General features: G+C 65.8%; 54 protein-coding genes, 1 tRNA gene, 1 other RNA gene and 1 pseudogene (2 of these 57 only partly in view). 28 read left to right on the top strand and 29 right to left on the bottom strand.

Translation table 11 applies throughout. The features are described 5' to 3' along the window. A protein-coding gene (locus MYCSM_RS19200; RefSeq protein ID WP_015307822.1) for an FAD-binding oxidoreductase crosses the window boundary here: on the bottom strand, positions 1-603 show its start. 978 nt of this gene lie to the left of the window's left edge; the window shows 603 of its 1581 coding nt (coding positions 1-603); its start codon is at positions 601-603; its stop codon lies off the left edge, out of view. 59 nt (positions 604-662) lie between these two features. Between MYCSM_RS19200 and MYCSM_RS19195 the strand changes: the two genes are divergently transcribed. The 3 genes and pseudogenes from MYCSM_RS19195 to MYCSM_RS19185 all read left to right on the top strand — a co-directional run. Then, positions 663-1244, top strand: a complete 582-nt coding sequence (locus tag MYCSM_RS19195) for a TetR/AcrR family transcriptional regulator (protein ID WP_041312404.1) — start codon at positions 663-665, stop codon at positions 1242-1244. Next, the gene (locus tag MYCSM_RS19190) at positions 1241-2779 is read left to right on the top strand and encodes a glycerol-3-phosphate dehydrogenase/oxidase (protein ID WP_015307820.1); all 1539 of its coding nucleotides are present in this window, start codon (positions 1241-1243) and stop codon (positions 2777-2779) included. The genes MYCSM_RS19195 and MYCSM_RS19190 overlap by 4 nt, the downstream gene beginning before the upstream one ends. A 39-nt stretch (positions 2780-2818) precedes the next feature. Continuing rightward, positions 2819-4161, top strand: a pseudogene (locus tag MYCSM_RS19185) (amino acid permease); the annotation flags it as partial. Positions 4162-4214: 53 nt separating this feature from the next. Here MYCSM_RS19185 and MYCSM_RS19180 read toward each other — a convergent pair. Next, positions 4215-5276: a VIT1/CCC1 transporter family protein gene (locus MYCSM_RS19180; RefSeq protein WP_015307819.1), complete on the bottom strand. Its 1062-nt coding sequence runs from the start codon at positions 5274-5276 to the stop codon at positions 4215-4217. 73 nt (positions 5277-5349) lie between these two features. Here MYCSM_RS19180 and MYCSM_RS19175 point away from each other — a divergent pair, with 73 nt between their 5' ends. Next, entirely contained in the window at positions 5350-6135 is a 786-nt protein-coding gene (locus tag MYCSM_RS19175) for an alpha/beta hydrolase (RefSeq protein ID WP_015307818.1), read from the top strand. 72 nt (positions 6136-6207) lie between these two features. Here the strand turns inward: MYCSM_RS19175 and MYCSM_RS19170 are convergent, their stop codons facing one another. The 7 genes from MYCSM_RS19170 to aceE form a co-directional block, all read right to left on the bottom strand. Beyond that, on the bottom strand, positions 6208-7629 hold the full coding sequence (locus MYCSM_RS19170; RefSeq protein WP_015307817.1) for an acyl-CoA carboxylase subunit beta: 1422 nt from the start codon (positions 7627-7629) through the stop codon (positions 6208-6210). Between the two features lie 57 nt (positions 7630-7686). Continuing rightward, positions 7687-8949: a 3-oxoacyl-ACP synthase KasB gene (kasB, locus tag MYCSM_RS19165; RefSeq protein WP_015307816.1), complete on the bottom strand. Its 1263-nt coding sequence runs from the start codon at positions 8947-8949 to the stop codon at positions 7687-7689. Between the two features lie 24 nt (positions 8950-8973). Continuing rightward, positions 8974-10224, bottom strand: a complete 1251-nt coding sequence (gene kasA / locus MYCSM_RS19160) for a 3-oxoacyl-ACP synthase KasA (protein ID WP_015307815.1) — start codon at positions 10222-10224, stop codon at positions 8974-8976. Next, positions 10221-10520: a meromycolate extension acyl carrier protein AcpM gene (gene acpM / locus MYCSM_RS19155; RefSeq protein ID WP_015307814.1), complete on the bottom strand. Its 300-nt coding sequence runs from the start codon at positions 10518-10520 to the stop codon at positions 10221-10223. The genes kasA and acpM overlap by 4 nt, the downstream gene beginning before the upstream one ends. 67 nt (positions 10521-10587) lie before the next feature. Then, positions 10588-11514 (bottom strand): ACP S-malonyltransferase, encoded by a 927-nt coding sequence (locus tag MYCSM_RS19150; protein WP_015307813.1) that lies wholly within the window; start codon positions 11512-11514, stop codon positions 10588-10590. Between the two features lie 139 nt (positions 11515-11653). After that, on the bottom strand, positions 11654-12940 hold the full coding sequence (locus MYCSM_RS19145) for a PucR family transcriptional regulator (RefSeq protein ID WP_015307812.1): 1287 nt from the start codon (positions 12938-12940) through the stop codon (positions 11654-11656). 39 nt (positions 12941-12979) lie between these two features. Next, the gene (gene aceE, locus MYCSM_RS19140; protein WP_015307811.1) at positions 12980-15778 is read right to left on the bottom strand and encodes a pyruvate dehydrogenase (acetyl-transferring), homodimeric type; all 2799 of its coding nucleotides are present in this window, start codon (positions 15776-15778) and stop codon (positions 12980-12982) included. Between the two features lie 181 nt (positions 15779-15959). On the opposite strand from aceE, the gene MYCSM_RS19135 reads away from it, so the two are divergent. The 4 genes from MYCSM_RS19135 (at position 15960) to MYCSM_RS19120 (ending at position 17659) form a co-directional block, all read left to right on the top strand. Then, a complete protein-coding gene (locus MYCSM_RS19135) occupies positions 15960-16514 on the top strand; it encodes a hypothetical protein (protein ID WP_015307810.1) in 555 nt (184 codons plus the stop codon). Between the two features lie 103 nt (positions 16515-16617). Then, entirely contained in the window at positions 16618-17043 is a 426-nt protein-coding gene (locus MYCSM_RS19130) for a DUF3052 domain-containing protein (protein WP_015307809.1), read from the top strand. A 31-nt stretch (positions 17044-17074) separates the two neighbouring features. After that, on the top strand, positions 17075-17539 hold the full coding sequence (locus MYCSM_RS19125) for a peroxiredoxin (RefSeq protein ID WP_015307808.1): 465 nt from the start codon (positions 17075-17077) through the stop codon (positions 17537-17539). A gap of 45 nt (positions 17540-17584) precedes the next feature. Next, positions 17585-17659: transfer RNA gene (locus MYCSM_RS19120), tRNA-Val, on the top strand. Between the two features lie 99 nt (positions 17660-17758). Here the strand turns inward: MYCSM_RS19120 and MYCSM_RS19115 are convergent. Continuing rightward, positions 17759-18727, bottom strand: a complete 969-nt coding sequence (locus tag MYCSM_RS19115; protein WP_015307807.1) for a zinc-dependent alcohol dehydrogenase family protein — start codon at positions 18725-18727, stop codon at positions 17759-17761. 1 nt (position 18728) lies between these two features. After that, a complete protein-coding gene (locus MYCSM_RS19110; protein ID WP_015307806.1) occupies positions 18729-19199 on the bottom strand; it encodes a hypothetical protein in 471 nt (156 codons plus the stop codon). Between the two features lie 232 nt (positions 19200-19431). Between MYCSM_RS19110 and MYCSM_RS19105 the strand changes: the two genes are divergently transcribed. Further along, complete coding sequence (locus MYCSM_RS19105) at positions 19432-20154, top strand: helix-turn-helix domain-containing protein (protein ID WP_232425623.1); 723 nt, start codon at positions 19432-19434, stop codon at positions 20152-20154. On the opposite strand, the gene MYCSM_RS19100 is transcribed toward MYCSM_RS19105, so the two are convergent. The 3 genes from MYCSM_RS19100 to MYCSM_RS19090 all read right to left on the bottom strand — a co-directional run bounded on the left by MYCSM_RS19100 (position 20151) and on the right by MYCSM_RS19090 (position 23176). Further along, positions 20151-21161, bottom strand: a complete 1011-nt coding sequence (locus MYCSM_RS19100) for a zinc-dependent alcohol dehydrogenase family protein (RefSeq protein ID WP_041314416.1) — start codon at positions 21159-21161, stop codon at positions 20151-20153. The genes MYCSM_RS19105 and MYCSM_RS19100 overlap by 4 nt on opposite strands. Positions 21162-21899: 738 nt before the next feature. Beyond that, positions 21900-22694 (bottom strand): cutinase family protein, encoded by a 795-nt coding sequence (locus tag MYCSM_RS19095; protein ID WP_015307803.1) that lies wholly within the window; start codon positions 22692-22694, stop codon positions 21900-21902. Positions 22695-22780: 86 nt separating this feature from the next. Beyond that, positions 22781-23176, bottom strand: coding sequence for a VOC family protein (locus MYCSM_RS19090; RefSeq protein WP_015307802.1), 396 nt, complete (start codon positions 23174-23176; stop codon positions 22781-22783). Positions 23177-23579: 403 nt separating this feature from the next. Between MYCSM_RS19090 and MYCSM_RS19085 the strand changes: the two genes are divergently transcribed. Beyond that, complete coding sequence (locus tag MYCSM_RS19085) at positions 23580-24545, top strand: cobalamin biosynthesis protein (RefSeq protein WP_015307801.1); 966 nt, start codon at positions 23580-23582, stop codon at positions 24543-24545. Here the strand turns inward: MYCSM_RS19085 and MYCSM_RS19080 are convergent. The 3 genes from MYCSM_RS19080 to MYCSM_RS19070 are packed head-to-tail and all read right to left on the bottom strand — an operon-like array spanning position 24499 to position 26481. Next, a complete protein-coding gene (locus MYCSM_RS19080; protein ID WP_015307800.1) occupies positions 24499-25317 on the bottom strand; it encodes an SURF1 family cytochrome oxidase biogenesis protein in 819 nt (272 codons plus the stop codon). The two genes, MYCSM_RS19085 and MYCSM_RS19080, sit on opposite strands and share 47 nt — an antisense overlap. After that, positions 25317-25811 carry a low molecular weight protein-tyrosine-phosphatase gene (locus MYCSM_RS19075; RefSeq protein WP_015307799.1) on the bottom strand — a complete coding sequence of 165 codons (495 nt, stop codon included), beginning with the start codon at positions 25809-25811 and terminating at the stop codon, positions 25317-25319. The genes MYCSM_RS19080 and MYCSM_RS19075 overlap by 1 nt, the downstream gene beginning before the upstream one ends. Next, complete coding sequence (locus tag MYCSM_RS19070) at positions 25804-26481, bottom strand: HAD-IA family hydrolase (RefSeq protein WP_015307798.1); 678 nt, start codon at positions 26479-26481, stop codon at positions 25804-25806. The genes MYCSM_RS19075 and MYCSM_RS19070 overlap by 8 nt, the downstream gene beginning before the upstream one ends. A 93-nt stretch (positions 26482-26574) precedes the next feature. Here MYCSM_RS19070 and MYCSM_RS19065 point away from each other — a divergent pair, with 93 nt between their 5' ends. Genes MYCSM_RS19065 through MYCSM_RS19050 form a run of 4 tightly spaced genes read left to right on the top strand, consistent with a single transcriptional unit; the run spans position 26575 to position 30000 of the window. Beyond that, positions 26575-27057 (top strand): hypothetical protein, encoded by a 483-nt coding sequence (locus tag MYCSM_RS19065; protein WP_198345101.1) that lies wholly within the window; start codon positions 26575-26577, stop codon positions 27055-27057. Continuing rightward, entirely contained in the window at positions 27054-28181 is a 1128-nt protein-coding gene (locus MYCSM_RS19060; RefSeq protein ID WP_015307797.1) for a Nif3-like dinuclear metal center hexameric protein, read from the top strand. Before MYCSM_RS19065 ends, MYCSM_RS19060 begins: the two co-directional genes overlap by 4 nt. After that, positions 28178-28915: a zinc ribbon domain-containing protein gene (locus MYCSM_RS19055; RefSeq protein ID WP_015307796.1), complete on the top strand. Its 738-nt coding sequence runs from the start codon at positions 28178-28180 to the stop codon at positions 28913-28915. The genes MYCSM_RS19060 and MYCSM_RS19055 overlap by 4 nt, the downstream gene beginning before the upstream one ends. Further along, positions 28912-30000: a bifunctional RNase H/acid phosphatase gene (locus MYCSM_RS19050; protein WP_015307795.1), complete on the top strand. Its 1089-nt coding sequence runs from the start codon at positions 28912-28914 to the stop codon at positions 29998-30000. The genes MYCSM_RS19055 and MYCSM_RS19050 overlap by 4 nt, the downstream gene beginning before the upstream one ends. Here MYCSM_RS19050 and MYCSM_RS19045 read toward each other — a convergent pair whose 3' ends face one another. After that, complete coding sequence (locus MYCSM_RS19045; RefSeq protein ID WP_015307794.1) at positions 30001-30618, bottom strand: TetR/AcrR family transcriptional regulator; 618 nt, start codon at positions 30616-30618, stop codon at positions 30001-30003. A 61-nt stretch (positions 30619-30679) separates the two neighbouring features. Between MYCSM_RS19045 and MYCSM_RS19040 the strand changes: the two genes are divergently transcribed. Together MYCSM_RS19040 and MYCSM_RS19035 are read left to right on the top strand one after the other, a co-directional pair. After that, positions 30680-31792 carry an acyl-CoA dehydrogenase family protein gene (locus MYCSM_RS19040; protein WP_015307793.1) on the top strand — a complete coding sequence of 371 codons (1113 nt, stop codon included), beginning with the start codon at positions 30680-30682 and terminating at the stop codon, positions 31790-31792. Further along, on the top strand, positions 31789-32799 hold the full coding sequence (locus MYCSM_RS19035; protein WP_015307792.1) for an LLM class F420-dependent oxidoreductase: 1011 nt from the start codon (positions 31789-31791) through the stop codon (positions 32797-32799). Before MYCSM_RS19040 ends, MYCSM_RS19035 begins: the two co-directional genes overlap by 4 nt. Before the next feature lie 5 nt (positions 32800-32804). On the opposite strand, the gene MYCSM_RS19030 is transcribed toward MYCSM_RS19035, so the two are convergent. Continuing rightward, positions 32805-33383 carry a helix-turn-helix domain-containing protein gene (locus tag MYCSM_RS19030; RefSeq protein WP_015307791.1) on the bottom strand — a complete coding sequence of 193 codons (579 nt, stop codon included), beginning with the start codon at positions 33381-33383 and terminating at the stop codon, positions 32805-32807. Between the two features lie 47 nt (positions 33384-33430). On the opposite strand from MYCSM_RS19030, the gene MYCSM_RS36735 reads away from it, so the two are divergent. Further along, positions 33431-34390: an NAD(P)/FAD-dependent oxidoreductase gene (locus tag MYCSM_RS36735; RefSeq protein WP_015307790.1), complete on the top strand. Its 960-nt coding sequence runs from the start codon at positions 33431-33433 to the stop codon at positions 34388-34390. Beyond that, complete coding sequence (locus MYCSM_RS36730) at positions 34377-35000, top strand: SAM-dependent methyltransferase (RefSeq protein WP_015307789.1); 624 nt, start codon at positions 34377-34379, stop codon at positions 34998-35000. The genes MYCSM_RS36735 and MYCSM_RS36730 overlap by 14 nt, the downstream gene beginning before the upstream one ends. Positions 35001-35064: 64 nt before the next feature. On the opposite strand, the gene MYCSM_RS19015 is transcribed toward MYCSM_RS36730, so the two are convergent. Together MYCSM_RS19015 and MYCSM_RS19010 are read right to left on the bottom strand one after the other, a co-directional pair. Then, the gene (locus tag MYCSM_RS19015; RefSeq protein WP_015307788.1) at positions 35065-35781 is read right to left on the bottom strand and encodes a 2OG-Fe(II) oxygenase; all 717 of its coding nucleotides are present in this window, start codon (positions 35779-35781) and stop codon (positions 35065-35067) included. Beyond that, the gene (locus MYCSM_RS19010; protein WP_015307787.1) at positions 35781-36293 is read right to left on the bottom strand and encodes a methylated-DNA--[protein]-cysteine S-methyltransferase; all 513 of its coding nucleotides are present in this window, start codon (positions 36291-36293) and stop codon (positions 35781-35783) included. The genes MYCSM_RS19015 and MYCSM_RS19010 overlap by 1 nt, the downstream gene beginning before the upstream one ends. 189 nt (positions 36294-36482) lie before the next feature. Between MYCSM_RS19010 and helR the strand changes: the two genes are divergently transcribed. Then, the gene (helR, locus tag MYCSM_RS19005; RefSeq protein WP_015307786.1) at positions 36483-38681 is read left to right on the top strand and encodes an RNA polymerase recycling motor ATPase HelR; all 2199 of its coding nucleotides are present in this window, start codon (positions 36483-36485) and stop codon (positions 38679-38681) included. 40 nt (positions 38682-38721) lie between these two features. Continuing rightward, a complete protein-coding gene (locus tag MYCSM_RS19000; RefSeq protein WP_015307785.1) occupies positions 38722-40137 on the top strand; it encodes an HNH endonuclease signature motif containing protein in 1416 nt (471 codons plus the stop codon). Here the strand turns inward: MYCSM_RS19000 and MYCSM_RS18995 are convergent. From MYCSM_RS18995 to MYCSM_RS18985, 3 genes are read right to left on the bottom strand one after another with little or no spacing between them, the layout of a single operon-like run. After that, positions 40116-40628: a methyltransferase family protein gene (locus MYCSM_RS18995; protein WP_041312394.1), complete on the bottom strand. Its 513-nt coding sequence runs from the start codon at positions 40626-40628 to the stop codon at positions 40116-40118. The genes MYCSM_RS19000 and MYCSM_RS18995 overlap by 22 nt on opposite strands. Next, positions 40629-41066 carry a VOC family protein gene (locus tag MYCSM_RS18990; RefSeq protein WP_015307783.1) on the bottom strand — a complete coding sequence of 146 codons (438 nt, stop codon included), beginning with the start codon at positions 41064-41066 and terminating at the stop codon, positions 40629-40631. 10 nt (positions 41067-41076) lie between these two features. Then, on the bottom strand, positions 41077-41529 hold the full coding sequence (locus tag MYCSM_RS18985; RefSeq protein ID WP_015307782.1) for a helix-turn-helix domain-containing protein: 453 nt from the start codon (positions 41527-41529) through the stop codon (positions 41077-41079). Between the two features lie 19 nt (positions 41530-41548). Between MYCSM_RS18985 and rnpB the strand changes: the two genes are divergently transcribed. After that, positions 41549-41973, top strand: an RNA gene (gene rnpB, locus MYCSM_RS35450) — RNase P RNA component class A. Positions 41974-41983: 10 nt separating this feature from the next. On the opposite strand, the gene MYCSM_RS18980 is transcribed toward rnpB, so the two are convergent. The 4 genes from MYCSM_RS18980 to MYCSM_RS18965 form a co-directional block, all read right to left on the bottom strand. Then, positions 41984-43480 (bottom strand): CYTH and CHAD domain-containing protein, encoded by a 1497-nt coding sequence (locus MYCSM_RS18980; RefSeq protein ID WP_015307781.1) that lies wholly within the window; start codon positions 43478-43480, stop codon positions 41984-41986. 81 nt (positions 43481-43561) lie between these two features. Next, positions 43562-45556, bottom strand: a complete 1995-nt coding sequence (locus MYCSM_RS18975; RefSeq protein ID WP_015307780.1) for a 5-oxoprolinase/urea amidolyase family protein — start codon at positions 45554-45556, stop codon at positions 43562-43564. Then, positions 45553-46185, bottom strand: coding sequence for an urea amidolyase associated protein UAAP2 (locus tag MYCSM_RS18970; protein ID WP_015307779.1), 633 nt, complete (start codon positions 46183-46185; stop codon positions 45553-45555). Before MYCSM_RS18970 ends, MYCSM_RS18975 begins: the two co-directional genes overlap by 4 nt. After that, a complete protein-coding gene (locus tag MYCSM_RS18965; RefSeq protein ID WP_015307778.1) occupies positions 46182-46934 on the bottom strand; it encodes a DUF1989 domain-containing protein in 753 nt (250 codons plus the stop codon). The genes MYCSM_RS18970 and MYCSM_RS18965 overlap by 4 nt, the downstream gene beginning before the upstream one ends. Positions 46935-47244: 310 nt before the next feature. Here MYCSM_RS18965 and MYCSM_RS18960 point away from each other — a divergent pair, with 310 nt between their 5' ends. After that, positions 47245-47913, top strand: coding sequence for a TetR/AcrR family transcriptional regulator (locus tag MYCSM_RS18960; RefSeq protein WP_015307777.1), 669 nt, complete (start codon positions 47245-47247; stop codon positions 47911-47913). After that, positions 47910-48689, top strand: a complete 780-nt coding sequence (locus tag MYCSM_RS18955; protein WP_015307776.1) for an enoyl-CoA hydratase/isomerase family protein — start codon at positions 47910-47912, stop codon at positions 48687-48689. The genes MYCSM_RS18960 and MYCSM_RS18955 overlap by 4 nt, the downstream gene beginning before the upstream one ends. A gap of 10 nt (positions 48690-48699) precedes the next feature. On the opposite strand, the gene panB is transcribed toward MYCSM_RS18955, so the two are convergent. Further along, positions 48700-49536 (bottom strand): 3-methyl-2-oxobutanoate hydroxymethyltransferase, encoded by an 837-nt coding sequence (gene panB / locus MYCSM_RS18950; protein WP_015307775.1) that lies wholly within the window; start codon positions 49534-49536, stop codon positions 48700-48702. Between the two features lie 159 nt (positions 49537-49695). Here panB and MYCSM_RS18945 point away from each other — a divergent pair, with 159 nt between their 5' ends. The 5 genes in view from MYCSM_RS18945 to glnA are tightly spaced (at most 57 nt apart) and all read left to right on the top strand, a layout consistent with a single transcriptional unit that may run on beyond the window. Beyond that, entirely contained in the window at positions 49696-51087 is a 1392-nt protein-coding gene (locus MYCSM_RS18945; RefSeq protein ID WP_041314404.1) for a WS/DGAT/MGAT family O-acyltransferase, read from the top strand. Positions 51088-51136: 49 nt separating this feature from the next. After that, the gene (locus tag MYCSM_RS18940; protein WP_198344956.1) at positions 51137-52645 is read left to right on the top strand and encodes an alpha/beta hydrolase; all 1509 of its coding nucleotides are present in this window, start codon (positions 51137-51139) and stop codon (positions 52643-52645) included. Continuing rightward, positions 52639-53088, top strand: coding sequence for a GNAT family N-acetyltransferase (locus tag MYCSM_RS18935; protein ID WP_015307772.1), 450 nt, complete (start codon positions 52639-52641; stop codon positions 53086-53088). Before MYCSM_RS18940 ends, MYCSM_RS18935 begins: the two co-directional genes overlap by 7 nt. 56 nt (positions 53089-53144) lie before the next feature. Then, the gene (locus tag MYCSM_RS18930; protein ID WP_015307771.1) at positions 53145-54674 is read left to right on the top strand and encodes an alpha/beta hydrolase; all 1530 of its coding nucleotides are present in this window, start codon (positions 53145-53147) and stop codon (positions 54672-54674) included. Between the two features lie 57 nt (positions 54675-54731). After that, positions 54732-56054 carry the 5' portion of a type I glutamate--ammonia ligase gene (glnA, locus tag MYCSM_RS18925; RefSeq protein WP_015307770.1) on the top strand. The gene runs 18 nt beyond the window's last position, so the window shows 1323 of its 1341 coding nt (coding positions 1-1323); it begins with the start codon at positions 54732-54734; the stop codon falls past the right edge of the window.

The following is a 56054-nucleotide window of genomic DNA, read 5'->3' as shown; positions in this document are numbered from 1 at the left end:
GATGGTCGCGAATTGAAAGCTCTGCGGGAAATGCCCCAGCGAGTAGCCACGCTCGCCCAGTAGTCGCTCGGCGTCCGGGCCGGTGAGCCCGGCACCGAGTTCGGCTTCGCCCGACACCTCGTCGAGCGAATGCAGCTGGTCGAGTCGCCGGAGGTCGAGCGAAATCACCGCCTTGAAGTCGCCGCGGATCGGGTCGAGGCCGCCGACCACGCTGGTGCCCCCGCCAAACGGAACGATCGCGATGCTGCGGTCCGCGCAAAATTGGAGGATCTCGGCCACTTCTCCTTCGCTGCCGGGCAACAGCACGGCATCCGGCGCATCCTGCACCCCAGAATCCTTGCGGCGCAACAGATCCAGCGTCGACTTGCCGCCCGCCCGCAGCAGCCGGGCATGGTCATCGACGCCGCAGTAGTCGGCGCCGACGATCGCGCCGAGCGCGTCGCGATCGGCCTGCGACAGCGCCGACGGGCGCAACCGCACCTGCTCGGCTTCGAGTTCCGCCGTGGTCGCGTCCTCGAGTCCAACCGCCTGCTTGAGCAGCGAGCGGATGCCTTCAGATAGCGGTTTTGCCCCCGCCGGGTCGCCCCATGCGTTCCACTTCATAGGAGGCAGAAGTGCGGCCTGCTGGCCATTCGGACGCGTCATGCGTTACAGTATTACACATGGTGTCAATCAGTAACGACTCCTCGTCAACCACCGGCGACCGCATCCTGAAGGCAGCGGCCTATTGCGTGGTGGCCTACGGTGTCGATCGAGTGACGCTCGCCGAGATCGCCCGCCGGGCGCGCGTGAGCAGGCCGACCGTCTATCGACGTTGGCCTGACATCAAGTCGGTGCTGGCGGCCTTGCTCACCACCCACATCGTCGCCTCGCTGGACTCCGTGCCGAGCCGGGGCGTCGGCCGCAGCGCGGTGGTCCACCGGATCGGCGAAGTGGCCGACCGCCTGCGCAAGGACGAGGTGGTCATGGCCATCATGCGCAACGCCCCCGAATTGACGATGGTCTACCTCACCGAGCGACTGGGCACCAGCCAGCAGATCCTCATTGACACGCTGGCCGCCGATATCAAGCTCGCACAGGAGGGGGGCAGCGTGCGCCCCGGAGAGCCTCGGCAGCTCGCGGCGATGTGCCTGCTGATCGCCAGGTCGACGATTCAGTCCGGCGCTATCGTCGCGCCGATTCTCGACGCCGACGCGCTCGACATCGAGCTAGCACATTGCCTGAACGGATACCTCACGCCGTGACGTCATCGACAGCCCTCAACGAGACCCGGCGCGCCAGTGAGCTGGCGGCCATTGCTGACGGCGAATCCCTCGACGTCATCGTGATCGGTGGCGGCATCACCGGCACCGGCATCGCCCTGGACGCGGCGACCCGCGGGCTGCGCATTGCTCTTGTCGAAAAGCACGACCTCGCATTCGGCACCAGCCGGTGGAGCTCGAAGTTGGTGCACGGAGGGTTGCGTTACCTGGCGACAGGCAATGTCGGGATCGCGCGCCGCAGCGCGGTCGAACGCGGAATCCTGATGACGCGCAACGCTCCTCATCTCGTCAAGGCCATGCCGCAGCTGGTGCCGCTGCTGCCCGAAACGAACACGGCGTCAAGAGCTTTGGTGCGCTTCGGATTCGCGGCCGGCGACGGCCTGCGCAAGCTGGCGGGTACCCCGTCCTCGACGTTGCCGCGCTCTCGGTGTATCAGCGCGGCGCGGGCGATCGAGATGGCGCCCACCGTGCGCCGTGACGGTTTGAGGGGCGGCTTGCTGGCCTATGACGGGCAGCTCATCGACGATGCGCGACTGGTCACCGCGGTGGCGCGCACGGCGGCGCAGCACGGTGCCCGCATCCTGACCCGCGTCGCGGCGTCGAATGCAACAGGCACCTCGGTGACGCTGACCGATACGCGCTCAGGCGAGTCGTTGCAGGTCACCGCACGCGCCGTCATCAATGCCAGCGGCGTGTGGGCGGGGGAGGTGGACAGCTCTATCCGGGTGCGGCCCAGTCGCGGAACTCATTTGGTGTTCGATGCCAAATCGTTCGGCAATCCCGTTGCCGCGCTGACTATTCCGATACCCGGGGAGATCAACCGGTTCGTGTTCGCGATGCCCGAACAGCTGGGCCGGGTGTACCTCGGGCTGACCGACGAGGATGCGCCAGGCCCGATTCCCGATGTCCCCGAGCCGACGTCGGAGGAGGTCAGCTTCCTGCTCGAGACCGTCAACACCGCACTGGATGTCGCGCTCGGTCCGGATGACGTGGTCGGCTCCTATGCAGGGCTACGGCCGCTGATCGACACAGGACAAGGCCGCACGGCCGACGTCTCGCGGGACCACGCGGTGGTCGAGTCGCCCTCCGGCGTGATCAGTGTGATCGGCGGCAAGCTGACCGAGTACCGGTACATGGCCGAGGATGTTCTCGATCGCGCCGTCGCGCTGCGGGGGCTGCCTGCAACCCCGTGCCGCACCCGGAATTTGCCGTTGGTCGGCGCACCGTCGAATCCCGTTGCGACGCTGCGATCTTCAGCAGATCTGCCGGGGTCGCTGGTCGCCCGCTACGGTGCCGAGGCGCCCAACGTGATCGCGTCGGCGGGCTGTGAGAGGCCGACGGAGCCGGTGGCCGAGGGCATCGACGTCACCCGAGCGGAGTTCGAGTACGCGGTCACCCACGAAGGTGCGATGACCGTCGACGACATTCTGGATCGCCGGACCCGCATTGGGCTGGTGGCGTCGGACCGTGCCCGAGCGGCTGCCGCGGCCGAGGAATTGCTGACACAGCACGCTTAACCACGTTGTTGAATGGGCACTCGATTGTCCATGGAACGAATGACGGAAGCCGCAACGGCGGCTGCCCCAACACTGAAGAAAGCCCTCAGTCAGCGCCAACTGAGGATGATCGCCATCGGCGGCGTCATCGGGGCGGGGCTGTTCGTCGGCTCCGGAGTGGTGATGGGCGACACCGGGCCAGGCGCCTTCCTGACCTATGCGCTGTCCGGGGTGCTGATCATCATGGTCATGCGGATGTTGGCCGAGATGGCGGTGGCCCACCCCTCGACCGGATCGTTCGCAGACTATTCGCGTGACGCTATTCGCGTGACGCGCTCGGGCACTGGGCGGGTTTCTCGGTCGGTTGGTTGTACTGGTACTTCTGGGTGATCGTCGTCGGCTTCGAGGCGATAGCCGGTGCGAAGATCGTGCAGTTCTGGATTGACGTCCCGCTGTGGCTGTGTGCGCTGATCTTCATGGTGTTGATGACGGCGACCAATCTGTTCTCGGTGAAGTCCTACGGCGAGTTCGAGTTCTGGTTCGCCGGCATCAAGGTGGCCGCAATCCTGGCTTTCATCGCGATCGGTGCCTGCTTCGTTTTCGGCCTGTGGCCCGACAAGTCGATGGACTTCTCGAACCTGACGAGCCACGGCGGGTTCATGCCGATGGGTGCAGGAGTGATCACGGTCGGCATAGTGACGGTGATCTTGTCGATGGTCGGCCCGGAGATCGCGACGATCGCCGCAGCGGAGTCCTCTGATCCGGAGACGGCCGTGGCGAGGGCGGCCAACTCGGTGATCATGCGAATCCTGGTCTTCTACGTTCTTTCGGTGTTCCTCGTCGTGACGATCGTGCCGTGGAACGACAAAGAGCTGGCCGGTTCGCCGTTCGTCGCGGCGTTCACGAAGATGGGCATCCCGTATGCCGACCACATCATGAACGCTGTGGTGCTGACCGCCGTGCTGAGCTGCCTGAATTCGGGGATGTATACGGCTTCTCGCATGTTGTTCGTGCTCGCGGCCCGCCACGAAGCCCCGCAACGGCTGGTCCGGTTGACCCGGCGGGGCGTGCCGGCGAACGCGATCCTGTTCTCGTCGATCGTCGGATTCCTGTGTGTGATCGCCGCCGCGTTCGCCGAGGACACGATCTTCGCGTTCCTGCTCAACTCCAGCGGCGCGATCATCTTGTTCGTCTACATCCTGATCGCGATCTCGCAGATCGTGCTGCGCTACCGCGACCCCGACGCCGAGTTGCGACTGAAGATGTGGCTGTTCCCGGTGCTGTCGATCCTGACGACTATCGCGATGCTGGCGATCCTGGTGCAGATGTATCTGGACGACAAACTCCGGTCGCAGCTGCTGCTGAGCCTATTGTCGTTGGCGGTGGTCGTGGGCCTGTACCTGGTGACCGGCGGTTCATCGACCGACGCAATGCAGCCGAACCCGGCGACGTTCGGCTACCGCGCGCCGGTCTCGAACAGCAACCCGAGCAGGTAGGTGACAGTGGCGGCGCCGTAGCCGATCATCAGCTGTCGCAGGGCGCGACGCACGGGCGGTCCACCTGAGAGCAGCCCGACGACGATTCCCGTTGCAAGCAAAGCGATTCCGACCAGGGCGGCGGCGACCACGATCGCGACGGTGCCCTGCAACCCGACGAGATAGGGCAGCACAGGAATCAGCGCACCTGAGGCGAAGAAACTGAAGCTCGACACCGCCGCGCGAACACCCGTGCCGACAGTCTCATGCCCGTCGGGTTCAAGCCGGCCGAGTCGGCTTGGGCTGCCGCTTGTCGCAAGGTTGCTCAGCACCTTCGCCGCGTGACCGGTCGCCTCGTCAGCGCTCATGCCGCGGGCTCGGTAGACCAGCGACAGCTCGTTGGCGTTGACGTCCAATTGCGGTAACGCGTCGCCGGCCTCTGGGCTCGGCGTGGATGCCTCCAGTAGTTCGCGCTGTGAATTGACCGACACGTACTCGCCCGCACCCATCGACAGTGCGCCTGCGAGTAGGCCGGCAAGGCCGGTGGCCAGCACCGTGTGGTTGGTGACGCCAGTCGCGCTGATGCCGAGGACGAGCGCAAGGTTGCTGACCAATCCGTCGTTCGCACCGAAAACCGCTGCGCGGAAACTGCCCGACAACTGATTACGGCCACGGGTGGCCAGTGCGCGGACGACCTCCAGGTGGATGCGCTCATCGGCGGCCATCGTGGGCGTGGCGTCGACGTCGGTGTCGTAGGCAGAGCGGGCTTCTGCCCGCTGCGCGAGCGCCAACACGAATACCGACCCGAAGTGTCGTGCGAGGAAGCTGAGCATGCGGGTGCGCATGTCGGCGCGCCGCGGCTTGCCTACCTGGTCGCCGAGCAGGTTCAGCCAATGCTGTTCATGGCGCCGCTCGGCGTCGGCCAGCGTCAGCAAGATGTCGCGTTCCTCGCCGGTCCGGCGCTGCGCCAGATGCCGGTACACGCCCGCTTCGGCGCGTTCATTGGCCAGGTGCTGACGCCAGCGGCGCAGATCGCTATCCATGTCGCGATCATTCCCCGAAATCGAGTATCCAACTACTCGTTCGGTTCCCAGACACGCTTGCGAATCTGATCGCATGCTCGAAGTAATCGATAAGGGCGCGGTCAGCGAGGCGCACCCGGTCCCGCTCTTATTCATCCATGGCGCATGGCACGGCGCGTGGTGTTGGGACGAGTACTTTCTTGGGTTCTTCGCCGACAGGGGGTATCGCGCACTGGCCCTGAGCGTTCGCGGCCATGGAAATAGCCCGGCCGTCAAGCGCATGCAGTTCTGCCGGACGGCGGATTTCGTGACCGATGTCTGCACTGTTGCCGACGATCTTCCCGAACGGCCCGTTGTGATTGGGCACTCCCTGGGTGGCCTTGTGGTTCAGAAGTACCTCGAGTCCCACGATGCACCAGCCGGCGTGCTGCTGGCGTCCGCGCCGCCAAGTGGTGCACGCGGTTTCTTCGCTCGTGAGATGAAACGGCACCCTTGGGTTTCCCTGAGAACCGCTGCTACGACCAGGTCGTTACACGGGTTCAACACGCCCGAGCGTTCGCGCCGATATTTTTTCTCTGCGGAAACGCCTGAGGCCGATGTCGTCTGCTACACCGCTCGGCTCACGGAGGAATTTACGGGCGGAATTACTTTCGACACGTTGCTCAATCTGCCCAAGCCGCAACGGATCACCACCCCGCTACTGGTTTTGGGTGGCGAATGCGACGGTTGCTTCACTCAGGAAGAGGTGCATGCCACGGCACGTGCGTACGGCACCGAAGCCGAAATCTTCCCGGGTATGGGACATGACATGATGCTCGAACCGGACTGGGAAGCGGTGGCGCAACGCATCGACGGCTGGCTGCGCGCCCAGCGTCTCTGATGTGGTGACGAGACGCACAATCGCACGATTCCAACGGAATTCGTGCGATCGTGCGTCTGCTCGCCGTAGCGACTACAGCGGGATGTTCTTGTGCCGGCCGCGGCGCTGCGGGGCCTCGGCCAGTGCCTGGGTCAGCTTGCTGCGGGTGTGGGCCGGGTCGATCTTCTCGTCGACGACACCGATCTCGATCGCGGAATCCACACCACCGGCGATCTTTTCGTGCTCGGCCGCCAGCTGTTCATGCAGAGCCTCGCGCTCGTCGTCCGAGGCGGCGGCGAGCTTCTTCTTGTGCAGGATGCCGACCGCAGCCTTGGCGCCCATCACGGCGACCTCGGCGTCGGGCCACGCGAACACCTTGGTGGCGTTGAGCGACCGTGAGTTCATCGCGATGTAGGCACCGCCGTAGATCTTGCGGGTGACCAGCGTGACCCGCGGTACGGTGCACTCGCCGAACGCGTGCAGCAGCTTCGCGCCGCGGCGCACCACGCCGCCCCACTCCTGGTCCACACCGGGCAGGTAGCCCGGCACGTCGACGATGACGACCAGCGGAATCCCGAACGCGTCGCACAACCGCACGAAACGTGCTGCCTTCTCGGCACTTTCGGAATTCAGGCAGCCGCCGAGCCGCAGCGGGTTGTTGGCGATGACGCCGACGGAGCGACCGGACAGACGACCGAGTCCGACGACGATCGACGGCGCCCACTTGGCCTGAAACTCTTCGAACGGCGCGTCGTCGTCGAGGAGCGCCTCGACCAGCGGGTGCACGTCGTAGGCGCGCCGCGCCGAATCCGGCAGCAGTGCATGCAGGTCGGTGTCGCCCGACTCGGCCTTGCTGCGGTCGAAATGACCTTGCTGGCAGAACAATCCAACCAGACGGCGGCCGCGCTCGTACGCGTCGAGCTCGTTGTCGGCGACGATGTGGCAAACGCCGGACTTCTTGTGGTGGGTGTCGGGTCCGCCGAGCGACGCCATGTCGACGTCCTCGCCGGTGACACTGCGCACGATGTCGGGTCCGGTGACGAACACCCGGCCCTCCGGTGCCATCACCACGACGTCAGTCAGGGCGGGGCCGTAGGCAGCGCCTCCGGCCGCGAAACCGACCACCACCGAGATCTGCGGGACGTAACCGGACGCACGGATCATGGCCTCGAAGACCAAACCGACCGCGTGCAGCGCCTTCACGCCTTCGGCCAGCCGCGCACCACCGGAGTGCCAAATGCCCACGATGGGGCTCTGCTCCTCGATCGCGGTGTCGTAGGCGTTGACGATGTGCGCGCAGCCCTCAACACCCATGGCACCGCCCATGACGGTGCCGTCGGTGCAGAACGCGATGGTGCGCACGCCGTTGACGGTGCCGGCCGCGGCCAGCACGCCCGAGCGGTCACGCTCGTGCAGCAGCTCAACGCTACCGTCGTCGAAGAACGTGCTCAGGCGCAACAGCGGATCGCGTGGATCAAGCGATTCGCCGACAGCCTCGGGGGCCATGATGGTCATTGAAACCTCCTGTAGCGCATCGGATGTCGGCTTGATGCCCTCTAGAAATCTGGTGTGTCAGTACTTTCCGAAGGCGAGCGCGACGTTGTGCCCACCGAATCCAAACGAATTGTTCACTGCGTATTGGTAATTGCCGGGTCGAGGACCGCCATGCACGACGTCCAAGTCGATCTCCGGGTCGAGATTCTTCAGGTTCAGCGTCGGCGGGATGACCCCGTTCTTCAACGCCAAAACGGTCAGGATGGACTCGACAGCGCCGACCGCGCCGACCGAATGGCCGAGCGCCGACTTCGGTGCGTACACGGCAGGCTTGTGGCCGCCCATCGCCCTGTTGATCGCATGTGATTCGGCCACGTCGCCGACCGAGGTTCCGGTCGCGTGTGCGTTGACGTGGTCGATGTCAGTGGGCTTTAGGCCCGCGAGCTGGATGGCGCGCGACATCGCGTGCCCGGCCTGCTCACCATTGGGGTCGGGCGCCACCATGTGGTAGCCGTCCGATGTGACGCTGGCACCCATCAGGCGCGCCAGGATGTTCGCGCCGCGCGCCTTGGCGTGCTCCTCGGTCTCGATGACCAGCAGCGCACCACCCTCGCCGAACACGAACCCGTTGCGGTCCTTGTCGAATGGCCGGCACGCGCCTGCCGGGTCATCGTTTGTGGTGGACAACACGATTCGCATCTGGGCGAAGCCAGCGATCGGCACTGCTTCGATCTTCGATTCCACCCCACCGCAGATCGCGATGTCGGCTTCGCCGAGCACGATCTGCTGCCACGCGTGGGCGATGCCCTCGGAACCAGATGCACAGGCCGAAACCGGCGTGATGACACCGGCTTTGGCTGCCCGCTCGAGACCGACGGCGGCCGCAGGCGAATTCGGCATGTACTTCTGTACTGCCAACGGGGACACGGCCCGCATGCCCTTCGCGCGCATATCGTCATACGCGAAGACCAATTCCTCGGCCGAGCCGAGGCCGGTCCCGATGGAGACCATCAAGCGACGGCTGTCCACCTCGGGAGTGCCCGCGTTCTCCCATGCCCGCCGTCCGAGGACGGTGGACATCTTCTGCAGGTACGACAACCGGCGCAGCTCGACACGGCTGAGCTCGCTGTCGAAGTCCTCGAGAAGGTGGCCACCGATCCGGACCGGAAGGTTGTACTGCTCGACAAACGGATCCTCGAGCTTGCGGATACCGCTTTGCCCGTCGAGTAGCTTCTGCCAAGTGCTTTCGGCATCGGTCGCCAATGCCGTCGTCATGGCCATGCCAGTGACGACGACATTGGGGAAACCGTTCCCCGTCGAAAGCTGAGTTCGTCCTCCCATTACTGTCCCGAACGTTCCTCTCGCCTAGTAACGGCCAAACGCCAGGGCGACATTGTGCCCACCGAAGCCGAACGAGTTGTTGATGGCGTACTGGTATTCGCCATAACGAGGTTCGCCCGCAACGACATCGAGATCGATCTCGGGATCGGGCGTCTCGTAGTTCAGCGTCGGCGGAATGACACCGTCGCGCAGCGCAAGCACCGTCAGCACCGACTCGAGCGCGCCCACCGCACCAATGGAGTGGCCGAGCGCCGACTTCGGCGCGTACACCGCGGCGTGCTCCACACCGGCGACCCGGAGGGCGTTCGCCTCGGCAGTGTCACCGATCGGGGTGGCAGTGGCGTGGGCGTTGACGTGGCTGATGTCCTTCGGATCCAACCCCGCCGTTTCCATCGCACGCTTCATTGCGTGACCTGCCCGCACGCCGTCGGCGGCGGGAGCCACCATGTGGAACGCGTCGGACGTGATGCCCGCACCCAGGAGTCGGGCCAGCGGCTTGGCGCCGCGAGCCTTGGCGTGCTCCTCGGTCTCGATGATCATCATCGCGCCGGCCTCGCCGAACACGAACCCGTCGCGATTCTTGTCGAACGGACGGGAAGCGCCCTCGGGGTCGTCGTTTCGGGTCGACATGGCACGCATCATCGAGAACGTCGCAATCGGCAGCGCCTCGATGCCGCCCTCGACACCACCGACGACGGCGAAGTCCGCGTCACCCATGACGATCTGACGCCACGCGTGGGCGATGGCCTCCGAACCCGACGAGCAGGCCGACACCGGAGTGATGACGCCGGCGCGGGCCCCCAGCTGGAGGCCCACCACCGCTGCCGCCCCGTTGGGCATGATCATCTGAACGGCCAGCGGGGACACCTTGCGGGGCCCGCCTTCGTTCATCGCGTCATAGGTCTCGACGATCTTCTCGCCGCCACCAAGACCCGTGCCGATCACCACCGCGAAGCGGTCGGGGTCGACCTCGGGGGTACCCGCGGTCTCCCACAGCTGGCCGGACAGCAGCTTGGCCATGCGCTGGACATACGACATCCGTCGCATGTCCAGCCGGCCCATGTGGTCGTCGACGGGATCCTTGAGGTGGCCGCCGATGCGGACCGGCAGATCCCACTTGGTGACGAAATCGTCCTCGAGAACGTGGATGCCGCTCTCACCGGCCAGCAAGCCCTTCCACGTGCTCTCGATGTCCCCAGAGATCGAAGTCGTTGCCGCGACGGCGGTCACTACAACACTGGGGAACCCGCCGTTAGCAGTGGAAGGCTTGGTCACTTGGTCTCCGCGATCTGCGCCCGAATGGCCGCGGCGGCCTCGGGGTTCTCTTCCTCGAGCTTCTGGATGTAGGCGACGACGTCACCGACGGTGCGCAGGCCGGCGAGGTCCTCGTCGGGGATCTTCACGCCGTACTTGTCCTCGGTCTGCACGGCGATCTCGACCATCGACAGCGAGTCGATGTCCAGGTCGTCGACGAACGACTTCTCAGGGGTCACCTCGGACGGCTCGATGCCGGTTACCTCTTCGATGATCTCGGCGATGCCGGCGATGATTTCTTCCTGGGTGGTGGCCACAATGGCTCCTTCTAACTAAATGGGTTGATACTGCTTGAAATTGACGATCTTTATTTCGTTGTACTGGTTAGAGCTCAGCTAGCCCGTCCAGATCAGCGGGGGACTTGACGGCGTGCGTCGGCACCCCCCGAAGTTCACGTTTGGCGATGCCTGCCAGGGTGCCCGCTGGCGGGAACTCGACGATCGCCGCCACCCGGCCCTCCGCGCCGCGGCGCAGGTACTCGGTGCACAAGTCCCACCGCACCGGGCGTGTCAGCTGCGCCACCAACTTGGCCATGGCGTCCGCTGCCGAGGCGACGGGCTGACCGTCCGCGTTCGACAGGAGTTTCGCGGTGGGCTCGGAGGTCGTTACACCCGCGGCCGCCCTGGCGTATCCGTCGGTGGCCGAGGCCATGTACTGCGTGTGGAATGCGCCCGCGGTGGCCAGCTGGCGGACCCGGGCCTTGGCAGGCGGATCCTCGGCGAGCTTGTCCAGTGCGGACAGCGCTCCGGCGGCCACGATCTGCCCGGCCGCGTTGCGGTTGGCCGGAACGAGGTCCAGGGCCTCGAGACGGGCCAGCACCTCGGCCTCGTCGCCGCCGAGCACCGCGGACATCCCTGTCGGCTCCAGCGCGCAGGCCTTGGCCATCTCCGAACCGCGGGTGGCGGCCAGCTTGACGGCGTCGTCGGCGGAGATGACGCCGGCGATTGCGTAGGCGGCGATCTCACCGACCGAATGGCCGGCCACCGTGATCTCGCTGGCGTCTTTACCGCTGAGCAGCCCGCGTCGGGTCAGTTCCTCGTGGGCCAGCAGGGTCGCGGCGACCACAAGCGGCTGGGTCACGGCGGTGTCGGTGATCTCCTCGGCCGTGGCGGTGGTGCCCAGGCGAGCCAGGTCCAGGCCGCTGATCTGCGACCACGCGGCGAGACGCTCGGCAGCGCCGGGCAGCTCAAGCCACGCGGCGAGCATGCCGGGAGTCTGGGAGCCCTGTCCGGGCGCAAGCAATGCAAGCACGTCTTTAAGAGAACACTGTGAAGACGACTTTGCGCGGTGTAAGAGATTATGAACCTCGTCTTATGTTTTTGTAGGATCTCCACAAAACGGCATGTGATGCGACTCCATCGATACCGCTCCGCAACATCCCGCAAACCTGTTACCCGGCGCGATGGGTCACCTGCGGCCGCGGAAAGTCGGCCGACACTGCCCTCGACGAGGCATTTGGCGTGACGGGGTGATACGGCTGGCGTCCCAGCCGTCCGACCGTCGAGGCGACGCGCAGCACGTACGCATCGCGCGGAACGGTGGGATCGCGGCCGGTGAAGTCGGCGATACGTTTGAGCCGGTAGCGGACGGTATTTGGATGAACGAACAATTTGCGCGCGCACGCCTCGATCGCGCCGCCCGAGTCCAAGTAAGCGTCCAGTGTTTCGGACAACGCAGGACCGGCATCGGCCAGCGGGCGCATCACTTCGGCTTCCAAGGCGGCGACTGCGGTCGCGTCGCCGAGCAGAGCCCGTTCGGGCAGCAACTCGCGCGCTGACACCGGCCGCGGCGCCCCGCTCCAGCCGGCGACGGCGTTCATTCCGGCGATCGCCTCGGTCGCACTGACGTGTGCCGCTCCCAGCGTCGGTGCCGTGGGCCCGATCACCACCGGTCCCTCCGCGAAGACGTCCAACAGTTCGGCGAGGAAGCGGTCGGTCGGACCGAGCGGGCCCGACACGATGGCCAGCAGCCAGGTGCCGTGCACGTCGGACAGGGCGGCACGCCCGTTGCGGCTGACGACGTCGTGGACGTCATCGCTTGTCAGGTCCACTCGGTCGGGGTGCGGCAGCCCGACGATCACGGTCGCGGGCGCGGTGGCATCCCAGTTCAGCGCCGCGGCCTGTGACTGCAGCTCGGGGCCGGTGTCCCCGCGGACGACGGCGTCGACGATGTTGGCCTCCATCCGGGTGTCCCACGCGCCGCGCGCCTCGGCTTGGTCGGCGTAGGCGGTAGCGGCGGCGAACGCCAAATCCCTGCTGTAGCGCAGGATTCCGGCCGTCAGTGCGGTCAACTGCTCCTCGGAGCGAGCCAGCAGAGGCACCACTTCCTCGCAGTACTCCATCGTGACGCGGACCATCTCGACTGACTGCCGCAGCGCGATTCGTCGCCGAAGGTCTTGTGGCACCACCTCGAACGCCTGCGCCGTGTAGCTGACGTTGCTCTGCGGATTGCGCATCCACTCGACGAAGTTGACCACCGCGGCCTGCACCACCAGTTGCACGCTTGCGCGCTGTGACGCCTCCAAGTCGGCGAAGTACGGCAGCCGTTCCTCCATCGCGCGCACGACTTCGGTCGCCAACCGGCCCGAGTACTGCTTCAGTCGGCGCAGCACGGTGTCGGGCACCGTCTCCAGCACCTCGATCGTGGACTTCGGCGGGATGTACCGATTGTCGGTCATCACCAAAGGCTACGCGACTGTTCTGGAGGAAACCTCCAACTAGGCGCTGCCGGTGTCCTTGTATGAGACGCCGGCGGCCATCACGTCGTCGATCTTGTACTTGCGCGCCGCCTCGACCGCGGCCGAGTCGTCGATGTTGCCGTCGCGGGCGAGACCCTCCAGGACGCCGACGACGACCGATTCGGCGTCGGTGTTGAAGTACCGCCGCGCCGCGGGGCGGGTGTCTGAGAATCCGAAGCCGTCGGCGCCCAACGTGATGTAGGTACCGGGCACCCACGGCCTGATCTGCTCGGGCACCGCACGCATCCAGTCGGACACCGCGACGACCGGCCCGGCCGCGTCGGCCAGTGCCTGAGTGATGAATGGCGTGCCCGGCGGGCGCTCGGGGTGGCGCAGCCGTTCCTTCTCTATCGTCACACCGTCGCGGTTGAGCTCGCCCCAGCTGGTCACCGACCAGACATCGGCGGCGACGTCCCATTCCTCGGCCAGCAGGTCGGCCGCGCGCACCGCCTCAGGCATGGCGACTCCGGAGGCAAGGATCTGCGCAACGTGCGTGCGCTTCTCCGGCGCCTGCCGGTAGCGGTAGATGCCGCGCAGCAGCGCTTCGACGTCGATCCCTTCGGGTTCGGCGGGCTGCACATAGGGCTCGTTGTAGATGGTCATGTAGAAGTAGACGTTCTCCGGGTTTTCGCCGTACATGCGGTGCAGGCCGCTCTCCACGATGTAGGCGATCTCGTAGGCGAACGACGGGTCGTAGGCCACCACCGCCGGGTTGGTCGCGGCCAGCAGCAGCGAGTGCCCGTCCGCGTGCTGCAGGCCTTCGCCGGTCAGCGTGGTGCGGCCCGCGGTAGCGCCGAGGACGAAGCCGCGGGCCATTTGGTCGGCGGCCGCCCAGAAGCCGTCGCCGGTGCGCTGGAACCCGAACATCGAATAGAAGATGTAGACCGGGATCATCGGCTCGTTGTGCGTGGCGTACGACGTGCCGACCGCGGTGAACGATGCTGTCGAGCCGGCCTCGTTGATGCCCTCGTGCAGGATCTGGCCGACTTCACTTTCCTTGTACGCCAACATCAATTCGGCATCGACGCTCGTGTAGAGCTGACCGTTGCGGTTGTAGATCTTCAGGCTCGGGAACCATGAGTCCATGCCAAACGTGCGGGCCTCGTCCGGGATGATCGGCACGATGCGCTTGCCAATCCCGTCTTTTCCGGTGTCCCGCAACAGTTCCTTGAACGTGCGGACGGTCGCCATGGTGGTGGCGACCTCCTGGTTACCCGAACCCTTTTTCAGTGCCTTGTAGGTGTCTCGGCCCGGCAGCGTCAGCGCCTTGGACTTGGTGCGGCGCTCCGGCACGAAACCGCCAAGCGCACGGCGCCGTTCGAGCATGTAGCGGATCTCTGGGGCCTCCGGGCCCGGATGGTAGTAAGGCGGCAGATACGGGTTCTTCTCGATTTCCTCGTCGCTGACAGGGATGCGGATCGCGTCGCGGAAGAACTTAAGATCTTCTATCGCAAGCTTTTTCATCTGATGCGTGGCATTGCGACCTTGGAAGTGGGCGCCCAGCGAGTAACCCTTGATGGTCTTGGCCAGGATCACCGTCGGCTGGCCCTTGTGCTCGGTGGCCGCGCGGTAGGCCGCATACACCTTGCGGTAATCGTGCCCGCCGCGCTTGAGGTTCCAGATCTCGGAATCCGACATCTTCTCGACCAACGCCTTGGTGCGCGGGTCACGTCCGAAGAAGTGGTCGCGGACGTAGGCGCCGTCGTTGGCCTTGTAGGTCTGGTAATCACCATCGGGGGTGGTGTTCATCAGGTTGACCAGTGCGCCGTCGCGGTCGGCGTGCAGCAACGCATCCCACTCGCGACCCCACACCACCTTGATGACGTTCCAGCCCGCGCCCCGGAAGAACGACTCCAGCTCCTGGATGATCTTGCCGTTGCCGCGCACCGGGCCGTCGAGGCGCTGCAGGTTGCAGTTGATCACGAAGGTCAGGTTGTCCAGGCCCTCATTGGCGGCGACCTGAATCAGGCCGCGGCTTTCCGGCTCGTCCATCTCACCGTCGCCGAGGAACGCCCACACGTGTTGGTCGGAGGTGTCCTTGAGGCCGCGGTCGTGCAGGTAGTGGTTGAACCGTGCCTGGTAGATCGCGTTCATCGGGCCAAGGCCCATCGACACCGTTGGGAACTCCCAGAAGTCCGGCATCAGTCGGGGGTGCGGATACGACGGCAACCCGCCGCCGGGGTGGCTGTGCTCCTGGCGGAAGCCGTCGAGCTGGTCAGCGGTTAGCCGGCCCTCGAGAAATGCGCGCGCGTAGACACCCGGCGAGGCGTGGCCCTGGATGTACACCTGATCGCCGCCGCCCGGATGCGCCTTGCCGCGGAAGAAGTGGTTGAAACCGACCTCGTACAGCGCCGCCGACGACGCATACGTCGAAATGTGGCCTCCCACACCAACTCCCGGGCGCTGTGCCCGGTGCACCATGATCGCTGCGTTCCACCGGATCCATGCTCGGTAGCGTCGCTCGACGTCCTCATCGCCGGGAAACCACGGCTCGAGTTCGGTCGGGATGGTGTTCACATAGTCGGTCGATGTCAGCGCGGGAATGGCCACCCGCTGTTCGCCGGAGCGTTCCAGCAACCGCAACATCAAATAGCGCGCTCGCGCCGGGCCCGAGCGCTCCAGGAGCTCGTCGAACGACTCGAGCCATTCGGCCGTCTCTTCCGGATCGATATCGGGCAGATACGACGCGACGCCTTCTCGAATCACCCGAACCCGATCGGGTTCGGCTGCGGTGGTGGAGTTTTGGGCCAGGTCTTGGCGCACGAACTCGGTGGTCAACTTCCGCTCCTTGTTAGGCGGTTCCAGGTGCTACGCGATCGGCGTAACTGCCTCCATCTTTGTCCCATCGTGCCCCACTTGCACTGCCGGGGGTGCCGAGTGGAATGAACCCACTCAAAGGGTCCAATCCGGGCTAAACCGGTAACGTCTGCAGACCGTGCTTATCGCTGGGCTGTCTCGCATGCGGCTGAAGTTCGTCGCCCTGGTGATCGGCGGCCTGGCTGCCGTGGCGATGATCATCGTCGGTTGCACCAGCGTCACGCAGGGCAGCGCGGAGATCGACCGTGCCGACGCTCCCGTCTATCGGGCCTCGGTCTCGGCCTCGAGCCAAGAGTCGGCGGCCAGTTCGAGCTCCCGCGAATCCGAGCGTCAGGCGTCGTTGACGAAGCAGGCCGTCCACACATCGTGTGAAGCGCTGAGCTCATCGAGTGTCGACGCCATCACCGCAGTAAACAACTACGTCGACGCCTTCAATAAGAACGCCGCCGATGCGGCGGCCAAGGGACCCCCGGCGGTCGACGCGCTCAACCACAGCGCGGATCTGGTCGGGCGCAGCGTTTCCGACCCGCTCAGCCCCAACCTGCGCGACGCGCTCACCGCCTGGGTCGACGCAGCAAGGGGGGTCGCCGCGGCGATCGCGGGCAATTTCGGACCCGACGAATTCAACGCGGCGATCACCAAGCTGAACGACACCAAGACGACCGCACTGAACCTGTGCGACGCCGCATATCGATGAACCTGCCGCCAGTGGTCGGTCTTCGGGCCTCGGCGTGCGACGATAGGCCTTGAGACATCACCGGGTGCATCGTGCGCCCGAGCTGGCTGAAGGAGGACCGACCGTGGTCGCGGCGGACGACGCCCCGAACTACGCCCGCAGACTGGGCATCCAACAAGATCAGGTCGTGCAGGAGTTGGGCTGGGACGAGGACGTCGACGACGACATCCGGGCCGACATCGAAGAGGCGTGCGGCGGCGAGTTGCTCGACGAGGACGCCGACGAAGTCATCGATGTGGTCCTGATGTGGTGGCGCGACGGCGACGGCGACCTGGTCGACAACCTGATGGATGCCATCACCCCGTTGGCCGACGACGGCGTGATCTGGGTGGTAACCCCGAAGACGGGTCAGCCGGGCCATGTTCAACCTGCTGAAATCGCCGAATCGGCGCCGACTGCGGGCCTGATGCAGACGTCGTCGGCCAATCTCGGCGACTGGATCGCCAGCAGGCTGGTGCAGCCGAAGTCCAAGGCAGCTGGGCGGCGATGAGCGCTCGCGTGACGAGCAGAGCGCACAGCTAGTGCTGGAAGTCGGTACCGAGGCGCCGGACTTCACGCTCAAGGAGCAGCACGGCCAGTCCGTCACGCTGAGCAGATTTCGAGCCGTCAAGGACGTGCTGCTGGTGTTCTTCCCGCTGGCGTTCACTGGCATCTGCCAGGGCGAGCTGGACGAGATCCGCGACCACCTGGCGGACTACCAGAACGACGACACGGCGACGCTGTCGATCTCGGTGGGTCCGCCGCCAACGCACAAGGTCTGGGCGGCGCAAAGCGGCTTCACCTTTCCGGTGCTGTCTGACTTCTGGCCGCACGGCGCGGTCGCGCAGTCCTATGGCGTGTTCAACGACGAGACCGGCTTCGCCAATCGCGGCACCTTCGTGGTTGATCGCTCAGGCGTGATCCGGTTCGCGGAAATGAAGCAGCCGGGGGAGGCGCGTGATCAGGTCGTGTGGACCGACGCGCTCAGAGCGCTGCAATCGGTCTGACGGATTTCCTCATGCAGGTCATCGACCGGTAGCCTGCCCGGCAAGGGGCGCGTAGCTCAGTGGTAGAGCTCTGGTTTTACACACCAGCGGTCGGCGGTTCGATACCGTCCGCGCCCACCAGTCTTAAGGCACCCGAACTGACCCCGAAACAACCCTACGAGGGCAATAGGCGGGAATCGAAATGAAAGTGGCGAGTCTTCAGCCGCCCGCTGTGCGCGTTCAGCGCGCCGCCACTTTCAGCAGGATCTTGCCGCCGCGAAGGAGATGCTGCACCGCGTCGTGGATGTGCTCGAGGGGGTACACGCCGGCCACGGGGACAACGAGGGTGCCGTCGGCCACCAGCGGTGCCGCCTCACGAATGACAGGCACCACCTTGTGCTGGTAGTCGAAGTCGCCGACAAAGAATCCGCGGACTGCGAGGTGCTTGGCGACCAGTGTCGGCGTGTCGACCCACATCGGTTCGCCCGCGGCCCAGGAATAGCTGACCAACGATCCACCGTCGGACAGCAATTCCAGCAGTCGCGCCACCACTCGACCACCCACGGAGTCCACTGCCAGCGCCACTCGCGCGTCACCGATCGCTGCTCGAACATCGCCGACCGCATCGGGGTCATCGACGTGGACCACGTCGGCCCCGGCCGCTGTGAGCTCGGAGAACGCTGCCTCGTCACGGGCCAGGTTGATCGTCTTTAGTCCTCGACGTTTGGCGAGGGCGATCAATGACCGTCCCACACCGGAGTTCGCGGCGTTCTGAACCACCCAGTCACCGGGCTGCAGCGGGGCACATTCACTGAGCATCAACCCTGCCGTGGGGGGGTTGCTGCCTAGCATCGAGTACTGCTCGATGTCGCCGCCGGCCGGCAGTGCGAACAGGCCGTCGGCGGGCACGACGAGCCGCTCACGCCACGCACCGGCATACAGGGGTAGCACCACGAGATCGCCGACTTGAAGTCCATCGACCTCGGCGCCAGTGGCAAGCACGCGGGCGACCCCCTCCGCGCCTGGTATATGCGGCAGGGGTGGTCGTCCCAGCTCGCCGCCGACAACCAGGAGGTCGTGCTTGTTCAGCGGCGAGAGCTCAACGCTCACCAGCACCTCATGCGGACCCGGTGGCGGCGGCTCCTCGATGTCGACAACGCGTATCACCTGCGTGGGGTCGCCGAACTGGTCAATCTCGATGGCGCGCATATCAATTCCTCTCCAAAGGTGAGGCGGCTGGGGCCGGTTGTGCCTCGATGGCTTTGACGCTGTGTAGGAACGCTTTCTTCAGCACACTCCGGCCGATCGTTCCGAGGACCACCGCCAGGACGCGGCCCTTGAGATTCTTGCCCTCGCGGACAATGACAACGTCCACATCGGTGGTGCCGTCCGGACGCGGGCTGAGGGTGTAAACGTAGCCCGATTCGCCGGTCCACGTGTTCGAGTCGGTGGTCGTGAGCCTGACACGGTTGGGATTCGACCAGTCGTAATGCAGGCGTTCCCAGATGCCACCCGAGCCTTCGGTGACATCGGCGTCATGCACGCCTTTGTGGTGCACCTTCAGTTCGCTGTTGGCGCTGTTCGGGAACAGCTCTGAACGGCCCGGCCCGAAGTCGGTGAGCCCGGCGATGAATTGCTCGGGGCTGGAGGTTGTCGAGCGGTGGAAATGAATCGTGGACATCGTGTCCTCCTTGGCTGGTGGAGTTGATCGTTCGCCACGGGAAGCGCATCGCCGCTGATGGGAATTCCTGTTTGGACCTGGGTCGGAAAGCCCTGTTGATCCTGGTATTGGCGGGGACAGCCTTACGATCGGGCGATGGCGTCGACGGCCAGCGCGCTGGTTGACTACCTGCGCGCGCCGTGAACAAGTCCAACCCGAGGATGTCGGGTTGGCTGCCGGACCTTGCCGGCGCGTGCCGGGATTGCGCCGCGAGGAATTAGCGATGCTCGCCGGCATCAGCGTCGACTACTACCTGCGGCTCGAGCAGGGGCGCGACAAGCATCCGTCGCCACAAGTGCTCGATGCGCTCGCCCGTGCGCTGCGACTCGATATCAAAGCCACGGAGCATCTGCATCGGCTCGCCGGCCTGCACTCGGCACGCAGCCCCGATGCGGGGGCCACGCCGGACGACCTCGATCAATTGATCGATCAGATTCCGTTGCCCGTGATTGTGGCCAACCGATTCCAAGATGTGTTGGCCGCCAATGCGATTGCCTGCGCGTTGTCACCCGGGTTCGCGCCCGGTGAGAACTTCTTACGGTGGCGCCTGCTGGCCTCGGCCGCGCGCGATTTCTTCGCCGACTGGGACGAGGCAGTCGAGGTCGCGGTGAGTGGCTTACGAGAATCGGCGGGCGGCGATCCGGAGGATCCGCGCTTGCGCGCCCTGATCGACGAGTTGTCGGCAGCCAGCGAGCGGTTCCGCGAACTCTGGGCACGCGCAGATGTCGGATACCGCACGGGCCTCCTTCACATGCGACATCCCGCCGTGGGTGATCTCTACCTGCGCCGCACCCGCCTCAACGTGCCCGAATCCGACGTCCAAGTGTTCATCTACCACCCCGAGCCGGCCAGCGATTCGGCAAATGCGCTCAGGACACTTGCCGATTCACAACGCGAAAATCGTTGTGGGAACTAGGGTTCGAACACAAGTAGCGGTTTGCCTCCGTGTTCGGGCGCTTCGGCCAAAAGGACTGCTTCGCTGAACTCTTCGAGGGGTATCGGCTGGCCCTGCGGCACGTCCAACGCGCCGCTGTCGGCGAGCTGAACTGTGCGGTTAATCGCTACGGCCATCTGGTTCTTCGGAGTCTGGGTGAACCAGCGGAATAGCCAGAACCCCCGGATGGTCTTTGTCTCGTAGATCAGCGAGCGCGCGAAGATGGGGATGGTGAGTTTGTCGGGATCGGTCTGGCGGTGCGTGGACAGCGCACCGTAGACGATCAGCTCACCGTGCGGCGCCAGCGCACGCGACACGTCGGCACCCACCTGACCGCTGACACAGTCGATGGCCTTGGATACGCCGTCGTGGCCGGCGATGTCGGCTACTCGTTCGCGCAGATCCTCATCCTCGGTGCAGATCACCGCGGTGCCCCCCAGCGCCAGGATGTCCTCGACAGCGGATCGACGGCGGACCACATTGAGGGTCTTGAACCCGACGTGCGCTCCGAGTTGGATGACCGACCGGCCCACGATCGAACCGGCCGCGGTCTGCAGAAGCCATTCACCCGGTCGAACATCGAGCTCATCACCGGTCAAGATCACCGCGGTCAGCGGATTGGAAAGAATTTGGGCGGCCGTGGAATCGCTCATGCCAGCCGGAACCGCCAACACCCGCCCGGCATTGGCGATGACGTACTCCTGCCACGTGCCGGTCACCGCGATGGTGATGACACGCTGGCCGACAGTCAAACCGTCTGTGCCGCTGCCGAGTTCGTCGATCACGCCCACGGATTCGATTCCGGGCACGGTCGGGAACTGCGGGGTGAATCCGTATCTGCCGCGGATGGTATGCAGATCGCTGGCCTCGACAGGTGCAGCAGTTACCCGGATCCGGACCTGGCCCGGACCGGGCTGCGGAATCGGGCGGGTCTGCAGGTGCAGGACCTCCGACGGTTCGCCAACCCGGTCGGCGACCACGGACCGCATCGTTCGCATCTTCCGTACGCTCCTACGGTCGATCCAGCAGTCTTTCGACAAGGCCCTGCGCGTGGTTGACGTCGCGGTGCAGTACGGCGGCTTCTCGTCGCATCGCCCGGGCGCGGCTGGTCTGTCCGGCCGCACCTTCGCGTCGAGCATGAAGAAGCCTCGGGGCCATCACGCGCTTCCGCTCTCGTAGGAGCAGAGTTGGGTGCCCTTCGCGGTATCCGGGTCATTCACGACGCTCATCGTGACATCAATGCCGGCGCGGTGCTCCCGAACGGCAGGGCTTGACGCCCAGCACCCCCGCACGCGAGGCGTTCCGTGGCGAACAGGTCAGCGAGCAGACCCTTCCCGCCGAGGTCCCCGGCCGCTGAGCCTGGACTTCCCGAGCCGCGACCCACATCGGTCGTCGTAGTCTTTCGGTGGCTAACCGTTGGCCACGGTGGTTGAAGCAAGCATCGCTCGTCGCTGTAAAGCGATCCTCGGTCGAACACACGGACGAACCGGCCCTGCTAGGCCGAAAATAGGCCTAGACGCGGCGATACCCGCCAATACGAAACGATACGGCTAAGACGAAACCCACTGTGCCGCTTGCAGTTTCGCAGACTAAGGCAAACAGGGGCGATACGCCCTGGCGTTCCGATATGGATTTACACACCAGCGGTCGGCGGTTCGATACCGTTCGCGCCCACCAGCGTTCGCCGTCGCGTCCACGACCCGATATCACTCGGCCGATCGGCCGGGTCAGTGGTAAGTGATGGTGGATTGGTCCGCCGTGGGCGGTGCGAGTGTCACATAAGGCCCGGGCGTGGTGGGAGGTTGGATCCCCACGAGCTGCGCGACGGCGAAGCTTGCGGCCTGGTCGGTGTAGATGGGTACGTAACCCTCGGTGTGCCCGCTCCATTCGTTACCGGGTCCCTCGTGACAGATCGGGTCCATGGGGTTGCACAGATCGAGCGCCCTGGAACCGAGCAGCGCACTTTGAGTCGTTATCGGTTGTTTGGTGCGGTCGGCCACATTGCCGAAGGTGACGACCGCCGCGACGTTGTTCGCGTATTGGGCGGGCAGCGTGGTGCCCCTGAGGAGGCCTCCCACCGAATCTCCGGTGACGATGTCGATCACCGACGCGCCCTGTGAATAGCCGCCTATCACCTGTGGCGTGTTCGGGCATTTGTCGGCCATGGATTTGATGTGCGATACGGCGTCTTTGGAGCCGTCGTCGGTGTGCAGCTGGAGGAGGCTTGCCTTGTAGTTCACCGCATACGCACCGATGTTCATGCCGGTCTGCTGGCGCAGCGAGTCCACGAGGGCCTGGCCGACGCGCCCGAGCCCGGCCGGTTCGTCGGTGCCGCGGGCGAAGGTCACCTCGACGTCCGGGCAGTCGTCGGCGCTGGCCGGCGGCACGGCGGGCGAGTAGGCGCTTGACGCGATCAGCAAAATCCCGGTGCCGAGCACCGCAGCGGCGCCCAGACCGGCGCCTCGCAGACCGCATGACAAGGAATGACGCAACAGCCAACGCGTCAGTTGGTGGTTGCTCATCGGGCGATAGTACCGAGAAACCGCGAGTAAGTTCACATCTGCGGGCCGTCCGCCTCGGTAACTGACCGGACAGTTACGCCCACCAATCACTCCGGCGGAGCGAAGAACTCCAATGCGTTGCCGTCGGGATCGCGGAAGCTGACGCCCGACCCGTAGTGCGCATCGACGATGCCGCCGTGTTCGATGCCAAGGCCATTGAGCTTGTCGACCCAGTCCTGCAGTTCGGCGCGGCTGGCGCAGCCGAACCCGACATGGTCTAGGCCCGCGCGGAACTCGGTGAATTGCCCGCCCTCGATGTCGCGGTCGTGCTGGTGGATACCGAACAGCGTGCCGTTGTCGAATGCCCAGACCAGATGTCGGAAGCCGGCGTCGGTGTGCTCGTCGAGCACGGGATCGGCACCGATCAGCGTTTGGTACCAGGGTCCGCTCACGCCGAGATCGTGCACGGTGAGCGCGACATGGTTGAGCGCCGGGAAGGCCATGCGGGGACTCCTCACTGTTTCCATCACGAAGACATACGTCGCCGGGAGCTGCCCGGTTCACCAGTGATCATCGCCTTCGGGGGCGCAGCGAACGCGGAGATTCTTGATTCCGACACAGATGATTCTTGATTCCGGCAGAACCTTCGACGGGCCCACGAGCGGTACCAGTGGCTCCAGGAGCACCAGCGGGTCAACCGCCACTAAATGATTCGCCTGCCGAGGCGCGCCCTTTCCCGCATGCTGCGCGAGCGCTTCAACGGAAGCTTGTACACGTTGCCGCTCTCGACGGGCTATCCAGCACGCCATACCCGGCGGGGGTTCAGCAAATCGGCGGCCCGGGTAGGGCGGCGGGGCGGACCCAGCCTCATGAAACCGTGTAGACCACTTGTGAGACGCTCCCGGGGTGTTTGCGCCAGCGAGTCGGGGCCGCGTCGCGGCAATCGCGGCCGGCTATCTCGCCGACCTGCTATTTGCCGATCCGCGTCGCGGCCACCCGGTCGCGCTGTTCGGCGGCGGCGCAGCGGCTTTGGAACGGTTGACCTACGCCGACTCCCGTCGCGCAGGAGTGCTGCATGTCGGGACGCTGCTGGGGGCGCTCGCGGTGCTCGGTATCGTCGTCGAGCGGGCCACCCGCGGACCGGGGTCAACCGCCGCGGCCACCGCGGCCGCGACGTTCGTCGCGCTCGGCGGAACATCGTTAAGCCGCACCGGCCACCAGATGGCTGACCTGTTGACGGCCGGTGATACTGCGGGCGCGCGCCGACTGTTGCCGTCACTATGCGGACGCGACCCGGCCGCGCTCGACTCGGCGGGCCTTGCGCGTGCGGCACTCGAATCCATCGCCGAGAACACCTCCGACGCACACGTGGCGCCGGTGTTGTGGGCCGCGGTCGGAGGGACGCCGGCGGTGCTCGTCTATCGCGGCGCCAATACCCTTGACGCGATGATCGGCAACCGGTCACCTCGCTACCTCCGATTCGGTTGGGCGGCAGCGCGATTCGACGATGCCGCCAGTTTCGTCGCGGCCCGCGTCACCGGCGTCCTGGTGGCGGTGTGCGCGCCACTCGTGGGTGGTTCACCTTTCGGAGCGTTACGCGCCTGGCGCCGCGACGCGGCCCGTCACCCCAGCCCCAACGCGGGAGTGGTGGAGGCAGCTTTCGCAGGTGCGCTTGGTGTGCGCCTTGGCGGGCCGACGCAGTATGCGCACGAACTGGAGATCAGGCCGACGCTGGGCGACGGACGAGCCCCCGAGGTTGCGGATCTCGCGCGGGCTGTGCAGTTGTCGCGCATCGTTCAGGCCGCCGCCGTGACCGCCGTCGGCCTCAGTGCCGCCTGCCGTATCGGTCGGCGAGCTTCTGTTCGACGGTAAGCGGCGCGTCGGGCGTCTTCGGCGCAGCGGCCTTCTCGCGTCGGCGCTCCCGGATCTCGGCGTAGATGAAGTAGCCCAACAGGATCGGGGCAATGATGCCGAACGCGATCCACTGGATGCCGTAGGACAGGAACGGGCCGGCATCGAGGCGAGGCAACGCGATGACGCCGAGCCCGCCTGGCTGATCCTCGATGAGTTGGACATATGAGCCGGCCAACGGCGTGCGGGTGAGCGCCGAGATCTGCCCGGTGTTGATCGAATACACCTGCTGCGCCCCGCCCTCGCGGAACGGCTCCTTACCGGCCACCACCGGCTCGGAGTCGCGCAGCCGTGCGGTGATCGTGACCGTCCCGGTCGGTGCACCAGCGATGGCAGGCACCTTCGAGCCCTGCTCGGGTCGCACGTATCCGCGGTCGACCAGGACAACCGGGCCACCGTCGACGGCGAACGGCGTCAGCACCTCGAACGCTGGATCTCCGTCGATGACGCGAAGCCGGGCCAGTACCTGCTGATCGGGCAGATAGCGTCCCGTCGCCGTCACCCGCCGCCACTGAGCGTCGGGCGCCGACGAATCCTGCTGCGGCAGAAAGGTTTTCAGCGGTACCGGGTCGGCGGACAGCGAATTCGAAATCTGGGTGTTCTCACGCGATGTCTTGGCGTTCTTGCCCAGTTGCCACGGCGCCAGCACGGTGAAGCACAGGTAGGCGAATGCGAGCACCACGACAAACAGGGCCAGCCACGCCGGCCGCAACACAAACGCCCACCGTTGCATCAGCTTGCGATTCCCCGACCCGCCAACTTCTCGTCCACCCAGTCGTGCAGCCCGGGCAGCGACGCCTCGATCACGGTGAACACGTCCTCGAAATCGTCGTGCGTGCCGTAGTACGGGTCTTCGACGTCAAGTGCGTGCGCTCCTGACCGTGGGTCGAACGACCGCAGCATCCGAATCCTGTCGGGCGGAACGCCCATTTCCCGCAGCATCCGTTCGTGGTTGCGACCAAGGGCCACAACAAGATCCGCTGCCAAGTGGTCGCTGTCGATCTGCGCGGCGCGATGCGCGGTGGGGTACCCGTGCTCACGCAGTACGTGGGCGGCGCGCCGATCGGCGGGATCGCCCGCATGCCAGCCGCCGGTGCCCGCGCTCGTCACTCGCACCGCGTCGGACAGGCCGCGCTCCTTGATCTGGTGAGCGAACATCTTCTCGGCCATCGGTGACCGGCAGATGTTTCCCGAGCAGATGAACGTGACGTGCAGTGGCTCAGACACCCAGCACCCCGCGCAGATCCTCGACGGTGGAGACGTGCGCGAGAGCCTTGACGGCGTCCGGATCGTCAAAGTCGGCGCGACCGTACCCCCAGCCGACCACAACCGTGTCGATGCCGTGCTCGGCGGCGCCCTCGACGTCATGGGCCCGGTCGCCGACCATCAGCACCCGGTCGGGCAGCGGATGCAGCTGGGCAAGCGCATGGGCGACAACATCGGATTTGGTGGCCCGGGTGCCGTCGACGCTGGCGCCCGCAATCACCTCGAAGTGCCCGTCGAGTCCGAAGTGGGCGAGGATGCGTCGCGCGGTCGGCTCCGCCTTCGACGTCGCTACCGCGAGCCGAACACCGGCCGCCTGCAGATCGCCGAGCAACTCGGCGATGCCGTCGAACAGGCTGTTCATCGCCCAGCCGCGGGTGGTGTAGTCCGCCCGATAGGCGGCGATCGCGGCATCCGTGTGCGCGCCGAGCCCCAGTTCGGTGAGCGTGTGATGCATCGGTGGACCGACGATGCGGCTGGCCAGATCGCCGTCCGGCACGACGGCCCCGACCTCGGCGAGTGCGTGCCGGAAGCTGGACACGATGCCCTGCGCGGAGTCGGTCAGGGTGCCGTCGAGGTCGAAGAGCACCAACTGCGGGCGGGCCGCGACGGTACTGCGCAGGGTTTCTGTCACGACTCCATTGTCGCCGACGTCTAGTGTCGTGCTGTGGCCAGTCAACCCCGTGCCGCCGCGCGCTACCACGGCGACCAGGCCGCAGCGCCCGGCATGCTGGACTTCGCGGTCAACGTGCGCGCCTCCGAGCCGCCGTCGTGGCTGGTTGACCGGCTGGCCGCGCGGCTGGCTGACCTCGGTCGATATCCGAGTGCCGCGGACGAAGACCGCGCGCTGCACGCCGTCGCCGCCAGACACGGCCGAAGCGTCGACAACGTGGCCCGGCTGGCCGGCGCGGACGTGCCAGAGGAGGCCGATCTCGTCGTCGTCGGCAATCCGACCGACCCGACGTCGATGCTGCGCGGCGAGATGGTGGCCGGGTTGACTAGCATCGGCCTGGATGTCATTGACGGCTGCGCACCCTTCGTCCTGTTCACCGTGCCGGACGCCGATTTGTTGCGAAAGCACTTGGACGGCAAGGGCATAGCGGTGCGACGGTGTGACAGGTTCATCGGGCTCGACGGTGAATACCTCCGTGCGGCGGTGCGCATGGAGTGGCCGGTCCTGGTCGACGCGATTGCCGAGTCGCTGCGATGAGCGTGCCGCTGTCGGAGATCATCGGGGTGCTCGACGCGGCCTACCAGCCGCGGTTGGCAGCGGATTGGGATTCGGTCGGCCTGGTGTGCGGCGACCCGGGCGAAGCCGTCGATACCGTGACCGTCGCGGTCGACGCGACGGCTGCCGTCGTCGCCGAGGTGCCCGACCGCGGACTGCTGCTCGCGCACCACCCCCTGCTGCTGCGTGGCGTCGACACCGTCGCCGCCAGCACCGCCAAGGGCGCCCTTTTGCACCAGATGATCCGCACCGGCCGGGCATTGTTTACAGCGCACACGAACGCCGACGCGGCCTCGCCCGGGGTGTCCGACGCGCTGGCCGAAACCCTCGGGCTGACCGTCGAAGAGGTGTTGGAGCCGATCTCCGTAGGTGCCGGCGTGGACAAGTGGGTGGTGTTCGTGCCCGCCGACGCCGCCGACGCCGTGCGTCAGGCGATGTTCGCCGCGGGCGCGGGCCACATCGGTGACTACTCGCACTGCAGCTGGAGCGTGCCGGGCACCGGGCAGTTCCTGCCGACCGAGGGAGCGTCGCCGACAATCGGCACGGTCGGCAGCGTCGAGCGGGTTCCCGAGGATCGGGTCGAGGTCGTCGCGCCGTCGCGGCAGCGGGCGCATGTGCTGGCCGCGTTGCGGACCGCGCATCCCTACGAGGAGCCCGCCTTCGACATCTTCGGCTTGGCCACTGTGCCCGGCGATGTCGGTTTGGGTCGAATCGGCACGTTGCCAAGGCCAGAACCGTTGTCCGCGTTTGTTTCTCGGGTCCACGATGCACTGCCCGGCACATCGTGGGGCGTGCGGGCGGCTGGCGATTCGGAAGCGCCGGTGTCGCGCGTTGCGGTATGCGGGGGAGCGGGCGACTCGCTGCTCAACGCCGTCGCCGACGCCGGCGTGCAGGCCTATGTCACCGCGGATCTACGCCATCATCCGGCCGACGAGCACACGCGCGCATCGAATGTCGCGCTTGTCGACGTCGCGCACTGGGCCAGTGAATTTCCGTGGTGTAGGCAGGCAGCCGATCTGCTGCGCGGCCACTTCGGCGACGCGCTGCCGGTGCGAGTGTCGGCGATACGCACCGATCCCTGGAATGTCGAGAGAAACAGGACATGAAAGCAGAAGTAGTTCAACAACGTTCGCTGCTCGAACTGGCCCAGGTCGACGCCGAGCTCAGCCGCATCGAACACCGCGGCAAGAACCTGCCTGCACAGCAGCGGCTCGAAGAAGCTCAGACGGCGCACCGGGAGGCCAACGACCGGTTGGCCGTCGTGCAGATCGCGCTCGAGGACCTTGACGCACAGGTGGCCAAGTTCGAGTCCGAGATCGACGCCGTCAGGCAGCGCGAGGACCGGGACCGCAGCCTGCTTGCGGCGGGCACCATCGACGCCAAGCAGCTCACCGACCTGCAGCACGAACTCGAGACGCTCGAGAGGCGCCAGTCCAGCCTGGAAGACTCCCTGCTGGATGTGATGGAGCGCCGCGAGGAGCTGCAGGGGCAGCAGGCGGCTGCGCTGACCGAGATCGACGAGCTGCAGACCAAACTGACCGATGCCCAAAGCGCATGCGACGAGCAGCGTGCCGAGATCAACCAGCAGCGCCACCAATTCGTTTCTCGCAGAGACGAACTCGCGGCGGCCCTGGATCCTGAACTGGTAGGGCTCTACGAACGCCAGCGTGCCCACGGCGGGGCCGGTGCGGGACTGCTGCAGGGGCGACGTTGCGGCGCATGCCGGATCGAGATCGACAAGGGCGAGTTGGCCCGCATCTCGGCCGCCGCCGACGACGAGGTGCTGCGCTGCCCGGAGTGCGGGGCGATCCTGCTGCGAGTCAAGGGAACCGGCGCATGAAGGTGATCGTCGAGGCCGACGGCGGGTCACGGGGCAACCCCGGTCCTGCGGGCTACGGGTTGGTGGTGTGGACCGCGGACCGCACGGCCGTCCTGGCCGAGAGCAAGCAGGCCATCGGGTCGGCCACCAACAACGTCGCCGAATATCGCGGGCTGATCGCGGGACTCGAGGAGGCCGCCAAGATCGGCGCCACCGAGGTCGACGTATCAATGGATTCCAAGCTGGTGGTGGAACAGATGTCGGGCCGCTGGAAGGTCAAGCACCCCGATATCGCTGCACTGCATCAGCAGGCCACTGCGCTGTCCGCCCGGTTCGAGCACATCACCTACACCTGGATCCCCCGGGCCAAGAACAGCCATGCCGATCGACTGGCCAATGAGGCGATGGACGCCGCCACCGAAATCGAGGCGCCCGCAGAGGCGCCAAAGGAAGCGCACGCGCCGACGTCACCAGCGGGTTGGATCGGTGCCAGCGGCGCGCCGACTCGATTCCTGTTGCTGCGTCACGGGCAGACCGAGTTGTCCACGCAGCGGCGGTATTCCGGTCGCGGCAACCCTGCGCTGACCGAGATTGGCAGGCGCCAAGCCGAGGCCGCCGCGCAGTTCCTCGCGCAGAAGGGCGGCATCGACGCCGTCATCACGTCACCGCTGCAACGCGCCTATGACACTGCCGCCGCGGCGGCGAAGGCGCTCGGACTTGATGTCACCGTCGACCACGACTTGATCGAAACGGATTTCGGCGGCTGGGAGGGGCTGACGTTTGGCGAGGCCGCCGAGCGTGACCCTGAGCAGCACCGGCGCTGGCTGCGAGACACCAGCGTCGCCCCTCCCGACGGCGAGAGCTTTGACAGCGTCGCCGAACGCATCCGCAGGGCGAAGGCACGAATCATCAAAGAGCACAACGGCGAGAACGTGTTGGTGGTCTCCCATGTGACACCGATCAAGACGCTTTTGCGGATGGCGTTGGACGCGGGCCCCGGCATTCTCTACCGGTTGCATCTCGACCTTGCGTCACTGTCCATCGCGGAGTTCTATCCTGACGGCGTGGCCTCAGTGCGGCTGGTGAACCAGACGGCGTACTTGTAATCAGCTACGCGCGATCGCCGCGAATAGCGCATCGAGCGAACGCAGCAGCCGCTCGTGCGTGAAGTCCCGCGGCGACACCAACAGCAGGCGACCGGATTCCCACAGCACGGCCAGCAGATGGTCGGCGAGCAATTCGTGATCAGCGTGTGGTCCGCCGATCGACGAGTCACGCAGTGTGGCTTCGAGTTCGTCTGCGATTCGGGTGCGGATACGGGCGACGCGTTTGTGCAGTGTGGGGGTGAAGCTGTCCGCGATCAAGAACATTGAGCGCCACCGTTGCGGCGCCTCGGTAACCGCGCCCAGGTAGGTGTCGAACAAATGGTGAAACGCGCGGCCGGGGTCGTTGCCGGGGCAGGGCATGGCGCCGACGAGCTGAGCAAGCGCTCGCTGTTCCTCGCGATTGAGTGAAGCGCGCAGCATGTCGTTCGAGTCGGTGAAGTGGTTATAGACCACGGGACGCGTGACACCGGCGCGGCGCGCGACCGCGTCCATGCTGACCGCGGCGACACCGTCGTGGTCGATGATGTCGAGCACCACGTCCAGCAGCTGTTCGCGCCGTTGCTCCGGCGTGAGCCGCGGGGCGTAGGGGCGATTGCGCCGCACTGCGGTTTCGGCCATTGACATAAGCTACACCACTGTAGCTACAGTGGTGTAGCTTTCGGTGATATGGAGGACGGTGATGACGGACATCCAGGAGCGCGCCCGCGAGATTGCGCAGACGGCACGCGGCATGGCGGCACAGATCGACGCCGAGCGCAGACTCCCCGGCGAACTCGTCGACGCACTGACCGCCTCCGGGCTGCTGCGCGGCGGCGCCCCCGTGGAGGTCGGGGGCCCCGAGCTGGATCCGGCCACGGCGCTGCGGTGTGCCGAAGAGGTCGCGCGAGGCGACACGTCGGCCGGGTGGTGTGTTTCGATCGCGATCACCAGCAGCCTGCTCATCGCTTATCTGCCCGCCTTGAGCCGCGATGATTTGTTCGGTGACGGACGCGGTGTGGCCGCCGGTGTGTGGGCACCCCATGGCAAGGCCATCCGTGCGCCCGGCGGTGTAGTGGTGTCGGGGCGGTGGGCGTTTTGCAGCGGCATCACCCATGCCGATGTGCTGTTCGCCGGTTGCGTGCTCGACGGAGCGCCTGCCGTGGTCGCCGTGCCCACCGTCCAACTCGAGATCCTCGACACGTGGCACACCCTCGGTCTGCGCGGCACCGGCAGCCATGACACGGTGGCGCACGAGGTATTCGTCCCTGATACGCGGGTGTTTTCGATATTCGACGGACCCGTGATCGACCGGCCCCTGTACCGATTTCCGCCGTTCGGGTTCTTCGCCGCGTGTATCACCGCCGCCGCAATGGGCAACGCGCGCGCCGCGATTGACGACTTCATCGAGCTGGCAGGGACCAAAAAGGGTGTTTCGTCCAGTCGCACGTTGGGCGAGCGGCCCGTCGTCCAGGCGGCTGTCGCGAAAGCAGAGTCCGATCTGGAGTCTGCGCGAGCGCTGTATTACCAGGCGATCGAAACAACTTGGCAGGCAAGCCAAGACAGCTCGCCGGTGCCGGTTGAGCCGCGTACCCGATTGCGGCTGGCGGCGACCCACGGGGTGCGGGTTTCCGCTGATGTGGTGCGCACGATGTACGACCTTGCCGGCGGCAGCGCCATCTACGACGGGGCGCCGCTGCAGCGCCGGTTCCGCGACGCCTTCACGGCTACCGCGCATTTCCAAGTCAACGAGGCCTCCCGCGAGTTGCCGGGTCGCATCTTGTTGGGCCAGCCCTCCCAGACGGAGATGTTGTGAGAGCCACTATCGAGGCAGTGCTGCCGTTTTGGTTGGACCGCCCCGATGAGGAGGCGATGAAGATCGCCCAGGCCGCCAGCCAAGCCGGGCTGACCGGATTGTGGATCGGCGAGATGGCGAGCTTCGACGCCTTCGCCTTGGCCACCGCCATCGGAACTTGCGCGCCCGGCTTGCGAATAACCGTGGGACCGCTGCCCATCAGCGTGCGAACCCCGGTTGCGATCGCGCTGGGAGCAAGCTCGGTCGCCTCGCTGACTGGTTGTGAAATAGACGTCGCGCTCGGAGCCTCCAGCCCCGCCATCGTGACCGGCTGGCACGACCGCGAATGGCAGCACGGTGTGGCGCGCATGCGCGAAACCATCGAGTGTCTGAGGCCGATCCTGCGTGGCGAACGCGCCGAATACGACGGACGCTATATCCGCAGCCACGGCTTTCGGCTGCGGAATCCGTTGCCGCATAGCCGTATCGGAATCGGCACCTTCGGTCCTGCGATGGCGCGGCTGGCCGGCGAGCTCGCCGACGAGGCGGTGCTCAATTTGTCAACACCGCAACGGGTCGCCGAGATGCGCAGGCGAATCGACGATTACGCGATCGCTGCAGACCGTAGACCCCCATACCTGACGGTGTGGGTCCCCGTCGCGTTGCGGCCCGGTGACGCGTCGCTGCGCCAAGTGGCCAACCAACTGGCGATCTATCTCGCCCCGCCCGGCTATGGCGAAATGTTCATCGATCTCGGCTTCGCCGGACTCGTCGAGCGGGCTCGCAGTGGCGTCCGCCGCGCGGAGCTGGCCTCCGCGATACCGCTCGAATTAGCGGAACAGCTTTGCGCCTTCGGCGCACCGGACCAGATCGCATCCCGGCTGCACGCCTACCTGGATGCCGGCGCAGACACCGTCGCGGTCGTGCCGGTTACCGCGGAAGATCCGGCGGGCCGAGCAGTTCTCGAATGCGCAAAAGATGCCGCCGCGCACCGGCTGGTAGATCGTCGCTCATCCGGCCGACGATAGGAACATCAGCTGTGCAGATGCAGCCGTTCGCCGTGCACCCCGAACAGCGTGATCGCCTCGACGGGCTCGTCGACGACCCCGAACCAGTGTGGTGTCCACGTTGAAAACTCAACGGCCTCACCGGATTTGATGACGAAGTCTTTCTCGCCGAGAATCAGCCGCAGCCGGCCGGACAGCACATACATCCAGTCCTGCCCTTCGTGCACGGGTAGTTCAGCGGGCGGGGTGCGCCGACGGGCGTTGATCTTGATCTTGTAGGCGTGCAGACCGCCCGCCGGGCCATGGCGGGTCAGCGGCCAGTAGGTGATGTCGTTGTGGGTGTGTGAGGCGCCCCGAATCCGGGGATCCTCCGCCTCGGGTGAGCGCAGCAGCTCGTCGGTACTCACCGACAATGCGGCGGCCAGTCGGGGGAGGTGGTCGAGCGCAAGCCGGCGCTTGCCCGACTCAAGCCGACTCAGTGTCGACACGTCGATACTGGAGCGGCTGGCGACGTCCTCGAGCGTCAGCCCCCGCTGGCTACGCAGTTGCCGCAGGCGCTGCCTGACCCGTAGATCAAAGTCGTCTTCCGAGGTTTTTGCCTCCATGGCAAAACAGTTTGATTGATTCGCGGGAATTTGGGCAAGCTCGGGGCATGGATGCGATTTGGGAATGCGTCGTCGTAGGCGGCGGCGCCGCGGGTTTGAGCGCGGGACTGGTGCTGGGTCGAGCCCGGCGTCGCACGCTTCTGGTCGACGCGGGCCACCAGAGCAACCTCGCGGCCCACGGAGTCGGAGGATTACTGGGACACGACGGCCGATCGCCTGCCGACTTGTACGAGCAGGGGCGCAAGGAGCTTGCCGCTTACCCGAGCGTCGAAGTGCGACGCGGTGAAGTCGTGTCTGGCACTCGCGACGGGGAGTTCTTCGCGTTGGAGCTGGCCGACGGCCCGCGCGTGCGGACGCGTCGAGTGCTGCTTGCCACCGGCATGGAGTACCGGCCGCCAGAGGTGAAGGGGTTGATGGAATGCTGGGGAAGGTCGGTCTTCCATTGCCCCTTCTGCGACGGCTGGGAATTGCGCGATCAACCTCTTGCGGTGCTCGCGCGGGGCGAGAAGGCGATTCATTCGGCATTGCTACTGCGCGGCTGGACGGATGACCTGGTCCTGTTGACCGACGGTCCCGCCGACCTGAGCGATGATCATCGAGGCCGGCTGGCCGACGCTGGGGTGAAGATCGACGAGCGGCCGGTGGCTGAACTGATCTCATGCGATGCGGAACTGGAAGCCGTGCAGTTCTCCGACGGCGGCCGGTTGGAACGTCGAGGCCTGCTCGCCGCCACGACGCTGCATCAGCGATCCCGGCTCGCCGAACAACTCGACGCCGAGCCTGGCGAGTCGACGCCGTTCGGCGAGACGCCGGTGAAGGTGGATGGTCTGTGCCGCACGACGACGCCGGGGGTTTTCGCGGCAGGCGACCTGAGTACCCAACTGCCGCCCTCGGTCGCTTCAGCGATCGCGGCGGGCTCGATGGCCGGAATGTCAGTGGTGCAAAGCTTATTGGCCGACGAATGCGGATTGCCCGTCCCAGATTGGAGCGAACATGTCGACGCCTGATGCCAAGGAGCAGTGGGAGCAGCGCTACGCCGAGAGTGACCGGGTCTGGAGTGGTCGCGTCAACGTCAGGTTGGCGGAAGTGGTCTCACCGCTGGCTGCGGGCCATGCGCTGGACCTGGGCTGCGGTGAGGGCGCCGATGCCTGCTGGCTCGCCGAACGTGGCTGGACTGTTGTCGCAGTTGATATTTCAGATACCGCGCTGCAGCGCGCGACGGCCGCCGCCGAGGCCAAGGGGTTGGCCGACCGGATCGAGTTCGTCCAGCACGATCTGTCCGAGAGTTTTCCGGACGGCACTTTCGACTTGATCTCCGCGCAATTTCTGCATTCGATGATTCCGTTCGATCGGCCGCGGCTGCTGAGGCGCGCCGCAACCGCGGTGCGTCCGGGCGGGGTGCTGCTGATCGTCGACCACGCGGGACCGCCGCCCTGGCCGTCGAAACTCGACCATCATCACCACGAATTCCCCAGCGCTGAGGAGGTCATAGGTGCGCTCGAACTCGGCGACGATTGGGAGCGCGTGCGTGTCGACACCGTTGAGCGCAAGGCCAAGGGTCCCGATGGCGAGATCTGGCCCTGGGTCGACAACGTCATCGTGCTGCGGCACCGTTAGCCCGCCAGCGTCGGTACTCATCCGGCATGCAGCGCGCACAAGGACGGTAGCCCGCGGCGGATTCTCACTTCGCGTCGTGGAAGACGAGTCCGAGGGTGAACCGTTCACCGGAGCGGACGGCCGAAACACCATGCCGCACAGGGGATGCCGACCAGCCCCTGGTCGACTCAACCGGCCGCTCGCGCGTGGTGAACGCGAAGCCGTGGCCGAACGGCAGCATCGTCGCGGTGCCGCGGGACTGTGCGCGCGGACGCTGCTCGACGAGCAGGAACTCACCGCCGGTGTGGTCCCCGCCCGGTTCGCTGAGATTGATCACGACCTGGAGCGGAAACACCAAGTCGCCGTAGAGGTCTCGATGCAGCGCGTTCCAGTCGCCCTTGCCGTACTTCAGCAAGATCGCCGTCGACTTCTTCTGGCCCGCGTCATGACACATGTCCAGCCACTCGTCGAGTGTGTCGGGCCAGGGCGCCGTCCGGCCCAGCTTCGTCCACCAGTCCCTGGCGATGGGCAGCAGCCGGGGGTACAGCGCCTGCTTGAGCGATTCGATGGGTTCGGGGTAGGGCTGTTGGAAATACCGGTACTCGCCCTCCCCGAACCGATAGCGACGCATGTCGATGGTCGCGCGGAACAGGTGGTCGTCTGGATAAAGGCCCCGGATCTTCTGCGCTTCGGACTTGGTGAGCAGCTGGGGCAGCACGGCACCGCCAAAGTCGTTGACCTCTTTGGTGATTGCTTCCCAATCGCCGGAGTCGACTCGTTTCTGCCATTTCGTCGCTGTCATCAGAACAACCTCGCCGCCTTCACCTCGCTCGGCTCCTCCAAATCCAGCAGATATTGCTTGCGATTGAGCCCGCCCGCGTATCCCGTCAGTTTGCCGTCGCGTCCGACCACGCGATGGCATGGGACGACGACGCACAGCGGGTTGCGTCCGACGGCCTGCCCGACCCCTTGAGGCGTCGTGCCGTCGGCGAGCGCCGCGGCCAGTTCGCCGTACGTCACGGTCTCGCCGTAGGGGATGGTGCTCAAGAGCTGCCAGACGCGCTGCTGGGCTTCGTCGCCGTGCAGCCTGGTCGGCAAGTTGAAGCCGCGTGTGCGACCGGCCAGATAATCGGTCAACTGTTTCCGCGCCGTCGCGAGCAGCTGGTCCGAATCCGCATCAACCCGCGGCCCGAACGTGTCCTCGCCGAGCCGGTACCAGTGATTACGGAAGTACAGACCCGTGAGCGCGTCGCCCTCGGCGACTATGGTGAGCTCGCCGAGCGGGCTTTCGATTGCCGCATGTCGAGTGTTCATACCCGGTAGACGCGGCAGCTGCACAGAACGTGAGATCGTCGAAGACGACAATTGTCGAGACAACAACGGCAAGGAGAACATCGCTCCTTGCCACTTCTAACTTATAACGGACTGGGGGGCTTGCGGCAAGACCCCGGTCATGCCGCAAAATCGCTGGGCTACGCCAGAAGTCAGTGCAACAGGGGGAATGTGTCAACCCGGGACTACGAAGACGAATTGGAAGCCGAGCGCAGGTATGTGGCAGCGCTATATGAGCGACTCGACGCTGAGCGCGCGCGTGTGAAGGATCGGTACCGCGCGGCATTGCGGGCGCCCGTCGACGCCCAGAACGGTGGGACGCTGGTGGATCGGGATGTCCAGGTACGCGCACACGCCAGAGAAATGGCGCGACTGAACGTAGCGGACCCAGGGCTGTGTTTCGGCCGGCTGGACAGCGTGTCCGGCGAACGCTCCTATATCGGCCGCATCGGCCTGTTCGACGAGGAAAACGCCTACGACCCGCTGTTGCTCGATTGGCGGGCACCCGCGGCCCGGCCGTTCTACGTCGCCACGGCCGCCAACCCGGAGAACATGCGCAGGCGCCGCCAATTTCACACGCGCGGGCGCCAGGTGGTCGAATTCACTGACGAGGTGCTCGGCCGCCCGGGCGGGAATGAGCGTGGTGGACGAGGGGATTCGGCCCTGCTCGCGGCCGTCAGTGCGCCGCGCGGTGACGGCATGCGCGACATCGTGGCGACGATCCAGGCCGAGCAGGACGAAATCATCCGGCTCGATCACAATGGGGTGCTGGTCATCGAGGGCGGCCCGGGTACCGGAAAGACGGTCGTCGCCCTGCATCGCGTCGCGTACCTGCTCTACACGCAGCGGGAGAGGATCGAACGCCATGGTGTGCTGGTGGTCGGGCCGAATCCGGCGTTCCTGAACTACATCGGCCGTGTGCTGCCTTCGCTTGGCGAGACGAACGTCGTGTTCATGACGACGGGCAACCTGATGCCCGAGCTGAACGCCACCGCCGAGGACAGTCCAGATATTGTGCGGCTCAAGGGCTCTCGCGAGATGGTCGCAGTGCTTGCGGCTGCGGTCGCGGAGCACCAGCGACTGCCGCAGGAGCCGATCGAGATCGGCCTGAAAGACGTCACGGTGCGGATCAACGCCGAGATCGCCGAGTGGGCCATCGAGGAGGCGCGCGCCAGTGGGCTGCCCCACAACGAGGCCCGCGCGGTGTTCAGTGAGATCGTCACGTACGTGCTCACCGAGCGGGCGATCGCTCTGGTGGGTCGCGGCTGGCTGACCCGAAAGGACGGTGAAGCCTGGGAGAACATGCGCGCGGACATGATCGCCGAGCTCGCGAACAACGACGAGTTCACCGCCGCCCTCGACGAACTGTGGCCGATCCTGTCGCCGGAATCAGTGCTTGCAGAGCTGTACATGTCTAGGGACCGATTGCAGGCCGCCGGCGCCGACCAGGCGCTATGGCGCGCCGACGGCGAGGGCTGGACGGTGTCGGATGTGCCGCTGCTCGACGAGCTCGTTGAGCTGCTGGGCCGCGATAAGCCCGCCGACGATGCCGCCGAGCGCGAACGCAGGGCCGAAGCGGAGTACGCAGCAGGTGTGCTGGACCTCCTGGTCAGTCGCGAGGACCTGATGGACGACGAGGATCACCTGCTGGCAACGGACATGCTCTACGGCGAAGACCTCGCCGAGCGGTTTGTCGAGCGCGACAACAGGGACCTCGTCGAGCGCGCCACGTCCGATCGCGACTGGACCTACCGGCATGTCGTCGTCGATGAGGCGCAGGAGCTGTCCGAGATGGACTGGCGTGTGCTGATGCGACGATGCCCAAGTCGGTCGTTCACGATCGTCGGCGATCTCGCCCAGCGTCGCTCGGAAGCAGGAGCGCGGTCGTGGGACGCGGTGCTGGAGCCCTACGTGCCGGGTCGCTGGGTCTACCGATCGTTGTCGGTGAACTACCGCACCCCCGCGGAGATCATGACCGTGGCCGCAGCGCTGCTCGCCGAGTTCGCGCCGGGAGTGCAACCACCGGAGTCAGTTCGCGCATCCGGCGTGCGGCCATGGGCCAAGCGAGTCGCCGAGGCCGAATTACCCGCTGCCGTAGCCGAATTCGTCGACGACGAAGCCGGCCGCGAAGGCACCTGCGTCGTGATCGGTCCGCCCGACGTGCCGGGCGCAGTGGCGCCCTCGGAGACCAAGGGATTGGAGTTCGACGCCGTCCTGGTGGTGGAGCCGGAACGGATCCTGGCGGACGGCCCGCGCGGCGCGGCGGAGCTCTACGTCGCGCTCACCCGTGCCACCCTACGCCTCGGTGTGCTGCATCGCGCTCCACTGCCGCGGGCGTTGTCCGGCCTGGTCAATAGCCCGTGTGGATAGCCGCATGCACCCGTCGTAGGTTTGTGGCATAGTCGAACATATGTTCGAAGGCGTTGAGGATGGCGAGCTCATCGAGGTGATGGGTGAGGCGACTCGTGAGGAGTCGACCTCGATCGCACAACGCCTGGCCGCCGTGGCCGAGTTATATGTCCGGCGTCGTGGTGCGTTGGCCGAGTGTCAGTGGTGGTGTGCTGATGACTGTGACGCGGTGGCCGCCGAGGTTTCGGCGGTGCAGAACATCAGCCATGACCGCGCGGTGAGTCAGGTGCAGTTCGCCTGCGACCTGTGGCATCGGCTGCCCCGGCTGGCGCGGGTGTTCGTCTCCGGGGTGATCGATTTCCGGTTGGTCGCAACGATCATCAACCGCACCGAGAACGTCGATGCGGCGGTGATGCCTGAGTTGGATGAGGCGATCGCGCGCCACTGCCAAAAGTGGATGAAGCTGTCCGGGCCAAAACTGCGGGATCGGGTCGATCAGTGGGTTGCCAAATTCGATCCCGCCGGGGTGCGGATGCCTCCCAAGACAAAAGACAACCGCTACATCCACATCGACCCAGCCGGCCCGGGCACGGCCGGCGTCTCGGGCTATCTGGATGCCGCCGATGGGGCAGCGCTGGATGCCCGGTTGGATGCGTTGGCGGCCACTGTGTGTGAGAACGATCCGCGCACCAAAGAGCAGCGCCGCGCCGCTGCGGCCGGTCCGCTAGCACGCCTGGAAGCCAGCCTGGCCTGCCGATGCGGATTAGACGATTGCCCCGCCGCCGCCGAACGCGCCGCACTCGATGCAGCGGTGATTCATGTGCTGGCCGAACAGGGGACCGTCGAGGGTGCCAGTAACGCGCCTGGGTATCTGCCCGGGTTCGGGATCCTGCCCGCCGAGTCGGTGCGCGAGCTGGCCTCGAGCGCCAACCTCAAGCCCATTGTCGTGCCGTCGGCGACCCCGGATCCGGGGTATCGACCCTCCGCGGTGACGCGAGAGTTCGTGAAATGGCGGGACCTGACGTGTCGCTGGCCCGGCTGTGACCGGCCAGTCGATAAGTGCGACCTTGACCACACCGTGCCCTATCCCGCAGGGCTCACCCACGCGTCGGATCTCAAGCACTATTGCCGTATCCATCATTTGATCAAGACGTTTCACGATGGCTGGACCGAGCAGCAATTGCCCGACGGCACAATCATTCTCAGCGCCCCGACCGGACACAGCTACGTCTCCGAAGCCCACGGCGCCGCCCTGTTCCCGAGCTTGGGCCAACCCATCGACGCGCCCGGGTTGCCGACCGTCGAGGAACCCAGTCCGTATCGCGAGCTGATGATGCCGCGGCGCAAACAAACCCGCGAACAAAACCGCCGCGACCGCATCAACGCCGAACGTCGCGAAAGAACAGAACTCATCGCCGAAGAAGAACGACAACGGCAAGCCTGGCTCGCCGCCAACTACGAACCACCACCGTTCTGACGCGGATTCCACGGCGTTAGGCGTGGCGTCCAGGCAGGCACATTGCGGCGATATTCCTCGTACTGCTCGCCGTAGGTACGGACCAAGGTCGGCTCCTCGTACCAGTGGACGAAGGACGCTGTCGCGATCCAAAAGAGCGCGGCGTAGAGCACGAGCCAGAGACTGTCGAACAATAATGCCTGCCCGAGGACCGCGGTGAGCAGGCCGACGTACATCGGGTTGCGCACGAATCGGTTGAAGCCCGTCACGACAAGTCGCTCGGTCGGCGCGACGGGCATCGGTGTGCCACCGGCCTTGGCGAATTGGATGAACGCGTGGATCGGCGGGATGAGGCCGACCACGATCAGCATGACACCGAGCACCACGCGCAACGGTGGGCTGGACCCCGGGATCTGCCAGTGGGTGATCAACCACGGGCCCAGCCCAGCGAAAGTGCCGGGGGCCGCCACAAAGAAGGCCGCCGACCCAACCGCTGCGGTCGAGGTTCGCACCTAGCCAGTATTGGCCGCGATCTCCGCCAATTGGGTCAGTCGGACGCTGTTGCCGGACGGATCACGGAATCCGCAGTCGACGCCGTACGGCATCTGGTGTGGCTCTTCGGTGAATTCGACGCCGCGGGCCTTCATTTCCTCATAGCTGGCCTGGCAGTCCTCCGTGGTGAGGAAGACGGTTCCGGCGAAGCCCTTCGCGGTGAGGTTGAGCACCTCCTTGCGAGTGGCTTCATCCATCACCGGCTCGCCGGGGACGGCCATCAGCACGATCGACACATCGTCCTGTCCGCGGGGACCGACGGTCAGCCACCGGAACTCGCCCATCTCCTCTGGAAATGAAACGTCTTGGCGCACTTCCATACCCACCTTTTCGGTCCAGTACTTCAGTGCCACTTCTTGGTCGTGTACCCACAAGTGGGCGCTCGCGATTTTGATCATGCGCACGACGCTACGGTCGGCCGGCGCCGCGCGTCTTCTCCCCGTGTGCTGTCTTGACGCGGCTGTCGGCGGGCCGGCGCGTGTCACGACGCAGGATGCAGCTGGGCACCCGCGCGTAGATCGCGGCGGGCGGCATGCTGGCCCGATACGCGGCGGGCGGCTTGCCGTAGACCCTGGCGAAGCTGGTGGTGAATGACCCAACGCTCTGCAGGCCGACCATCACGCAGATGTCGGCCACCGAACGGTCGGTGTACCGCAGCAGCGCTGCGGCCCGCTCGAGGCGTCGCGACTGCAAATACGAGCGCGGCGACTCGCCGAAGGTCCTGGTGAACATCCTGCTGAAGTGGGCCCGCGACAGCCCGGCAGCAGCGGCCAGATCGTCCACGGTGATGGGCTCGGCGTAGCGCGCGTCGACCAGATCCTTGGCCCGCTGCAGATACCGGGCAGGCGGAACCTGCGTCATGCGATCATTATGGTGCGGATGAGTTGGCTGGGCGGCCGCGGACTATGCGCCAATCCACGGGGGACAGGTGCGGCGGATGGTTCGAGGAAAGTCCGGACTTCACAGAGCAGGGTGATTGCTAACGGCAATCCGAGGTGACTCGCGGGAAAGTGCCACAGAAAATAGACCGCCACCTTCGCGGTGGTAAGGGTGAAACGGCGCGGTAAGAGCGCACCAGCATTCCGGGTGACCGGAGTGGCTAGGCAAACCCCACCCGAAGCAAGGCCAAGAATGTCGCAGGAGGGGTGCGGCAGCGCAGACGCCCGAGGGCTGCTCGCCCGAGTCTGCGGGTAGGCCGCTTGAGGCACCCGGCAACGGTGTGTCCAGATGGATGGTCGCCGCCTTGCCGCCGTGGTTGAACGCGACGGCGAGGGACAGAATCCGGCTTACAGGCCAACTCATCCGCCCGCTCGGCCTAGCGCTTTTTGCGCACCGAGCGGTCCAGCTTCTTCAACGCCTTGTCGAGTTGTGCCCGAGACCGGCGCGCCAGATCGTCTTCGAGTTGATAGAGCAGCCCATAGGTGAAGGTGTCCTCGCCCGCGGCATGCGCGGCCTCAGCCTGGTGACTCAGGTGGGTGCGACTGACGACGCTGTCCTGGTGGTCACCGAGCAGCGTCTGAATCGTCTTCGCGCGCCCGGACACCTTGCCGGCGCCGGTCGCGGCCGCGGTGTACCGAAGTCGCTTGGCGCCCTTTCGGATTCGATGCAGTGCCTCGTCGCGGTCCTCCTCCGCCGCATGCGCGGCACGCTTGGCCGCCTTGCGCACCCGCCGGTAAGCCGAGTCGATCGTCAACTCAACGGGCTCTGCACCCGGTGGCGCCGGCGGCGGTTCTGCGGCCACCAGGGCCTCCAGCGCGTCGAGCAGCCGGAAATAGCGCTGCGAACGCATCGCGATCAGCGATCGTCGCCATCCGGACTTATAGTGCTTCTTCGCACCGTCCACCAGGCGCTCGCGCACTGGCCCGCGCACCAGCTCCTCGGGTAGTTCGTCGAGCGTCTTTTCGTAACGCTCGGCAAGCACTTCGGCATCGCGGGCTACGCCCAAAACTGCGGCCAATTGCCGCAACTCGTCGAGGATCCACGCATCGTCCGTGATGCCGAATGCCCCCTCAGATGCCTGCAAGAGGCTGCGGATTTTGCGTGTGGTCACACGCATCTGGTGCACCGAGTCGTAGACGTCGGCCCGAACCGCCCGATCCCATTCCACGAGCTGCTCGACTTCTTCGGCCACCGCGCGGTGCACCGGGTCGGAAGGTGGCGCAACCGCATCCGTTGCTTCGGCATCCTCACGATTGAGAACCCGGGCCAGCTTCGAACCGTGGGCTGCAGGCGCCGCCCCTGCGTCGAGCAACCGGTGTGTCAGCCGATCCAGCAGGTCGCGGTTGCCATCTTCGGCCAGCTCCAACTCCCACTCGCGCCAGCGCTGCTCGGAATCTTCGTCGTCTTCGGCGCGCGCCACGACGTTGTCGTCACAGAATTCCGCCACCGCGGCGCCCTCTGGTCCGTAGAGCATATCGACAGTGCGGCTGGTCGAGATGCGTGCGACGGGAGCGACAGGCCGGTCCCGCACGATGGCCGCCACGACGTCGAGCAGTTCCTCCGGCACCGTGTCACTAATGTCGTCGCCAAGCGGGTGACGCACCTCGGTTCTGGCATCCGGTCCCGCAGGGAGCTTGAGATGCCAACCCGCGTCGGTGCCCCCGGTGCGGCGGCGCAACGTGACACGGCGCGCGGCCAGATCGTGGGCCGGCGTGTCGAAGTAGACCGCCTCGAGCTGCTGCACCGGCTTGCGTTCCACACGCGCGACGGACGACAGTCCCTCGAACGACGGACTCACGGTCGACTCGACAACCTCGAACTTGCGCTCGACCTCCAGATACCTGGAATTCGCCTGGTCACTGGATTTCGCCATAGTGCAAGAAGTGTCCCTTCGGTGCCGCCCGCGATGGTTAATGGGCGGTGCACAGATTGCCACACGAAGGTGAACACGCTCCTAGGACGCTCGGCGGAACTCCCCGGCCTCGTCCCAGGCCCGGCGCTCGGCCGCAAACGCCACGGCCTGCTGTTGGCGAAACGCGGTGATTCCGGCGTCGTTGTCGATCAGGAATTCTTGGTAGTCGCCGAGGGAGAACTTCCCGTCGTCGATCGCGACCTCGCCACGCCCCGCGGCCATCTCGGCCCTCAGATGCAGCAACTCGTCAGCACTCACGGGGTAGAAGCTGATTCGGTCGAAATACCGTAGCAGCCACGGTGTTCCGGGCTCGAACGACTGGGCATTCCGTGGATGACAGTGATTCCAGACCTGGGTGGTGCGACCGACGAACTGATAACCGCCAGGGCCCTCCATGCCGTAGATGCATAAGTACGCACCGCCGATGCCGACGGCATTCTCAGGTGTCCATGTGCGCGCGGGGTTGTACTTCGTGGTGACCAGCCGGTGGCGTGGATCCAGGGGAGTGGCGACGGGCGCGCCCAGGTACACGTCACCGAGGCCGAGCACCAAATACTCTGCGTTGAACACGATGTCGTGCACCTGCGCCGCATCATCCAGACCGTTTATCCGCCGGATGAACTCGATGTTGTCTGGGCACCACGGCGCATCGGCTCGCACGCCATGCATATAGCGCTGAATGGCTTCGTGCGTCGCCGGGTCGTCCCACGACAACGGCAGCCGGACGGTGCGGCTCGGCACGACGAGCTGATCCGACGCCGGCATCTCGCCGTCAAGGCCCGCCAGCAGATCGCTCACTTCAGCGATCGACAGCACCGCAGGATCGAACTGCACCTGTAGCGAGCGCACACCGGGGGTGAGTTCTGTGATGCCCGGAATGCCTTGTGCGAGCAGGTGTTCGTACAGCACATGCACCCTGGCCCGCATGACAAGGTCGAGCACCATCGGCCCATACTCGATGAGCACGCCGCCGTCGCCGGCACGACGCAGCGTCACTTCGGTACCGTCGGACGCGGTGAAGCGCCTCAGCACGCCGTCGTCGTTGTCGCTGGAAGTCGAGATCACCAGAGGAAACGACGCGCGCCGGTCGGCGTCGATGGTGCGCAGCGAAGGCGCCCGTTCGGCGCGCACCGGAACGAATCGCACCGCATCGCCCGGTGCCATCTGACCGAGCTTCCAGCGCTCACCGCCGACCACGGTGACCGGGCAGACGAACCCGCCGAGGCTGGGGCCGTCGGGCCCGAGCAGGATCGGGGTGTCGCCGGTGAAGTCCAAACTGCCTACGCAGTAAGCATTGTCGTGAATGTTCGACGGATGCAGCCCGGCCTCACCGCCATCGTTGCGTGCCCACTGCGGTTTCGGGCCCACCAGTCGCACGCCGGTGCGATCGGAGTTGAAATGAACCGTGTAGTCGGTCCCGACGATCGTGTCGATATCGGCACGGGTGAAGAACTCGGGTGCACCGTGTGGGCCTTCTGTGACGGCGATCTCCCAGCGGTGCCCGATGCTGGGCTGCTCGTCGATCGCAGCACGCGTGGGGCGGCTGTTGAGCGGTGCTGGGTCTGGGACCGCCGTGAGCACGTCACCCTCGCGTAGCGGTCTGCCGTCGTGGCCGCCGAATGTGCCAAGTGTGAATGTGGCTGTACTGCCCAGGTATTCGGGCTCCTGCAGGCCACCAGCCACCAGTACGTAGCAGCGCATGCCGGGACCGGTCATCGTCGCGACGTCCAGCACTGAGCCGGCAGGAACTGCGATTGACTGCCATTGCGGAACCGGCGTCCCGTCCAGCACCACCGCCAGGGGTGCGCCGGTGATGCATACTCGTCCGCCGTCCGGAAATCTAAGGGCCGGACCGCCTCTCGTGCATTCGAGGCCTGCGGCGCCTTCGGGATTGCCGAGCACCCGGTTGCCGATCCGGAACGACAGGTCGTCCATCGGTCCTGATGGCGGCACACCGACGTGCCAGTACCCGATACGGCCGGGCCAGGCCTGCACGGTGGTCAGCATTCCCGGCCGCACCACCTCGATGGCGCTCATCCGGCCGAGATCACCATCCGCACCGGCGTCGGGTTGAATCCGTTGCAGGGATTGTTGATCTGCGGGCAGTTCGACACCAGCACGAGCGTGTCGCGGTCGGCCCGCAACGACAGCGACTTTCCGGGAGCAGAGAGCCCGTCGACGATCCCGAGCGTGCCGTCGGCCTCGACGGGGACGTTCATGAAGAAGTTGATGTTGGGCACGATGTCGCGCTTGCCAAGCCCCCACTTGGCACCCTCGGCCAAAAAGTTTTCGGCACAAGCGTGTTGGTGCACGGTGTGATGGCCGTAGCGCAGCGTGTTGGATTCTTTGGAGCAGGCGCCTGCGATCGTGTCGTGATTGCCGACGTCGTCGGCGACGATCGTCATCAGCGGTGTGCCGTCGGCGGCCCGCAGCACCGAGCCGGTGGACAGGAAGATGTTGCGCTGTGCGGCGATGGTGGCCTGCCCGCTGTAGCGGAGCCGGTGGTCGACCTCATCGCCCGCGACGCCCCAGAGCAGCGTGTCGACCGCCTGATTGCCGTGCAGGTCGATGATCTGCAGCGTCTGACCGGCCCGCACGATCGCAGACCACGGCGCGCACGCCTCGACCACCTCGTCGCCGATCACGGCCAGTTCTGTCGTGGTCATTTGGTGTCCTCACTGGGTTGTGCTGCGGCCCAAGTGCTTTCGGTGTTGAACAGGGCACGCAAGTATTCGGGTTCGTCGTTGACCGCTGCGGTGAGCTGTTCACCTGCGCCCCACGCCAGCACGTCGAGACCGGTCAGCGCCGGGTCGGGATCGAGCGGGTGGGCGGTGTTGACGAGCGCGACCACCACGGGCAGATGAATCAGCAGATCGACCGCGGCGCCGGGTCCGGCCGACCCAGTGAACCCCAGTGCCCCGTCATCGCCGACGCGCACGCCCTTGAACAACGACACCGACGGCGCAACGTCGCGAATATCAAGACCGTGTTTGGCGGCGGCCAACAGCATCTTGGCCCGTCCAGCATCGGTCATGCCGCACAACGTGTCGTGGTGGGCCGAGCTGTCCGCGACCACGGTCGCCAACACCCGGCCCTGGTCGGACAGCAGCGGATGGCCGACTCCGAGGTATGCCTGCCACGGCACCTTCACGGTGTCGGCCACATTGAGCCGCTCCCATGGTGCGTCGGACCGGAAGAGCAGCAGGTGGGCACACGCGCCGCCGTCGGGATCGATGAGCCGAAGGCGCGTACCGCGGCCGAGGACTCTGGCCGCGTACGAGCCAGGCGGAACGGCTTCGGCCCACAGCAGGCGTGCCGGGTCGACGTCGCGCGGCGTGGCGGGAATCCGCATGGTGGCGGTGTGTACCTGAGACCGGGCGTGATCGCGCGCGCCAGTCGTTGAGTCGGTACTCAAGGTCGGCTCCTGTCCGAATATCTGTCACTTGAAAGTTTTCAGCGCAGCGATTCCACCGGCGTATCGCGGCTGTTACGACTGCGTTGACTGTATTTCTATCAAATGACAGGTATTAGGGCTAGCCGGGGAAAAAGCAGTCCAACCGCGGCCAGGGCGCTGGCGAGGATGGATAAGCCGACCTGGATCACAGTCAACTTGTGTAGACACTCCGCGCGCTTCACAGCCGCAGAAGCTTGCGGTGGTTGCGGATCTACGTCGCCCCCTATCGCCGATGTCCTGAGTATGGCAAGCACGGTGCGAGAATGTGGCCATGAGCAGCGACGGCCGTGGACGCCCGAGGCTCGAGCAGTCGCGGCGGCCAGGCAAGACCGCGCGTGAGGAAATCCTCGACGCGGCGGCGGAACTTTTCACCGACCTGGGCTACGCCAGCACCTCGACGCGACGGATCGCCGACGCGGTCGGCGTGCGCCAAGCCTCGCTGTATCACCACTTCGCCACTAAGGACGACATCCTCGACGCGCTGCTGACGGGCACCGTCGACGTGCCGCTACGGTTGGCCGCCGAACTGCTTGGCGAGACGGGACCCGCGGCGCCGCGGTTGCACGCCCTGGTGGTCGCCGACGTCACGCAGCTTTGCGCCAGCCGGTGGAATCTGGGCGCGCTGTATCTGCTTCCCGAGTTGCGCCTCGACCGCTTCGAACAGTTCCGACTGCTGCGTGCCGAACTGCGCGCCCGCTACCGCAGTCTCGCCGCCGACGTCATCGCGGAATACGACGGGCCCGCCGACGCCGACGACCTACCGTTTCGACTGGTCGAATCGGTGATCAACCGGCGCTCCGACGACATCGATTGCCCCGACGAGCAACCGTTGGTGATTGCCGACGGGGCGCTGAGAACGCTGGGCTTCGACGGCGACTTCGCCAAACTTCACAAGGCAACCGCGGCGCGGCTCGGGTTTGCCGATACAGTCCAAGTGTGACCGAATTCCAGACCATCAAGTTCGAGCAGTCCGGGCCCATCACGCGGATCACGTTGAACCGCCCCGATGCCGCAAACGGCATGAACGACACCATGACTCGCGAACTGGCCGACGCCGCCAAGCGCTGTGACTCGCCGGCCACCAAGGTCGTCGTCATCACCGGATCCGGCCGATTCTTCTGCGCCGGAGGGGATCTGAAGTCATTCGCGGCCGCCGAGACTCGCGGTCCGTTCATCAAGGGCGTGGCCGATGATCTGCATCGCGCGATCTCCACGTTCGCGCGAATGAACGCGGTGGTGATCACCTCAGTCAATGGTGTCGCCGCCGGCGCAGGGTTCTCGCTCGCGATCACCGGCGACCTGGTGCTGGCGGCGGAGTCCTCGTCGTTCACCATGGCCTACACGCGCGCCGGGCTGAGCCCCGACGGCAGCTCGTCGTACTACCTGCCCCGGTTGATCGGCATCACCAAGACCAAGGAGCTGATGCTGACCAACCGCACGCTCGGGGCGCAGGAGGCGTCGCAGTGGGGTCTGGTCACCGAGGTGGTGCCCGACGCGGAACAGGCCGCCCGCACCGACAAGCTCGCAGCCCAAATGGCCGCCACCGCAAGCGAATCCAACGGGGGCGTGAAGAACCTGCTGTTGTCGACGTTCTCGGCCGGACTCGAAGAACAGATGGAACTCGAAGGCCGGCTGATCGCGAAGCTGGCTGACTCCGCCGATGGCCGCGAGGGCATCGACGCATTCCTGGCGAAGCGGAAAGCCGAATTCGCCTAGGGCCTAGAGCCTAGAAGGAGTGCTCCTCTGCGGGGAATGCCCCGCTAGCCACCTCGTTCGCGTATTGCACTGCGGCGGTATGCAATTCGCTGCCGACGTCACCGAATCGCTTGACGAACTTGGCCGTCTTGCCGCTCGTCATCCCTGCCATGTCCTGCCAGACCAGCACCTGCGCATCGCAATTCGGCCCCGCGCCAATACCGACGGTCGGAATGGTCAGCTTGCCTGTGATCTGGGTGGCCAGTTCGGCAGGCACCATCTCGAGCACAACGGAAATGGCTCCGGCTTCCTGCACAGCGATGGCGTCGTGAATGGTCTGCTCGGCAGCATCACCGCGGCCCTGCACTCGGAAGCCGCCGAGGCCGTTGACGCTCTGCGGGGTGAAGCCGATGTGGGCCACCACCGGAATTCCGGCCTGCGTCAGCGTGGCGATCTGCTCGGCGACGCGTTCGCCGCCCTCCAGCTTGACCGCATGCGCACCGGTTTCCTTCAGGAACCGGGTGGCGGTGGCCAACGCCTGCTGTGGGCCCGCCTCATAACTGCCGAACGGCATATCCGCGATCACCAGCGCGTGCGGTGCGCCCCGCACCACGCCGCGCACCAACGGAATGAGCTCGTCAATGGTCACTGGCACCGTGGTGTCGTAGCCGTAGACGACGTTGGCAGCGGAGTCGCCGACCAGCAGCACCGGAATCTCTGCGTCGTCGAAAACACGGGCGGTGGAGTAGTCGTAGGCCGTCAGCATGGCCCACTTGTGGCCCTCGGCCTTCCATTTCTGGAGGTGATGGGTGCGCACTTTGGCGCGCGGTTTGGAATCGGCAGCACCGTAAACAGTCTGCTCAGACATCATTGTCCCTCGTGGTTTCGTCGGGGTCGATCCTCGTGGCCCTTTGGGTCCCCGGGTTCGTCTGACGTTTACAAGTCTGCCACCCCGATGTCGGAAAGTTAAAAGGCACGTTAAGTGGATTTCCTCACACCTCGCGTGACCACGCATAAGCTTCCCGGCATGCAACGGCTCAGCGGACTCGACGCCAGTTTCCTCTACCTCGAAACCGCCAAGCAACCATTGCATGTGTGCTCGATCCTCGAGCTCGACACCTCGACCATGCCGGGCGGTTACACATTCGACCGGCTGCGCGACGCGCTGAACCTGCGCATCAAGGCGATGCCGCAGTTTCGCGAGAAGCTCGCCGACAGCCGATTCAACCCTGACCATCCAGTGTGGGTGGACGACAAGGACTTTGACGTCGACCGGCATCTGCATCGCATCGGCCTGCCTGCGCCAGGCGGCCGACACGAGCTGGCAGAGATCTGCGGGCATATCGCGTCACTTCCGCTGGACCGCAGCAGGCCGCTGTGGGAGACGTGGGTGATCGAGAACATCGCGGGCACCGACGCGCACGCCGGGGGCCGGTTGGCGATCATGACCAAAATGCACCACGCCGGCATCGACGGTGTCACCGGCGCCAACCTGATGTCGACCCTGTGCAGCACCGAACCGGACGCGCCCGCGCCCGACCCGGTGGACGGCGTCGGCGATGCCAGCAGCCTCGAGATCGCGGTCAGTGGCGCCGTCAAATTCGTCACCCGGCCGTTGCGCCTGGTCAACGTGGTGCCGACCACGCTGTCGTCGGTGGTCGACACCGTCAAACGCGCCCGCAGCGGGCTGGCGATGGCCGCACCGTTCGCCGCGCCCAAGACCTCGTTCAACGCCAACGTCACCGGCCACCGCAACATCGCGTTCGCCCAACTCGACCTCGAGGACATCAAGACCGTCAAAAACCACTTCGGCGTGAAGGTCAACGACGTCGTGATGGCGCTGGTTTCCGGGGTGCTGCGGAAGTTCCTTCAAGACCGCGGCGAACTGCCCGACAACTCCCTTGTCGCAATGGTTCCGGTGTCCGTGCACGAGAAGTCCGATCGGCCCGGCCGCAATCAGGTGTCGGGCATGTTCGCCAAACTGGAGACTCACATCGATGACCCGGGCGAGCGGCTGAAATCCATCGCGGAGGCGAATTCGGTTGCCAAGCAACATAGTTCGGCTATCGGGGCGACGTTGCTTCAGGACTGGACCCAGTTCGCCGCGCCTGCGGTGTTCGGTGTGGCCATGCGTGTCTACGCCAGCAGTCGGCTGACAGAGGCGCGGCCGGTGCACAACCTGGTCATCTCCAACGTGCCAGGCCCGCAGGTGCCGCTGTACTTCCTCGGCAGCGAGGTCAAGGCCATGTACCCTCTGGGCCCGATCTTCCACGGCTCCGGGCTGAACATCACCGTGATGTCGTTGACCGGCAAGCTCGATGTCGGCATCGTGTCGTGTCCCGAGTTACTGCCCGATCTATGGGACATGGCCGACGACTTCGAAGTGGCGCTGAACGAGTTGCTCGACGCGACGAGGTAAAACCGGCCGTCGCCAGGGCAGACGCGCGGTCATGGCAGCATGTGAAGCCATGAACCTCAAGATCGGGGTCCTCGCGACCATCGCTGCCCTGCTGCTGGGCGGGTGCAGCAACGTGGTCGAGGGGCGCGCCGTCATCTCGGCGCCCCGGCCGGGCACACCGATCCAGTGGGCGCCGTGCAAGTCGGCCGTCTCCGAAGAGGCGCGCATCCCCGCGGGTGCCGAGTGCGGCCTGCTGTCGGTGCCCGTCGACTACAGCAAGCCCGACGGCGACGTCGCCCAGATCGCGATGCTTCGCATCAAGGCGACGGGCGAGAAGGTCGGCTCACTGGTCGTCAACCCCGGCGGACCGGGAGAGTCCGGCGTCGAAGCCGCCGCGTCGATGGCCCCGACGCTGCCGCAGTCGGTGCGTGAGCGATTCGATCTCGTCGGCTTTGACCCTCGCGGAGTCGCCAACTCGGTGCCCGCGGCGTGGTGCAACTCCGATGCCGACAATGACCGGCTGCGTGCTGACCCGACAGTGGAGTACACGCCCGAAGGTGTCGCGCACATCGAGAAGGAGAACAAGGAGTTCGTCCAGCGCTGCGTCGACAAGATGGGCAAGGAATTCCTGGAGAACCTCGGAACCGCCAATGTGGCCAAGGATCTCGAGGCCATTCGCGCCGGTCTCGGCGACGACAAGCTGACCTATCTCGGCTACTCGTACGGCACCCGGATCGGGGCGCTGTACGCCGAGGCCTATCCCGACAAGGTCCGGGCGATGATCCTCGACGGCGCCGTCGACCCCAATGCCGATCAGATCGAGGAGGAGATCCGCCAAGCCGCCGCGTTCCAGAAGGCGTTCGACAACTACGCCGCCGACTGCGCCCAGAGCCCTGACTGTCCGCTGGGCACCGATCCCGCCAAGGCGACCGACGTCTACAAGAGCCTGGTCGACCCTCTGGTGAAGGAGCCGGCGAAGACGAAGGATCCTCGCGGGCTGAGTTATAGCGACGCGATCGTCGGGACGATCCTGCCGCTGTACTCACCGAACCTGTGGCGTCATTTGACCCAGGCGCTGTCCGAACTCCGCGACGGCACGGGTGACACCATGCTCGCGATGGCCGACCTCTACATGGGTCGCGACGCCAAGGGGCACTACAACAACTCCACCGACGTTCGCGTCGCGGTCAACTGTATGGACAAGCCGCACATCACCGACCGCGCCAAGGTGGTCGACGAGGACCGCCGCGTCCGCGAGGTCGCGCCGTTCATGAACTACGGCGAGTTCACCGGCCTTGCGCCCCTTGACACCTGCGCGTTCTGGCCGGTGCCGGCAACGGGCGATCAGCATGAGATCACCGTGAAAGGCCTGCCCCCGATCCTGGTGGTGTCGACGACCAACGACCCGGCAACGCCGTACAAGGCGGGCGTCGACCTGGCTCAGCAACTGGGTGGCACGTTGCTGACGTTCGAGGGAACTCAGCACACCGTTGTCTTCCAAGGGAATTCCTGCGTCGACAACATCTCGGCGCGCTACCTTGTCGACGTGACCGTGCCGCCGCCGAACACCCGATGCTGACCATCACCACCGTCGGCGGCGCCGACGTGCCCGAGCTGATGCCGATGCTGCGGGCCTACTGCGACTTCTATCGCGTGGAGCCCTCCGACGAGCGGTTGGCCGCGTTGGTGGCCGCATTGATCGACGATCCGTCCGAGGGACTTCAGCTCATCGCGCGTGATACCGATGGAAAGCCACTAGGTTTCGCGACCATCTACTGGACATGGCAGACGCTGTACGCAGGCCGGGTCGGGGTGCTCAACGATTTGTTCGTGGTGCCGGCGTCTCGTGGCACGGGTACCGGTCGTGCGTTGATCGAGCGCTGCGTGGAACTGTGTCGCGAGCGGGGCGCCGAGAAGCTGGTGTGGGAGACGGCGCCCGACAATGCGACGGCGCAACGCCTTTACGACGGTATCGGCGCCGAAAAGTCGACCTGGTTAACCTACGAGCTAGACGCCCGATAACAGCAAGGTCACTGTTGTATCCCAGGCGCAGACCCGCGGCGGTCAGTCATGCGACCATGTTCGCCATGTGGCGGGCGGGCAGGGTGAATACAGTGCTGCTCGCGATCTCCCTGATGTCGGCGATCGCGTGCCCTGCGGCATGGGCGTCGCCGGAAGGTGAATCGCTGCAGGAGTACGGCCAGCCGCCGGTGTGGGGAAGCTGCGAGCGGTTCGTCGGAGACACGTCCGCAATCCCGACCGCGCAATGCGGCACGGTGTCGGTGCCGGTGGATTACGCCAAACCCGAAGGCGCCCAAGCGCAATTGGCGGTCATCCGGGTCCCCGCGTCGGGCGATCGGCTCGGGGTGCTCGTCGTCAACCCTGGAGGACCGGGCGCATCGGCCGTCGACACCGTCGCCGGCATGGGCGCGTCCCTCGCCAACACCGACATCACCCGCAGGTTCGATTTGGTCGGCATCGATCCGCGCGGCGTCGGCCACTCCACCCCGGAACTGCGCTGCCGCACCGACGCCGAATTCGACGCGTACCGCCGGGAACCGATGGCCGACTACAGCCCTGACGGCGTCGCCCACATCGAAGCCCTCTACGCCCAAATCGCCGAACAGTGCACTCAGCGGATGGGCAACGAGTTCCTCGCCAACGTCGGCACCGCGTCGTCGGTGCGTGACATGGACGTGGTGCGCTCGGCGCTCGGCGAGAACCAGATCAACTATCTCGGTTTCTCTTACGGCACCGAAATCGGCGCCGCATACGCGCAGCAGTATCCTGATCGCCTCCGGGCGATGGTGCTCGACGGTGCCATCGACCCCAGCCTCGACCCGATCGCCAATAGCATCCGCCAAATGGCAGGTTTCCAAACGGCTTTCAACGATTACGCCGCCGACTGCGCACAGTCGACCGGCTGCCCGCTCGGTACCGACCCCGCGAAATTCGTCGACCGCTTTCACGAGTTGGTCGATCCGCTGGTGAACAAGCCGGGCTGGACGTCGGATCCGCGCGGCCTGAGCTATCAGGACGCGATGACCGGTACCGTCAACGCGCTGTACTCGCGGCGCTACTGGCAGTACCTCACCAGCGGTCTGCTGGGCCTGCAGCGTGGCACCGACGCAGGAGATCTGCTGCTGCTCGCCGATGACTATCAGCATCGCGATGAATCGGGCCACTACAAGAACCTTCAGGACGCGTTCGCCGCGATTCGCTGTGTCGACTCGCCGTACTCGACCGACCCCGCAGTGTGGGCCGACGCGGATCGGCAGATTCGCGAGGCCGCGCCGTTCATGGAATACGGCACCTTCACCGGGTTCGCCCCGCGCGACCTGTGCGCGATGTGGCCGGTGCCGCCGACGTCGGCCCCGCACCCGGCCTCCTCGCCGGGGCCCGGCAAGGTCGTCGTCGTCTCCACCACGCACGACCCCGCCACCCCGTACCAGGCGGGCGTCGACCTTGCCCATCAGCTGGGCGCCCCGCTGATCACATTCGACGGCACCCAGCACACCGTGGTGTTCAACGGAGACGAATGTGTCGACACTGCGGTGGTGAATTACTTGGTCGACTCCGTCGTCCCGCCGGACGGTCTGCGCTGCTAGCGCTAAACGCAGCGCCCGTGTAACACAGATTTAACAGCGCGAACCTACGCTGCGGTCATGGATCGGCAGAAGGAATTCGTGCTGCGCACGCTGGAAGAACGCGACATCCGCTTCGTCCGGCTGTGGTTCACCGACGTACTCGGATACCTCAAGTCGGTCGCGATCGCACCCGCCGAACTCGAAGGCGCCTTCGAGGAGGGCATCGGCTTTGACGGATCGGCGATCGAGGGCTTTGCGCGCGTGTCCGAAGCCGACATGGTGGCCCGGCCCGATCCGTCGACGTTTCAGGTGCTGCCGTGGACCAGTAGTTCGGGCATGCACCACTCGGCGCGGATGTTCTGCGACATCACGATGCCCGACGGTTCACCGTCGTGGGCCGACTCGCGACACGTGCTGCGCCGCCAGCTGTCCAAGGCCAGCGACCTCGGCTTCTCCTGCTACGTGCACCCCGAGATCGAGTTCTTCCTGCTGAAGCCCGGCGAGGAGGACGGCACGCCGCCGGTGCCTGCGGACAACGGCGGCTACTTCGATCAGGCCGTGCACGACGCGGCACCGAACTTCCGCCGCCACGCCATCGATGCCCTTGAGCAGATGGGCATCTCGGTGGAGTTCAGCCACCACGAGGGCGCGCCGGGCCAGCAGGAGATCGACCTGCGCTACGCCGACGCACTGTCCATGGCCGACAACGTGATGACGTTCCGGTACGTGGTCAAGGAGGTCGCCATCGGCGACGGGGTGCGAGCCTCGTTCATGCCCAAGCCTTTTGCCGAACACCCCGGCTCGGCCATGCACACGCACATGAGCCTGTTCGAAGGCGAGACCAACGCCTTCCACAGCCCCGATGACCCACTGCAGCTTTCCGATGTCGCCAAGTCGTTCATCGCCGGCATCCTCGAGCACGCCCAGGAGATCAGCGCTGTCACGAACCAATGGGTGAATTCCTACAAGCGGTTGGTGCACGGCGGTGAGGCGCCGACGGCCGCATCGTGGGGCGCGGCGAATCGCTCCGCGTTGGTGCGGGTGCCGATGTACACGCCACGCAAGGCGGCATCGCGTCGCATCGAGGTGCGCAGCCCCGATTCGGCATGCAATCCGTATCTGACGTTCGCTGTCCTGCTGGCCGCTGGGTTGCGCGGGATCGAGAAGAACTACGTGCTCGGCCCGCAGGCCGAGGACAACGTGTGGAGCCTGACTGCGGAGGAACGCCGTGCGATGGGCTACAAGGAGCTGCCCGGTAGCCTCGGCGTCGCGCTGACCGAGATGGAGAACTCCGAACTCGTCGCGGAAGCCTTGGGGGAGCACGTGTTCGACTACTTCCTGCGCAACAAGCGCGCGGAGTGGGAGAACTACCGCAGCCACGTCACCCCATTCGAGCTGAAG

Source organism: Mycobacterium sp. JS623 (genome assembly GCF_000328565.1).
In the GTDB taxonomy this organism is placed as follows: Bacteria; Actinomycetota; Actinomycetes; order Mycobacteriales; family Mycobacteriaceae; genus Mycobacterium.
This window is presented reverse-complemented; position numbering and strand designations above follow the sequence as displayed.

Excerpts from the sequence above, each read along its gene's own strand:
- MYCSM_RS19135 (WP_015307810.1), top strand. The coding sequence starts at position 15,960 with ATGCGGCTGAAGTTCGTCGCCCTGGTGATCGGCGGCCTGGCTGCCGTG.
- MYCSM_RS19175 (WP_015307818.1), top strand. The coding sequence starts at position 5,350 with ATGCTCGAAGTAATCGATAAGGGCGCGGTCAGCGAGGCGCACCCGGTC.
- MYCSM_RS18975 (WP_015307780.1), bottom strand. The coding sequence starts at position 45,556 with ATGAGCGCCATCGAGGTGGTGCGGCCGGGAATGCTGACCACCGTGCAG.
- MYCSM_RS19015 (WP_015307788.1), bottom strand. The coding sequence starts at position 35,781 with ATGACAGCGACGAAATGGCAGAAACGAGTCGACTCCGGCGATTGGGAA.
- MYCSM_RS19195 (WP_041312404.1), top strand. The coding sequence starts at position 663 with ATGGTGTCAATCAGTAACGACTCCTCGTCAACCACCGGCGACCGCATC.
- MYCSM_RS19145 (WP_015307812.1), bottom strand. The coding sequence starts at position 12,940 with ATGACCGACAATCGGTACATCCCGCCGAAGTCCACGATCGAGGTGCTG.
- MYCSM_RS36730 (WP_015307789.1), top strand. The coding sequence starts at position 34,377 with ATGTCGACGCCTGATGCCAAGGAGCAGTGGGAGCAGCGCTACGCCGAG.
- MYCSM_RS18980 (WP_015307781.1), bottom strand. The coding sequence starts at position 43,480 with ATGGCGAAATCCAGTGACCAGGCGAATTCCAGGTATCTGGAGGTCGAG.
- MYCSM_RS18930 (WP_015307771.1), top strand. The coding sequence starts at position 53,145 with ATGTTCGCCATGTGGCGGGCGGGCAGGGTGAATACAGTGCTGCTCGCG.
- MYCSM_RS19030 (WP_015307791.1), bottom strand. The coding sequence starts at position 33,383 with ATGGAGGCAAAAACCTCGGAAGACGACTTTGATCTACGGGTCAGGCAG.
- MYCSM_RS19180 (WP_015307819.1), bottom strand. The coding sequence starts at position 5,276 with ATGGATAGCGATCTGCGCCGCTGGCGTCAGCACCTGGCCAATGAACGC.
- MYCSM_RS19095 (WP_015307803.1), bottom strand. The coding sequence starts at position 22,694 with ATGAGCAACCACCAACTGACGCGTTGGCTGTTGCGTCATTCCTTGTCA.
- MYCSM_RS19065 (WP_198345101.1), top strand. The coding sequence starts at position 26,575 with ATGCTGGACTTCGCGGTCAACGTGCGCGCCTCCGAGCCGCCGTCGTGG.
- MYCSM_RS18940 (WP_198344956.1), top strand. The coding sequence starts at position 51,137 with ATGAACCTCAAGATCGGGGTCCTCGCGACCATCGCTGCCCTGCTGCTG.
- MYCSM_RS18970 (WP_015307779.1), bottom strand. The coding sequence starts at position 46,185 with ATGACCACGACAGAACTGGCCGTGATCGGCGACGAGGTGGTCGAGGCG.
- MYCSM_RS19100 (WP_041314416.1), bottom strand. The coding sequence starts at position 21,161 with ATGCGGTCCGTGGTCGCCGACCGGGTTGGCGAACCGTCGGAGGTCCTG.
- MYCSM_RS18985 (WP_015307782.1), bottom strand. The coding sequence starts at position 41,529 with ATGACGCAGGTTCCGCCTGCCCGGTATCTGCAGCGGGCCAAGGATCTG.
- MYCSM_RS19000 (WP_015307785.1), top strand. The coding sequence starts at position 38,722 with ATGTTCGAAGGCGTTGAGGATGGCGAGCTCATCGAGGTGATGGGTGAG.
- panB (WP_015307775.1), bottom strand. The coding sequence starts at position 49,536 with ATGTCTGAGCAGACTGTTTACGGTGCTGCCGATTCCAAACCGCGCGCC.
- MYCSM_RS19055 (WP_015307796.1), top strand. The coding sequence starts at position 28,178 with ATGAAAGCAGAAGTAGTTCAACAACGTTCGCTGCTCGAACTGGCCCAG.
- MYCSM_RS19110 (WP_015307806.1), bottom strand. The coding sequence starts at position 19,199 with ATGTCCACGATTCATTTCCACCGCTCGACAACCTCCAGCCCCGAGCAA.
- MYCSM_RS19040 (WP_015307793.1), top strand. The coding sequence starts at position 30,680 with ATGACGGACATCCAGGAGCGCGCCCGCGAGATTGCGCAGACGGCACGC.
- MYCSM_RS19080 (WP_015307800.1), bottom strand. The coding sequence starts at position 25,317 with ATGCAACGGTGGGCGTTTGTGTTGCGGCCGGCGTGGCTGGCCCTGTTT.
- kasB (WP_015307816.1), bottom strand. The coding sequence starts at position 8,949 with ATGGGAGGACGAACTCAGCTTTCGACGGGGAACGGTTTCCCCAATGTC.
- MYCSM_RS18945 (WP_041314404.1), top strand. The coding sequence starts at position 49,696 with ATGCAACGGCTCAGCGGACTCGACGCCAGTTTCCTCTACCTCGAAACC.
- MYCSM_RS36735 (WP_015307790.1), top strand. The coding sequence starts at position 33,431 with ATGGATGCGATTTGGGAATGCGTCGTCGTAGGCGGCGGCGCCGCGGGT.
- MYCSM_RS19060 (WP_015307797.1), top strand. The coding sequence starts at position 27,054 with ATGAGCGTGCCGCTGTCGGAGATCATCGGGGTGCTCGACGCGGCCTAC.
- MYCSM_RS18935 (WP_015307772.1), top strand. The coding sequence starts at position 52,639 with ATGCTGACCATCACCACCGTCGGCGGCGCCGACGTGCCCGAGCTGATG.
- MYCSM_RS18990 (WP_015307783.1), bottom strand. The coding sequence starts at position 41,066 with ATGATCAAAATCGCGAGCGCCCACTTGTGGGTACACGACCAAGAAGTG.
- MYCSM_RS18960 (WP_015307777.1), top strand. The coding sequence starts at position 47,245 with ATGAGCAGCGACGGCCGTGGACGCCCGAGGCTCGAGCAGTCGCGGCGG.
- MYCSM_RS19090 (WP_015307802.1), bottom strand. The coding sequence starts at position 23,176 with ATGGCCTTCCCGGCGCTCAACCATGTCGCGCTCACCGTGCACGATCTC.
- MYCSM_RS19170 (WP_015307817.1), bottom strand. The coding sequence starts at position 7,629 with ATGACCATCATGGCCCCCGAGGCTGTCGGCGAATCGCTTGATCCACGC.
- MYCSM_RS19050 (WP_015307795.1), top strand. The coding sequence starts at position 28,912 with ATGAAGGTGATCGTCGAGGCCGACGGCGGGTCACGGGGCAACCCCGGT.
- MYCSM_RS19045 (WP_015307794.1), bottom strand. The coding sequence starts at position 30,618 with ATGGCCGAAACCGCAGTGCGGCGCAATCGCCCCTACGCCCCGCGGCTC.
- MYCSM_RS19010 (WP_015307787.1), bottom strand. The coding sequence starts at position 36,293 with ATGAACACTCGACATGCGGCAATCGAAAGCCCGCTCGGCGAGCTCACC.
- MYCSM_RS19115 (WP_015307807.1), bottom strand. The coding sequence starts at position 18,727 with ATGCGCGCCATCGAGATTGACCAGTTCGGCGACCCCACGCAGGTGATA.